The sequence below is a fragment of the Pseudomonas sp. FP2294 genome, assembly GCF_030687625.1.
Lineage (GTDB): Bacteria > Pseudomonadota > Gammaproteobacteria > Pseudomonadales > Pseudomonadaceae > Aquipseudomonas > Aquipseudomonas shahriarae.
In genome coordinates this window covers 747,373-805,043 of the sequence record NZ_CP117441.1, presented here as the reverse complement: position 1 = coordinate 805,043, position 57,671 = coordinate 747,373, and the positions used below count along the sequence as shown (strand labels likewise).

The following is a 57,671-nucleotide window of genomic DNA, read 5'->3' as shown; positions in this document are numbered from 1 at the left end:
ACATTGGCCGCCGTTGCCAAAAAGGTGATCAACGCGGTTTCCCGGGTGCGTGTATCGGCCATCGCATTGGCCAGGCTTGAACCGATGGCGCCGAGCAGCGCCAGGCCCGCCAAGGTGGTGATAAACGCGCGGGGCAGGACCATGAACAAGGTTGCCAACGTCACGCCAAACACCCCGACCAGGATGTACAGCGCCCCACACACCAACCCGGCGATGTAGCGTTTGGACGGGTCCTGATGGGTATCGCGCCCGGTGCAGATCGCCGCCGTAATCGCTGCGACATTGAACGCGTGGGCGCCGAACGGTGCCATCAACAAAGACCCCAGGCCGGTGACGGTGATGATCGGGTTGGCGCTGGTCTTGAACCCGTCGTTGCGCAGCACCAGCATGCCGGGGATGTATTGCCCGGTCAGGGTAATCACGAACAGCGGCAAGGCCACGCCAAAAAACGCCGCGATGGAAAAGTGCGGCATTTCAAACACCGGGGCGGCCAGTTGCAGCTCCAGGCTGTGCAGGTCAAGGCGCTGCTGGGCGAGCAGCAGCCCCAGGCCAATCAACAGAATCCCGACCATCGCATACCGTGAAGTGAAGCGGCGCAGCACCGCGTAGGACACCACCAGAACAATCACCAGCAGCGGGTCCGCACTGGCGCCACCAAAGGCCGCCACACCAAACTGCAGGAGAATCCCCGCCAGCAAACCCGCCGCAATGCCACCGGGGATCAGCCGCACCAAGCGCTCAAACGCACCACTCAGGCCCAGCACGATAAAACCGAGGGCACACATCACATAAGCACCGATCACTTCGGCATACGGTGTAAACGGCATGACCGTCGCCAGAAAGGCCACCCCCGGCGTCGACCACGCCGTGATGATCGGCTCGCGGTAGCGGTAGCTCAACCACGCGCCGGTCACGCCCACGCCGATACTCACCGACCAGACCCAGGAAGCGGTTTGCGCCGCGCTCAACTGCGCCAGGTGGGCAGCCTGGAACACCAGGACAAAGGTGCCCGCGTAATTGACGATGACCGAAATCAGCGCGCTGATGCTGGGGGACAGGTAGTCGGCGAGGCGTAGGCGTGGGGCGGGTCGGTTCATGGCGCGTTCCTTGTGTTGAGGCCGCACAGGCTAACAAGCACCGGCCCGCCCTTTCAGTCCACTTCGCCGCCTTGCGCCAGACCACTCTTGAGCACCTTGGCCAACTGCCGGCAGGCACTCTCGATTTCACTGGGCGTCAGCGCCGAGAACCCCAGCAGCCAGCCGCCCCGTGCCGGTGGCCGGGCATAAAGCCGCGTCAGGCCCGGCAACTGGATACCCACCCGCGCCGCCTGGCGAATCGTCTCCAGCTCCGACCATCCCTCATGCAGCACACAAGGCAACTGTAAGCCCCCGGGCGGCAAGCTGGCGGTGACCACATGGCTCAAGTGGCGCTCCACCGCCTCGGCCATGGCATCACGTCGCTCGCCGTAGATTTTGCGCATTGCGCGGATATGGCTGCCGAAATGCCCGTCGTTCATAAACCGCGCCAGGGTCAGTTGGGCGATTTGCGGGGTATGGCCGTCGAGGATGCTGCGGGCGTAGGTCATGGGTTTGACCAACTCCCGGGGCAGCACCATAAAACCCATGCGCAAGCCGGGGTACAGGGATTTGCTGAAGGTGCCGAGGTAGATCGTGCGCTGGGAGCTGTCCAGGCCCTGCACACAGGCGGTCGGCAAGCCTTCATAGTGAAACTGGCTGTCGTAGTCGTCCTCGATAATCCAGCCTTGGCGCTGCTCGGCCCAGGCGATCAGGTCCAGGCGCCGCTCCAGCGCCAGGGTGGCGCCTGTGGGGTATTGATGGGACGGCGTGACATACACGGCGTTGGCGCCGCTGCGGTCGGCGCGCAGGGCGTCGATACACAGGCCTTTGGCGTCCACCGCAACCGGTACCACCTTGAGCTGGGACATTTCAAACGCCTTGCGGGCGCCGAAGTAACCGGGGTCTTCCATCAGGATCGGCTGGCCTTCATCCACCAGCACCTGTGCGCACAAATACAGGGCCTGACGCGTACTCGACAGCACCAGCACCTGATCCGGCGTGACCCGCGCCCCGCGCTCCAGGTTCAGGTAGTCGGCGATGGCCTGGCGCAGGGGTTCGGCGCCTTGCGGGTCGCCATGCAATAGCAGGTTCGGGCGGTAATCCTTCAATGCCTGGCGGTGCAGGCGCTCCCAGATGCCCACGGGGAAGGTCCGCGTTTCCGGCAGCCCTGTGGCAAACGCCTTGACCACCTGTTGGTCGGTCACCCCGCCGCTGGCAAGGATCTGCGCGCCCCTGGCACTCAGCGCCGCGACCTGGTTCGCCACCACTGGCTGGCGCTTGCGCGCGCCCAGCAGGCTCGGCCCGATCTTCTCGGAAACGTAGCTACCCGAACCTTCACGCCGGCACAGGTAACCGTCCAGTTGCAGTTGGACGTAGGCCATTTCTACGGTATCCCGGGAAATGCCCAGTGACTTGCCCAACGTACGCGTGGCGGGCAACCGACTGCCGGGCGCAAGAATGCCCTCCAGGATCAGCTGACGCAGCACGCGCTGCACCCGCACACGCAAATCCAGGGAGGCCAGCTTGGGGTCCGTCAGGCGGATCTTCAGCGTGTCCAGTTCAAGGTTGTGGGTCATTGACTTGGCCAAGGGGTAAAAAAGCATGCATCTTTGTGCGATGCCGCCGATATGTCCACGAGCAATATCGGCGAGCTTTGCCGTCGGGTGTTACAGAGCCATCCGATACTCAATGCAGCCCGAGTCCTCGGCGATCCAGTTGTAGAGTTTCTGCGCACGCTTGTTGGTCTGCTGGGTATGCCAGTACAACCGGGCGCAGCCCTGGTGTTGCGCATAGCGCTGGACCCATTCGATCAACAGTTTGCCGGTACCGCCGCCGCGTACCGTGGGGGCCACGTACAGGTCTTCGAGGTAGCAGAAGTCGGCGACCGCCCAGGTCGAACGATGCAACAGCGCATGCACCAGCCCCACCAACTCATCGCCCTGCACCGCCACGGCACATGCCATGGCTTCATTGGTATCGAGCAAGCGGCTGAAGGCAGTGCGGGTGGTGGTCTCATCCAGGCTGACTTGATAAAAGTCCTGGTACGCCAGCCACAGTTGCAGCCATTGCTCATAGTCTTCAGGTTGCACTGCCCTGACCACGATTGCCTGTGGATCGTTACTCATCGCGTTCTCCTATCGGGAAGCCCGTTCCGGGATGGATCGGGACCCGGCAATGGTAGGTTTCCAAGGCGGCGGCGAACCGACCACTTCCAGACCACCTGGCAGGCCAATCCGCAACGGGCACTCCGTTCACAATTCGTTAAGGATTGCCTTCGTATACTCCAACGCTGCCCCCTAGCATCCGGTAACTCACCCCATGACACGCCCTGCCCCGCTGTTGCTGCTGCTTGCCGGTCTGCTGTTCTTCGTGGCCCTGGGCAATCACGAGTTGCAAGGCTCCACCGAAGCCCGAGTGGCCGGGATTGCCATGGCCATGCACCTGGACAATGACTGGGTGGTGCCGCGCCTGTTCGGTGAACCCTTCCTGGAAAAACCACCCCTGAGCCTATGGCTGGATGCCGGGGCGATCCGCCTGTTTGGCGCCAGCACCGGCGCGGTACGACTGGCCTCGGCGTTTGCCGGGTTGTTCAGTGTGATGCTGCTGTACGGCATGCTGCGCCGCTTCGGCCGGCCTACGTCCCTGGCGTTTGGCGCCGCGCTAGTGCTGGCGACCATGGCCAGTTACTGGAGCAACGTGCGCGGCGTGGGTGAGGATGCGTTGCTCAGCCTCGGCGTGACCCTGGCGCTGCTCGCCTTCTACCAGGCCACCCGCCCGGAGTCCCAGCCCGGCGCCAATATCGGCACATGGCTGCTGTTTACCTTGGGGATGGCCATCGCCACCTTGAGCAAAGGCGTGCTGGGCCTGGCGATGCCGGGCATTGTGATTTTTGCCTACCTGGCCTGCACCAGCCTGTTGGACAAGCGCGTGCGGCCCGGCCAATGGCTGCGCCCGGGCATGTTCACTCTACTGGCGCTGGTGCCGCTGTTTATCTGGCTGGGGTTTCTGTATCAACGGGGTGGGATGCAGGCGGTCGGTGAGGTGTTGTGGACCAACAGCGTCGGACGTTTCAGCGGCTCCTTCGTCGAAGCCGGGCATTACGAGCCGATCTACTACTACCTGGCCAAACTGCCCGAGGCCTTTTTGCCGTGGAATATCCTGGTGTACCTGGGCCTGTGGCACTTTCGCAAAAGCCTGGCGAGCAATCGGTACCTGCTGTTTTTCAGCCTGTGGCTGGTCGCGCAATTTACCCTGCTGACCTTCGCCTCGAGCAAACGCATCGTGTATCTGATGGCCCTGACCCCGGCGGCGGCGGTCCTCGCGGCCGAATATGGCGCGGTTCTGCTCAGCCGCGTGCCCGCCTATCGCCGTGGCTTGATCAGCGGCGTGTTTGCCGTGCTGATTGCCTGCTACCTGGGCGCTGCTCTCTGGTATGCGCCCAAGGCCGACCGGCGTGAGTCCTTTGTACCGCTGACCCGCCAAATCCAGGCATTTCAGGCCCAAGGCCACACGGTGGTGCTGTACCAGCCCAACGAGCGTGTGGCCGGCGCCACCGTGTTTTACACCCAGAACAACTTGCCGATCCTGCAGACCGAGGCACAACTGCGTGCCTATCTCGATGCCAGGCCGGGCAACCTGGCGTTGCTGGACCGTATCGAGCAACTGACCACCCCGGTCACCGCTCTCAAGCAGATCACCGTGGGCAGCCGGCCCTACTCCTTTGTCGAGCAGTAAGGCCTACCAAAGCGCCAAATCGTACGTCAGGTAGACCCGGTAGTTATCGCGGTCACTGGCATAGGTGGAACGGTAGGTGGCCTTGCGTAACTCCACGCCCAGGCCTTTGAGGGTGCTGTCCTGGATCACGTAGCGCAGGTGGGTGTCGGACTCCCACTCACGGGCTTCGCGGCCCTTGAAGTCGCCGTTCTGGCCCTTGTAGTAACGGGTCATAAAGCTCAGGCCCGGCAGCACAGCGGCAAAATCGTAGTCATAGCGCAGCATCCAGGTTTGCTCACCGGCCTGGATGAACTTGCCGACCCCGGCGTTGCTGAACGAGTACACCGTGGACACGCTGGCATAGGGCAGCGCGGTGTCGCCACTGACTTTCTGGTAACCCACACCCAACGCCTGCGGCCCCAGCCGATAGGTGAACAGACCACTGAACATGTCGCTGTCGACCTTGCCGTTACGCGCCTCGCCGGCCTCATTGCTGATGAAGTAGCGCAAGTCACTGGTCAGGCTCCCCGCGCCCAACGGCTGCTTATGCACCAGGCCGAGGAATTGCTGACGATAGAACTCGCGCATTTCCCCGTAGTACCAGGTGCCACTGAGCGTAGGCGTGAAGGCATAGGTGGCGCCGGCGAAATCGAAGTCGCTGCCCTTTTTGCCGCTGTAGCCCTGTGGATAAATATCCACGCTGTCGCTGGAGTTACGCAGTTTGAATTGATCCAGGTGCCCGCTGTGCAGGTACAGGTTGCGGATGCCCGTGTATTCGACCTGGGTGCCGCGAAATGTCTGGGGTAGCAGGCGCCCATCGTTATGCACCAGTACCGGGATCTTGGGCAGCAAGGTGCCGGTTTTCACCACGGCCGCGCCGATGCGCATTTTTGCGGTCACGCCGAGGCTGGAGAATTCATTGGCGGCGCGCCCATCATCGTGGACCGGCAACAAACCGGTGCCGGCGTGGGTGCGGCTGGAGTCGAGCTTGATCCCCGACAGCCCCTGGGCATCCAGGCCAAAGCCGACGGTGCCCTCGGTGTAGCCCGACTGCAGGTTGAGCAAAAAGCCTTGCGCCCATTCCTTGCGGTCCTCGCCACCGTCACGATAACCGTCGTTGAAATAGTAATTGCGCAGGGTCAGCTTGCCATGGGAATCCTCCCAGAACCCCTGGGCCATCAGCGACGGCGACAGACTCGCCAGCACCCCGACGGTGACCACGCCACCCCTGGTGAAAAGCTCACGCATAACTGTTTCCTCAATGCCGTATTGTCGATTTTTATGGGCAGTTGCTCCGTGTGCCAGGCTGGACGCCAGGTCACATTGGGGCGGACACTAACGGCTTGCCGAACGCCCCACAACGTTATGCGAGAAGCGCATGACGCTATGCGCAAAGCCGCCCTTCGACAGGAAATCCACGGTGAATCTCAAACAACTCGAAGCCTTCAAGGCGATCATGTCCACCGGCTCGACCATCGGCGCAGCCACCCGTATGGGCTTGTCGCAGTCTGCGGTCAGCCGCCTGTTGAGCCAGTTGGAAGACGCCCTGGGGTTTGCCCTGTTCCTGCGCAAAAAGGGCCGGTTGATGGCCACGCCAGAGGCCGAGGAACTGCTCACCGAAGTCGCCGGCCTAGTGGACGGCATGCAGCGGATCCAGCGTCTGGCGGACGAAATGCGCGTCGGCCGCTCACGCAAAAGCCTGCTTAAAGTCGGCGTGCCCACCAGCATGACCCAGGAATTGTTGCCGCGTATTGTTGCGGACTTTCTCAAGGACCATGACGACACCGTGGTCGAACTGCTGACCGGTTCCTACGACATGATCGAGCGCGCCGTGCTGGACCGCTCCGCCGACCTGGGTTTTGTGCGCCTGCCCACCGAGATCCCCGACTTTGATATCGAGCCGGTACTGCACACCGAAGGCGTGTGCGTGATGCCGGCCGACCATCCACTGAGCCGCCACCCGTTCATCGAGGTGCAGCATCTGCGCAATGTGCCGTTGGTGATGCTGGGCCGGCAACGGGCAGTGCGTACCGAGTTGAACCAGATGTTCCGCGCCGCCAACCTGACGCCCCAGGTACGGGTCGAAGTGCACTCGGTGGGCGCCGCCTGCAGCTTTGTCGCCGAAGGCCTGGGGGTGTCGATCGTCAATGGCCTGCTGGCCAGCCACTTCATGCACCTGCCGATTGTCAGCCGGCCGTTTCGCCCGGCATTGCCCTATGAATTTGGCCTGGCATTTCGTGCCGACGAACCGCGCCCGCAGTTGGTAACGGCATTTGCCGAGCACCTCAAGCAGCGCCTGAATCCCATTGCGAAAATCCCGTAACCCTCTGCGCGGTCGGAGACCAGAATCCCCTCTCGGCATCCCGAGCGCTGCGTAAAACGCATACCCCAACCCGCACCACGCATAACGTTGTGGGCCTGCGCGCGATGCCCTAGTGTCCGCCCAACCAAGCGTCACTACCCACAACAATAACAGCGCACGCACCCCGCTCAGACGGGGGCCGCGCCGGGGCCGCCAGCATGACCGAACCGCAGATCCTCCGTACCCCGCCGCCCACCGAGGCGGCCGCAGACAAACCCGTGCAACGCAAGCAAATCAACCCGGCGATCATTCTGCTGAGTATCGTCCTGCTCGCCGTCGCCTTCACCTACGCGGTGAATGCCGGCAAGTTCCAGCGCCAGAATGGCCTGGTGGTGCCGGGCTCGTATCAGGTGCTGGAAAAGCAGGATTCCTTCAGCCAACTGTTCTCCCTGGAACCCCGCAAGGCCGGTGACACAACGGCCCGCCCGGTATCGTTGGTGGAAGGTTTCATGGCCATTCCCCAAGGCATCGAAAAGCGGGCGGCGCTGATTTTCATGGTGCTGTTCATCGGCGGCATGTTCGGCGTGCTGAACAAGGCCGGGGTGATCGACGCCGGGCTGGAGCGCCTGCTAGGTATGACACGAGGCAATATCTACGTGCTGGTGCCGAGCCTGATGCTGGTGTTTTCCGCCGGCAGTACCTTTATGGGGCTGGCCAAGGAGTTCATCCTGATCGTGCCGTTGATGGTGGCCATGGCCAACCGCCTGGGGCTGTCGAACCTGATTGGCCTGGCCATCGTCACCATCTCGGTGAAGATCGGCTACCTGGCGTCCATCTCCAACCCGGTGGCCTTGTCCGTGGCCCAGCCGATGGTCGGCCTGCCGATCTTCAGCGGCTTGAGCATGCGCGTCGCGGCCTATTGCACCTTCCTGTTGGTGGGTATCGCGTTTGTGCTGTGGAGCATTCGCAAGCACGGCTTTGATGCCAGCGCGCAGATCACCTTCGAAAGCAAACCCCTGCCTATTCGCCACCTGCTGAACCTGCTGGTGCTGGGTGGCGGCATCGGCTTCCTGGTGTATGCCTCGAACCGCTGGGGCTGGAAATACCATGAGCTGTCGGCGTTCTACCTGCTGCTGACCGTGGCCTTCGCTGTGATCGCCGGCCTGGCCGCGAGCACTGCTGCCAGCGCGTTTGTCGATGGGATGAAGAAGGTGCTGATCGCCGGCGTCCTGATCGGCCTAGCGACCGCCGTGGAAATCATCCTCAGCACCGGCCAGGTGCTGGACACCATCGTCAACAGCCTGGCCAACCTGGTGGGCGACCACGGGCCGGTGGTCTCGGCCTACGGCATGTTCTTCGCACAACTGGGGCTGGACGTGCTGATCCCCTCCACCTCCGGCCAGGCCGCGGTGACCATGCCGATCTTCGGGCCACTGGGCCAGTTGTCCGGGGTCAGCCCGCAAACCACGGTGTTTGCCTTTTTGATGGGCAACGGCCTGACCAACATGATCACCCCGACCTCCAGCGGCCTGCTGGTGCTGCTGGCCACCGCCAACGTCGGCTGGGGCCAATGGGCGCGCTACATCCTGCCGCTGTTCCTGATCTATGCGGTACTGGCGATGGTGCTGCTGGCCATTGCCGTGCAAACCGGATACTGAGTCGATGAGTGTTTTACCTATGCAAACCCTGCACAACCAGATGATCGCCATGCGCGACGGCATCCACCTGGCCACCGATATCTACCTGCCGGCGGGCGGCGAAGGGCCGTATCCGGTGGTGATCGAACGTACGCCCTATGACAAGTGCAAACCGTCGCGCTCGGAAAAACAGCTCGACGGCCAGCACATCTCCCGCGAGCAAATGGCGGCGCGTTTTACCGCCCAGGGGTTTGTCGCGATCTTCCAGGATTGTCGCGGGCGCTACGCTTCCGAAGGGGTGTTCACCAAGTACACCGCCGAGGGCGAAGACGGTTTCGACACCCTGGCCTGGATCGTTCGCCAGCCATGGTGCAACGGCAAGATCGGCAGCATGGGCCTGTCATACGCGGCCCACACCCAACTGGCGATGGCCTGCCTGCATCCGCCGGGCCTGAGCAGCATGGTGCTCGACAGCGGCGGCTTCGCCAACGCCTACCAATGCGGGATTCGCCAGGGCGGTGCGTTTGAACTCAAGCAGGCCACCTGGGCGTTTCGCCAGGCCAAAGAAAGCCCGCTCGCCCTGGCCGCCCCACAGGTGCGCCAGGCGCTGGAAGACGAAGACATCCATGAATGGTTCCGCCGCATGCCCTGGCAGGCGGGCCAATCGCCGTTGCGTCATGTGCCCGAGTACGAAGCCTATTTGCTGGAGCAGTGGGCCCAGGGCACCTTCGGCCCCTACTGGCAGAAATCGGGGATTTATGCCGAAGGTCACTACGGGCGCTTGCCGGATATTCCGGTGCTGTTCATGTCCAGTTGGTACGACGCTTATGTCAGCTCGACCCTGGCCAACTACACCGCCTTCAACCGCGCCAGCAGCGCGCCGCAACGGTTGATCATGGGGCCGTGGTTGCACGGTGACCGCAATATCAGCCATAGCGGCGATGTGGAGTTCGGCGCCCAGGCCGTGTTTGACGGCCAGGTGGCGCAGGATTGGTTGAGTTGCCGCCTGCAATGGTTCGAGCAATCCCTCAAGCCCGGGACGCAGCCACCGGCAGCCCAGGTGCAGGTGTTCTTGATGGGCGGTGGCAGCGGTTTGCCGGATGAGCAGGGGCGCCTGCAACACGGCGGTCGCTGGCTGCAGGGCGAACAATGGCCGCTGCCTGGCACCCAGTCGCTGACCTTGTACCTGGATGCGCAACGGCAATTGACCGAGGTTGCGCCCAGCGCTGACGAAGCTGTGTTGGGTTACTACGCCGACCCAGCCAACCCAGTGCCGACCGTGGGCGGTGCGTTGACATCCGGCGCGCCGATTTTTGTCGGCGGCGCCTTCGACCAGCGCGAACGCCCGGACTTTTTTGGCACCCGGGGTGACAATCGCCCCCTGTGCGAGCGCGACGATGTGCTGAGCTTTCAGACTGCGCCCCTGAGCGAAGACCTGATCGTCGCCGGGACGGTGCAGATCGAGCTGTGGATCGACAGCGACGCGCCGGACACCGACTTCACCGCCAAGCTGGTGGATGTCTACCCGCCGAGCGCCGCTTACCCGGAAGGCTTTGCGATGAACATCACCGACGGCATCCGCCGCTGCCGCTATCGTGACGATTGGGAGCAGCCCAGACCGCTGACACCCGGTGAGCGGGTGAAGGTGAACATCGAGCCATTTGCCACCTGCAATCTGTTCAAACAGGGCCATCGCCTGCGCTTGGACATTTCCAGTAGCAATTTCCCGCGCTTCGACGTCAACCCCAACAGCGGCGAGAACGAGGGCCAGGCCAGCCATCCGCGCATTGCACACAATCGCCTGCACCTGAGCCGGGATGCGGCGTCGTGCCTGGTCCTGAGCATCCTGCCCAAAAGCTGATCCCCCTATCCCCCTGACCAGCGGCCGTGTTGTGCCGAGCGGGCTTGTTGTGGCGAGCGGGCTTGCCCGCGTTGGACTGCGCAGCAGTCCCCTCTCCTGGGTAGGGCGCTACGCCCCCCAACGCGGGCAAGCCCGCTCGCCACAAAGGGAAGTCCGCTTTTTAAAAGTGACCACTCATCCACGAATCCCACATTGATTAAAAAACCGTTTCAGCTCTCGCCCTGCCTGCCGATATCCCCAGACTATCCATCGGCTGGGCGACCTTCCAGCAACTGATGTACACGCAATCTGTTCCTGGAGGAATTCGATGAATACATGGTTTGGCAACATCAGCGTCAACTTGAAACTGGGCCTGGGCTTTGGCCTGGTGCTCGTGCTCACCTCGATCCTCGCACTCACCGGCTGGACCAGCCTGGGCAGCCTGATCGACCGCAGCAACTGGATGAGCGACATCACCCAGCTCAATGCATCGCTGACCAAACTGCGCATCGTGCGCCTGCAGTACATGCTCGCCAACGGCGACGAAGCCGTGGCGCAGAATGTGCAGACCACCCTCGACAGTTTTGCCGCGCAGCAGCAACAGTTGGTCAACAGCTTCAAGAGCCCGGAAAACCTCAAGCTGCTCAACGAACAGAAAGACACCATCACCGCCTACCGGCAGTCGCTGAACAAAATGCGCGAGGCCTACCGCAACGGTAACGCCGCACGCCAGACCATGGGCGAGCGCGCCGACGCCGCCGGCCTGGTGATTGCAGCCCTGGACCGCAGCGTGCGGCAGATGCCAGAAAGCAGTGAGCGCTTCGCCCAGTACGAAGCCGTCAACCACGCCAAGCAAGAGTTCCAGGTGGCGCGCTATGAAGTGCGCGGCTACACCGGCAACGTCAACCCAGACACCGAAGCCCGCGCAGAGGCGCAAATCGAATCGGCGATCAATGGCCTCAAAGGTTTGAAGAACGTGTTCGGTGAAGCCCAACGAACCGAGCTGACCGCCCTGGAAAACGCCCTGGGCGCCTACCGCACTGCGCTGCAGGCGTATAAAGCCGCCAACGCCAATATCGTTCTCGCCCGCCAGGAAATGACTGTGCAGGGCGCCGATATCGTGTCGCACAGCGAAGCGCTGTATAACATCCAACTGCAACGCCGCGACGCCGAAAGCGTCCAGGCTCGCAGCCTGCAACTGATCAGCACCGTGCTCGCCCTGTTGGTGGGGATTATCGCCGCGCTGGTCATCACCCGGCAGATCACCCGCCCGCTGCAGGAAACCCTGGCAGTGGTCGAGCGCATCGCTTCCGGCGACCTGAGCCACAACATCCAGGTGACCCGTCGCGATGAGCTGGGCGTGCTGCAACAAGGCATCCAGCGCATGGGCAGCACCTTGCGCGAGCTGATTTCCGGTATCCGCGACGGCGTCACGCAGATCGCCAGCGCTGCCGAAGAGCTGTCGGCCGTGACCGAGCAGACCAGCGCCGGGGTCAACAGCCAGAAGATCGAGACCGATCAAGTGGCCACCGCGATGCATGAGATGACCGCCACCGTGCAGGAAGTGGCGCGCAACGCCGAACAGGCTTCCCAGGCCGCATCCACCGCCGATGGCCAGGCCCGCGAAGGCGACAAGGTGGTGGCCGAAGCCATCGCCCAGATCGAACGCCTGGCCGACGAAGTGGCGCGTTCCACCGACGCCATGGCGCACCTGCAACAAGAGAGCAACAAGATCGGCAGTGTGATGGACGTGATCAAGGCCGTGGCCGAACAGACCAACCTGCTGGCGCTCAACGCCGCCATCGAAGCCGCACGTGCCGGTGAAGCCGGCCGTGGGTTTGCCGTGGTCGCCGACGAGGTCCGCGGCCTGGCCCAGCGCACGCAGAAGTCCACCGAAGAAATCGAAGGCCTGGTCGCCGGTTTGCAGAACGGCACCCAGCAAGTGGCCACGGTGATGAACAACAGCCGCAGCCTGACCGACAGCAGCGTCGAACTGACCCGCAAGGCCGGCGTCTCCCTGGAGAACATCACCCGCACGGTGTCGAACATCCAGTCGATGAACCAACAGATCGCCGCCGCCGCCGAACAGCAAAGCGCCGTGGCCGAAGAAATCAGCCGCAGCATCGTCAATGTGCGTGATGTGTCGGAGCAGACCGCAACGGCCAGCGACGAGACCGCCAAGTCCAGCGTCGAACTGGCACGACTGGGCAGCCAGTTGCAGCAGATGGTCAGCCATTTCCGGGTGTAAACAAAAAGCCGCCCCGGCCGAAACCGGGGCGGCTCCACTTCTCAGGCCTTGACGGTCATCGAAGCTGTCTCGCAGGAATCGCCAGACGTGCTAAACACGCAGGCCATTCACCACGAGGTGTGACAAACAGCGGCTGATGCCCTGCCATTTGTCGATCAGGCCTGGCCTTCCTCGACAAACACCAGCCGATTACCAAACGGGTCCTTGATGCTCATCTCCCGCGAGCCCCAGGGTGTTTCCTCGACGCCCGGCTTGGCAAAGCGATAATTCTTGGCCTGCAACTGCTGCTGGAACCCATCCACCCCTGGGGCCTGGATCCGCACCGCCGCACCCGGCGAGGCGTCGCCATGGTGCTCGGATAGATGCAGCACGCACTCGCCCAGCGACACTTGCAGGTACAACGGAAAATTCGCTTCGAACCGATGCTGCCAATCCACCTTGAACCCCAGGAAGTCGACGTAGAACTCCAGCGCCTTGGCCTCGTCGAAAATCCGCAGGATGGGGGTGACTTTTCCTAACTGCATAAGGCTCTCCAAATCCACAAAACGTCCTGTTGTCAGGCCACCACCCTACCCCAAGGCGAGCGTGCCGTGAACGCCAGTCGAGGCTGGATTCAACCGTGGGCCCTGCCGGCGGTGCCATAGCGCTGCGCCGAAAAGAAATCGCTGGCGACCGCCTCGGTGAGGGTCATGGAGGACTCGGGCGTGCCGCTATGCGCCCAGCCGGTCACCGCGCCACTGCTGTGCGTGCTGTTGGCGGACGAGAATTTATGCAGGTAGACCTTGTCAGGGTCGATCCATTGATGGGTCAGGTTCCAGACTTTTTCCTGGATCCAGCCTTTGATCGTATCCCGGGGAAAAGGAAAGGTGGCCAGCGTGTTGGCGGCTGGCACATTAGCTTCGCCCGTATGGTCACCGACGCGCACCGAGGCAGTGAAGATGGATGGGTTACCGAAATGACTGACGCTCTCATATTGATTGTGCATACAGGCTCTCCGTAAGAAGTCCCGTCCATCTTAGATAGCGCTCCCACAGCCACAACCTGCGTTTTGTAAGCCCTCATTGAGCACAATCTGACACACCTCATGGCCTGTCACACCTGGGCAAAACCCCGCCGCAAATCACCACTGCGCGCCAGGAAGCGCCCCGCCCGCTGGCCGTTCGCCTGCCCGTCGCAGTAGCTCAACACACCATTGACCCACACCCCATCAATGCCCTCGGCGGCACGTTGCGGGTCCTTGAAGTCCGCCACATCCCTTACCCGCAACGGGTCGAACAGCACCAGGTCGGCCCAATGCCCCTCGCGGATTTCCCCGCGCTCGGCCAGGCCAAAGCGCGCGGCCGACAAGCCGGTCATTTTGTGTACCGCTGTGTGCAGCGGGAAAAGTCCCAGGTCACGACTGAAATGTCCGAGTACCCGCGGGAATGCGCCCCACAAGCGCGGATGGGGGAACGGGTCTTCCGGCAAGCCGTCGGAGCCCACCATCGACAGCGGATGGGCAAGGATGCGTTGCACATCGGCCTCATCCATTCCGTAGTACACCGCCCCCGCCGGTTGCAGGCGACGGGCAGCGTCCAGCAGGGATACACCCCACTCGGCGGCGATGTCCTGCAAGTCACGCCCGCCCACTTCCGGGTGCGGCGTGGACCAGGTGATGGTGATGCGGAAGGCATCGGTGACTTGCTTGAGGTCCAGGGTCGAGGAACTGGCGGCATAGGGATAACAATCGCAGCCCACCGGATGGGTCTTCGCCGCCTGCTCCAGGGACGCCAGCAATTGCGGGCTGCGCCCCCAGTTGCCGGCGCCGGCACATTTGAGGTGGGAAATAATCACCGGTGCCTGGGCATGGCGGCCGATCAGAAACGCCTCGTCCATGGCCTCCAGCACCGGTTCGAATTCACTGCGCAGATGGGTGGTGTACACCGCGCCAAACGCCGTCAGTTCTTCACTCAATTGCAGCACTTCGTCGGTGTCGGCGTTGAACGCGCTGGCGTAGGCCAGGCCAGTGGACAAGCCGAGGGCGCCCGCTGCGAGGCTTTCCTGCAGTTGCTCGCGCATCGCCGCGATTTCGGTGGCGGTAGCGGTGCGGTGCAGGTCGTCCATATGGTTACTGCGCAAAGCGGTATGGCCAATCAATGCCGCGACATTGAGGGCCGGGTGAGCGTTTTCCACCGCCGCCCGGTAATCGAGGAAACGCGGATAGGCAAACGCCTCGGCATTGCCCAGCAGGTTCATCGGGTCTGGCGGATCGCCACGCAGGCTGACCGGCGAGGCGCTGATGCCGCAGTTGCCGACGATCACCGTCGTCACGCCCTGGCTGAGCTTGGGCAGCATCTGCGGCTGGCGGATCACCACCGTGTCATCGTGGGTGTGGACGTCGATAAAACCCGGTGCCAGTACACGGCCATCGGCTTGGATCTCATGCTCGCCCTGGGCCGCCGACAAGTCGCCGATCTTCTCGATACGCCCCGCGCGCAGCCCCACGTCAGCGAAATACCCCGGCGTGTTGCTGCCATCAATGATCAGCGCCTGGCGAATCAGCGTGTGGTACTTCATCTCAATCTCCAAGCGGCAGGCTGTCAGGGCCGCCGCGATAGTCGTCCAGGGCCAGCTTGATCCGGCGCAGGCGTTCCTGGTTGTCGTCTGGCATGGCCAGGGCCAGTTCAGTGGCGAGCAAATCAATGGCCAGCAGCATGCCGTAGCGCGCCGCCGTGGGCTTGTAGATAAAACTGGTTTCGGCCGGTTGCAGCGGCAGCAGTACGTCGGCCAACAGCGCCAGCGGCGAGTCGGCCAGGGTGATGGCGACAATCCGTGCGCCATAGTTGCGGGCCAGTTCCACCACACCCAGCAACTCGGGCGTGAGGCCGGTCAGGGAGCAGACAATCAGGGCGTGCTCGGCACTCAATGTGGCGGCCGTGACCCGCATCATCACCGGATCGCGGCAGGCAGCAATCGAATAGCCAAGGCGTACCAGACGCACCTGCAACTCTTCGCTGCACAGGCTCGAGGGGCCGCCCATGCCAAAGGCGTGGATCATCCGCGCCTTGCCCAGCAGGTTCACCGCATCAACAAAACCGGCCTGGTTGAAGCCGGACAGGTGCTGGCGCAGCGTCCCTTCGATATCGCCGAGGATCTGCCGATGAAACGCCGACTGCTCGGGCAACCCCGCCGGGTCGAGAAAACGACTGCCCACACCGCTGGCCTGGGCCAGTTGCAGGCGCAGGTCGCGCAAGTCACGGCAGCCGACGCTGCGGGCAAAGCGCGACAAGGTCGCGGTGCTGACCTCGGCCCGCTGGGACAGCTCTTCCAGGCTGGCGGATGCGGCAAAACCCACATCATCGAGCATCAGCCGGGCGATACGCCCTTCGCCAGCGCTGAAGGAATCCTGGCGGGCGCGGATCTGGTAGAGGATGTCCATGGGGTCTCCGGGTTACAGGATGAGGCTCATAAAACAAGAGACAGGCCGTAGGTCAGACCGAAGGCAACCAGCGAAATCAAAGTCTCCAGCACGGTCCAGGTCTTGAAGGTCTGGATCACCGTCATATTGAAGTATTCCTTGATCAGCCAGAAGCCGCCGTCGTTGACGTGGGAAAAGATCACCGAACCGGCACCGGTCGCCAGCACCAGCAATTCCGGGTGTGGATAACCCAGGCCCAGGGCCACCGGGGCGACAACGCCCGACGCGGTGGTCATGGCCACGGTGGCCGAGCCGGTGGCGATGCGCATCAGCGCGGCAAACAACCAGCCCATCACCAGTGGCGACAGGTTGAAGGCGTTGGCCATGCCGAGGATTTCATGGGTCACGCCGGCGTCCACCAGGATCCGGTTCAAGCCGCCGCCCGCGCCCACCAGCAGGGTGATACTGGCGGTCGGCGCCAGGCACTCGTTGGTGAACTTGAGGATCGACTCGCGGTTGAAGCCCTGGGCCAGGCCCAGGGTCCAGAAGCTGACCAGGGTCGCCAACAGCAAGGCGATCACCGAGTTCCCGATAAACAACAGGAACTGGTTGAAGCCGCTGCCGGGCGTGGAGATCAGGTTGGCCCAACCGCCGATCATCATCAGCACCACTGGCAACAGGATGGTGCCCATGGTCAGGCCGAAGCTAGGCAGGCGGGTGCGCGGTTCGCGCTCGATAAACTGGCGTTCCAGCGGGTTTTCGGCGGGCAGGTGGATGCGCGGCACGATGAACTTGGCGTACACCGGGCCGGCGATGATCGCGGTGGGGATGCCGATCAAAATCGCATACAACACGGTCTGCCCGACCGAGGCGTTATACGCCAGCACCGCCATCATTGCCGCCGGGTGTGGCGGCACCAGGGCATGCACCACCGACAGACCGGCGACCATCGGCAAACCGACCATCAGGATCGACACGCCCACGCGCCGGGCCACGGTAAAGGCAATCGGCACCAGCAATACAAAACCGACCTCGAAAAACAGCGGCAGCCCCACCAGAAAGGCAATGCACACCATGGCCCAGTGGGCATTGCGCTCGCCGAAACGGTTGATCAGGGTGCGCGCCACCTGCTCGGCGCCGCCGGACTCGGCCATCATCTTGCCGAGCATGGTGCCCAGGGCCACCACCAGCGCGATATGCCCCAGGGTCTTGCCAACCCCCGCCTCGTAGGAACCCATGATCGTATCCGCCGGCATCCCGGCCAGCAGCGCCAGGCCGATGGACACCAGGGTGATGACGATAAACGGGTTGAGCCGGTAACGTGCAATCAGCACGATCAATGCAATGATGGCGATGGCAGCGTATGCCAATAGCCAGACGCCCGGTGATGCGGCCATGCGGTACTCCTCGGAAAGGGTCACGTCGAATTGGTTGTGAAACTCATAAATCATTACCGAGGAGCATTTTCAAATTTTATGAAAGTAATTTTCGCCCACAGATAAGCGCTGTCGCTTTGGGACATGCCCGCAGACTCAGGATGAAAATCAGGGGATCGTTCTTACATGCAGGCCGGGCCCAATGCGGGAAACTCAACGGCCACTGTCCGGTCTCAGATTGCACACCGAATCATCTTCAGGAAGCCCGTCATGAACCGTAGAACCCTTACCCTCAGCGCGTTACTGCTGGCCTTGTCCGGCACCGCAACGGCCGCCGACAGCAGCCCGGCCCTGCAAAAGTGCCTGGACGCCGCCAACACCACGGCCGCGATGGTCGGCTGCAACGCCCAGGAAACCAAGGTGCAGGACAAGCGCCTGAACAGCGCCTACCAAACCGCACTGCAGGCCCAGCAAGGCCCGCGCAAGCAGCAACTGCAAGATGTACAGCGCCTGTGGATCAAATACCGGGATGCCAATTGCGCCTTCGCCGGCTCCGCGACCGGCGGCAGTATTGACCAGGTCAACGGCTCGGGTTGTGTGCTGGACATGACCCAGACCCGCGCCGATGAACTGGAAAACCTCGTCGGCCCATAACTCCCTCGCCTACACCAGCAGGATCAGTCGTGCTGCACTCGCGCGCGCTTGAGCAGCTTCTTGCAGCGCTCCGACAAATGCAGCACCCGCAGGTGCTTGCCGGCCTTGCTGTAGCGTTCGCGCAGGGTCATCAGCGCGGCAATCGCTGAATAGTCGACAAAACTCAGGTGACGGCAATCCAGCGTTACCTGGGCCGGATCGTTGGCCGGGTCGAACTGGTTCAGAAAGGGTGTGGTCGAGGCAAAGAACAGGGTGCCGTGCAGCCGGTAGAGCTTGCTGCCATCGGCCTCCAGATGTTCATCGGCGTACAACTCCCGCGCCTGCTGCCAGGCAAAGTTGAGCGCGGCAATCACAATCCCGCACAGCACCGCCGTGGCCAGGTCGGTGAACACCGTGATCACCGTCACCGCGATGATCACCAGCACATCATTGAGCGGCACTTTGTTGATCACCCGCAGCGACGCCCAGGCAAAGGTCTGCTGGGACACCACAAACATCACCCCCACCAGCGCCGCCAGGGGAATGCGCTCGATCAGCGGCGATAGGAACAAAATAAACAGCAGGATCATCACCCCGGCAAACACCCCGGAGAAACGCCCGCGCCCGCCCGAGCTGAGGTTGATCACCGTCTGCCCGATCATCGCGCAGCCGCCCATGCCGCCAAACACCCCGCTGACCATATTCGCCGCGCCCAGGGCCACGCTTTCGCGGTCGGGGTAACCACGGGTCTCGGTGATTTCGTCGGTGAGGTTGAGGGTCAACAGGGTTTCCAGCAGCCCGACCATGGCCATCAGGAAAGCGTAAGGCGCGATGATGCCCAGGGTTTCCAGGGTCCAGGGGATCTGCGGCAGGGCAAAAGTCGGCAGGCCGCCGGCGATATGGGCCATATCGCCCAGCGTGCGGGTGGGCAAGCCCAGCAGGTACACCGCCAGCCCCACACCGAGAATCGCCACCAGCGCCGGCGGCACCGCGCGGGTCAGGCGGGGCAGCAGGTAGACGATGGCCATGGTCGCCACCACCAACCCCGTCATCACATACAACGGCGTGCCGCTGAGCCAGGTCTCACCGCTCTTGAAATGTTCCAGTTGCGCCAGGGCGATGATGATCGCCAGGCCGTTGACGAAACCGAGCATCACCGGGTGCGGCACCATGCGCACCAGCTTGCCCAGGCGCAGCAGGCCGAAGGCAATCATGATCAGACCGCCGAGCAACACCGTCGCCAGCAGGTACTCCACGCCGTGTTGCACCACCAGCGCGACGATCACCACCGCCATCGACCCCGCCGCCCCCGAGACCATCCCCGGCCGGCCGCCGAACAACGCGGTCAGGGTGCAGATGATAAAAGCGCCATACAGGCCCATCAGCGGGTTGAGGTGGGCCACCAGGGCAAAGGCGATGCATTCGGGCAACAAGGCAAAAGACGTGGTGAGTCCGGCCAGGGCGTCGGCGCGCAGACGAGAGAGTTTCATAGGTTTACCGGGGGCGTTGCAGGAAATGAGGGGGCGATGGTACGGAAAACCACCACCCGGGACCAGTAGGAGCCGGTCAACAGGCGTAGCGCGCGAGCTTTGCCTGGATAAAGTCCAAAAAGCACTGGATACGCAGGGCCAACTGCGAGTTGCGGTAATACACCGCGTTGATCGGTTGGCGATAGCCACTGTTGAACGGCGCCAGGATCGACTGCAGGCGGCCGGCGTTGATGTCTTCGATGGTCATGAAGTGCGACAGGCAGGCAATCCCCTGCCCCTCCAACGCCAGTTGGCGCAGGGTTTCCCCGCTGGACGCGGCAATGCCCGGCTCGATCTGCCAGCGGTCGCCCTGCACATGGCGCAACGGCCAGTGGTTGAGGGTTTCGGTCTGGGTAAAGCCGAGCAAGGTGTGATTGGCCAGGTCCGCCACTGTGGTTGGCGTGCCGTGCTGCTCAAGGTACGCCGGGCTGGCGAGGATATGCAGCGGGCTGCAGCCCAGGGAGCGAGCATGCAGGGTCGAGTCCGCCAGGGCACCGATGCGGATAGCAATGTCGGTGCTCTGTTCCAGCAAGTCGATGATCAGGTCGTTGCTGTTGAGCTCCAGCTGGATATCCGGGTACAGACGGCGGAACTCGGCGACGTACGGCACGATGGCATGCAGCATGAACGGCGAGGCGGCGTTGATCCGCAAGCGCCCGGACGGGGTTTTCTGCCGTGACGACAGGCGCTCTTCCAGCTCGTCCATCTGCTCCAGGATCAGCTTGGCCTGCTCGAAGAAGTACTTGCCCTCTTCGGTCAGGTCCATGCGCCGCGTGGTGCGGTTGATCAGGGTGGTGTCGAGCTTGGCTTCGAGCCGCGACAAAGTGCGGCTGACCGCCGAAGGCGTCTGCCCGACTTGTTCGGCGGCAGCGGAAATCGAACCGCATTCAATCACGCAGACGAAGATCTGGAGCTCATCGGATCGGGCTTTCAACGTGAATCCTCGTGAATACGGCTGCGTGGATACTAGCCGTATTACAGCGTCAGGTTAAACACCTGGGCCAGATGCTGCTCATAGCGCAGCACATCAGCCTCGATGGAGGGGCGCTTCATCACGTCCACACACAGGAACGTCGGCAGGCCACTCATACCGAGGAACTGGTTGGCCTTGTGGAACGGGAAGTACACCGCATCCACGCCCTTGGCTTCGAAGAAGTCGCTCGGGTCATCGAATGCTGCCTGTGGTGCATTCCAGGTCAGCGACAACATGTACTGCTTGCCCTGGATCAGGCCGCCGCTGCCGTACTTCTGCGACGCGTCGGAACGGGTGCGGCCATCGCTGGCGTACAGGCTGCCGTGGCCTTCGGTGAAGACTTCGTCGATGTACTTCTTGACGATCCATGGGGCGCCCATCCACCAGCCGGGCATCTGGTAGATGATCACGTCGGCCCAGAGGAACTTGGCGACTTCTTCGGCCACGTCGTAGCCGGCGTCGATATGGGTGACTTTCACGTCAAGCCCACCCCGGTCCAGCACGGCCAGCGCCGCATCATGCAGGGTGTTGTTGTAGCGGCCATCGGAGTGGGCGAATTTCTTGCCGCCGTTGAGCAACAGAACTTTTTTCATGGGGTTGTACCTGAAGGTTGAAAATGGATGAGCGCAGGCTACGGGCAACCCCTCGGGTGAGTAAGCCACGGACCGGCAAAACACTTTTGACCTTCAGGCACGAGTAACCATCTGATTATTGCGTCAAGCACCCATCAGCAGGTGCCCGCCCAGGGCCGCCATGCCCATAAAAAACACGCGTTTGAACAGCACAGCACTGATGCACTGGCGCAGCTTTTGCCCCAGCCACATGCCCAGCAGCGCCGGCACCAACGCCAGCAGCGAGGCATTCAGTTCGCCGGCCCCGAGGCTGCCGCGCCAGAACAGCCCGGCGGCCAGGGCCAGGGTGGACACGCTGAAGGACAGGCCCAGCGCCTGCACCAGTTGGTCCCGATGCAAGCCCAGTGCCTGCAAGTAGGGCACGGCCGGGATCACGAAGACGCCGGTGGCCGAAGTGACGATCCCCGTCAGCAGACCACACAGCGGGCCCAGCCAACGCTCGCCGCCGGCGGGCACCCGCAACGTCGGCAGCAACAGCCCGCACAGCGCATACACCAGCAACGCCCCGCCCAAGGCCCGCACCACCCAGGGACCGCCGTCCATGCCCAGCCACAGCGAACCGAGCCCGGTCCCCAGAAAAATCAGCAGCAGCATGGGCCACAGGCGTTTGCTCAGTGCGCCCAAGTGCCCACCGAAGCTCAGTTGCCAGAGGTTGGTGATGGTCGAAGGAATGATCAGCAGGGCCGCAGCCTGCGCCGGCAACATAGCCAGACCGAGCAGGCCCATGGCGACGGTGGGCAGGCCCAGGCCAATCACGCCCTTGACGGTGCCGGCCAGCAGGAAGGTGCCGATCACCAGTAGGGTCAGGGCTGGGCCGAGGTGTTGGTAGAACGCGAGGAAGGTTGTCATGGGGGGGAGTTTGCGGGTTTGGCGTGGGGTTGGAAATTCGCCATATACTGAGGCAGCCTCTTGTTTTGCGTGAGGCTGAGACCGCTATCGCAGGCAAGCCAGCTCCCACATTCTGAATGTGATCACCCCTCCAAATGTGGGAGCTGGCTTGCCTGCGATAAGGCCCGTCCAGGCACCCGAGAACCCCGGCCATGCACTTTGACCTGATCGACCTGCGCCTCTACCTGCACATCCTCGACACCGGCAACATCACCGCCGGCGCCGCCCGCAGCCACCTATCCCTGGCCGCCGCCAGTGCGCGCATTCGCGCAATGGAGGCTTCACTGGGCGTCGAGTTCCTGCAGCGCGGCCGCCGAGGCGTGACCCCGACGGCCGCCGGCAACGCCCTGGCCCGCCACGCACGCCTGCTGTTGCAACAGGCCGAACGTCTGCAACAGGAGCTGGCGGAGTACGCCAACGGCGTCAAAGGCCAGGTGCGCCTGCTGTGCAACACCACCGCCCTCAGCGAATACCTGCCGGAGTTGCTGGCGGATTTTCTCTGCACCCACCCCAACCTCGATATCGACCTGCAGGAACTGCCCAGCCTGCGCATCACCCATGCCTTGCGCCAGGGCGCGGCGGACCTGGGGATTATTTCCGATGCAGTGGACAGCCACGGCTTGCAGACCCGGCCGTTTCGCGACGACCCGTTGGTGCTGATCCTGCCGACAGGCCACCCACTGACGGCCGGCGCAGTGAGTTTTATCGACAGCCTGCCCTACGACTATGTAGGCCTGGCCGCCGACAGCGCGTTGGCGGTGTACCTGGAGGAACAGGCGCTGCACGCGGGTTTTCGCTTGCAGACCCGGGTGCGGGCCGATGGCTTTGATGGGGTGATGCGCATGGTCGCCCGTGGCGCGGGCCTGGGAATCGTGCCGCTGGCCGCGTTACAACGCTGGCCCCACGCGCAGCCATTCCAGGCCCAGCCGCTGCCGGAAGACTGGGCCTGTCGCAGACTGCTGTTGTGCGCGCGTTCGTTCGAGCAATTGCCGGCTTACGCCAAGGCCTTGCTCGATGCCTTGTCCGTGCCTTTACGGAAAAACACGTAATACACCACCGAGAGAATCAGCAGGAACGGCACGCCAAACACCAGGGTCATCTTGAACGCCTCGGTGAAGTACGTGGTGATCATCACCGCGCCCATCAGCACCAGCCCCAGCAGCGTGCTGTAGGGAAACAGCCGCAGTTGGAAGGACAACTTCGGCCCGCCGTGGCGCTTGCGGTAGCGGCGGAAGAACAGGTGCGTGAGGAAGATCATGAACCAGGTGAAGATCGCGCCAAACATCGAGATGGCCATCATCAAGGTGAAGGAGCTTTCCGGGTACACCACGTTGAGCAGGGTCGCCAGGGCGATGCCCGAACTGGACAGCAACAGGGCATTGAGCGGGATCCCGCTCTTGCTCAGGGCGCCCATGGATTTTGGCGCAAAGCCGGCGCGGGACAGGCTGAACATCATGCGCGTGGTGATGTAGAGCTGGCTGTTCATGGCCGACAGCGCGGCAATCAGGATCACGAAGTTCATCACCCCGGTGGCGCCGGGAATGCCGATGGTCTGCATCACCGTGACAAACGGGCTCTGGCTCTGCCCGGATTGGTTCCACGGCACGATGGCCAGCATCAGCGCCAGGGTCAGCAGGTAGAACACCACCAGCCGCACAATCGTCGCGCGGAAGGCTTTTTTCACCGCCTGCTCCGGGTCGGCCGCTTCACCCGCCGCCACCGCGATCATCTCCACGCTCAGGTAGCTGAAGATCGACACAATCACCGCGATCCACATGCCACTCAGGCCATTGGGGAAAAACCCGCCGTGGGCCGTGTAGTTCTGCACCCCGTAATCCGGGTTGCCAGAGCCGAACACCACATACACCGCGAGGATGATAAAGCCGACAATCGCGCTGATCTTGATCGTCGAAAACCAGTATTCGAAGTTGCCGAAGGTCTTGACGCTGATGGCGTTAAGCACGATCAGCACGCTGGAGAACGAGACGATCCACACCCATTCCGGCACGTTGGCGAACCAGTACTTCATGTACATCGCCACCGCGGTGACCTCGGCGCCCACAGCCAGCACAATCGCCGCCCAATAGGCATAGCGCACCAGGAACCCGGCCAGGGGGCTGATATAGAACTCGGCATAGGCGCCAAAAGAGCCGGAGGTGGAATGGGCCACCGTCATTTCCGCCAGGCAGCCCATCAACAGCAGGGTGATCAACGCGCCGATGGCGTAGCTGACCAGCACGCTGGGCCCGGCATAGCCGATGGCATAGGCGCTGCCCATAAACAGCCCGGTGCCAATGGCGCCACCGATGGCGATCATGCTCATCTGCCCGGAAGTGAGCTGGCGCCGCAGGCCCAGTTCGCGGTTGGTGATTGCTGCAAAGCCGTTGTCTGGCGTGGTCACGTGCGTGCCCCTTTTATTATTGTGATTGTTACTGCTGGCCAAGCACCTGTGGGAGCTGGCTCGCCTGCGATGCAGACACCTCGGTAGGTCAGTGCGACCGAGGCGATTTCATCGCAGGCAAGCCAGCTCCTACAGGGTGTTGTGGTGTTTTCAGGTGACGCTGTGGCGCACTTTGAATTGCGGCTGGTCCCAGGATTTCTCATCGAGGATTTCGCCAAGGATTTCTACCGCATCCCACACCTCGGTGAAGCTGGTGTATAGCGGGGTGAAGCCAAAGCGCATGATCTTCGGCTCACGGTAATCACCGATCACGCCACGGGCGATCAGGGCCTGGACGATGGCGTAACCTTCAGGGTGTTCAAAGCTCACATGACTGCCGCGCTTGGCATGCTCGAGCGGGGTGATCAACGTCAGGTCATGGGCAGCGCAGCGGCGTTGTACCAGCTCGATAAACAGGTCGGTGAGCGCCAGGGATTTGCGGCGCAGGCTGGCCATGTCGGTCTGGGCGAAGATATCCAGCCCGCACTCGACCATCGCCAGCGAGGTGATCGGCTGGGTGCCGCACAGGTAGCGGGTGATGCCCTTGCCGGCCACGTAGTTGGACTCCATGGCGAACTGGCGGCTATGGCCGAACCAGCCCGACAACGGCTGCGTCACCAACTCCACCAGCGCCGGGTTGACCCAGACAAACGCCTGGGAACCTGGGCCGCCGTTGAGGTATTTGTAGGTGCAGCCAATGGCGTAGTCGGCGCCGGCCTGGTGCAGGTCAATCGGCACCGCGCCCGCCGAGTGCGCCAGGTCCCAGATCGCCAGCGCGCCGCACTCATGGCTCAGGGCGGTCAGCGCTTGCATGTCGTGCATGTAGCCGGTCTTGTAGTTGACGTGGGTGATCATCACCACGGCAGTGTCCTGGTCGATGGCCGCCGGCAGTTCGTCGGGGCTGTTCACCAGGCGCAGGCTGTAGCCCTGTTGCAGCAGCGCCGCCAGGCCTTCGGCGATGTACAGGTCGGTGGGGAAGTTGCTTGCCTCGCTGACAATCACCTTGCGCTGCGGCTGGCGTTGGCGCTGCACGCTCAAGGCGGCGCTGAGCACCTTGAACAGGTTGATCGAGGTGGTATCGGTAATCACCACTTCAGCCTCACCCGCGCCGATCAGCGGCGCCAGGCGGTTACCCAGGCGCTGGGACAGGTCGGCCCAGCCGGCGCTGTTCCAGCTGCGGATCAAACCATTGCCCCACTCCTCGGCAATCACCGCTTGTGCCCGTTCCAGTGCCGCCACCGGACGTGCGCCGAGGGAGTTGCCATCGAGGTAAATCACCCCTTCCGGCAGGGCGAATTGATCGCGCAGGGGCGCCAGCGGGTCTTGGGCATCGAGGGTCTGGCAATGAGTTCGGCTGGTCATGGAAAGTCCTGTTTTTATAGATGACGATGGACCAAATAATGAACGAAGATTTGCAGAATTTTCGTGCAAAGTGCGCTACAACTGGCTTAATAAGCTGTAGGAAATTCGAATTTAACCTCTAAATACGCGGATTAATTCTAAGCATGATTCTCGACGCCACCGACCTGCGCCTCCTGCATTTCCTGCAACAGGATGGCCGTATCAGCAACCAGGAACTGGCGGAGAAAGTCGCCCTGTCGCCATCCGCCTGCCTGCGCCGCTTGCGCCTGCTGGAGAGTGAGGGGGTGATCAGCGGGTATCGCGCGGTGCTCAATGCCGAGCAATTGGGGATCGAACTGGAAGCCATCGTCCACCTGTCGTTGCGCCAAGACATGGAGGACTGGCACGAGACCTTTATCAAGAAGGTCCAGGGCTGGCCGGAAGTGGCCAGTGCCTATGTGATCACCGGCGCCAGCAACTACGTGCTGCGGGTGCAGGCGCGCAACCTCAAGCACTTTTCCGACTTTATCGTGAACCACCTCAACCGCACGGCGGGGGTGATGGATATCCGTTCGGAGATCGTGTTGCAGAAGATCAAGGACCGGGATGAGGTGCTGGACCTGGTCGTACGCAAATAGGCAAAGCACTGCTGATCAACTGTGGGCGCTGGCTTTTGTGGGAGCCGGGCTTGCCCGCGATACAGACCCCTCGGTTTATCTGCACTACCGAGGCGAGGCTATCGCAGGCAAGCCAGCTCCCACAAAAGCCAGCGCCCACATTTTTGACCGTATTCAGTCTTCGAGGGCGCGCACGCGTTGCATGCGTTTTTGCTCGACCGGTGCCACCGCCGGCTGCAACTCGAAGTCAAAGTCGATCTGCGCAAACTTGCCCTCCACGCCAAACTCCCGCGCCAGTTGCGGGTCTTCGCTGAAGCGAATTTCGGCAATCAGCTCATCCCGAGTGGCGTAGGCAAAGTCATCATGCAGGTACGGATCATCCGACAGGTTGATCTGCGTGGTCAGGTGCCGATGCCCCGGTGCCGAGATAAAGAAGTGGATATGCGCTGGCCGCTGGCCGTGACGCCCCAGTTGATCGAGCAACTGCTGGGTCGGGCCGGTCGGTGGGCAGCCGTAGCCTGACGGCACGATGCTACGGAAACGATAATTGCCCTGGGCATCGGTCTCGATCCGGCGACGCAGGTTGAACTCCGATTGCGATGGGTCGAACCAGGAGTAAGTGCCGCCGGTATTGGCCTGCCACACATCCACAATCGCCCCGGCCAACGGCTTGCCGTTGATGTCGCGCACTTGCCCGCGCATAAACAGCGGCACGGCCGCATCCAGGCCATCGTCCAGGCGTGCTTCGTATTTGGACAGCGGCGCACCCGCCACGTACAGCGGCCCTTCGATGGTGCGCGGGGTGCCGCCGGACTTGCCGGCTTCCTCGTCGGCGGCGTCCATCAACAGGTCCAGGTAATGCTCCAGGCCCAGGCCCGCGGCCAGCAGCCCGGCTTCCTGGTTTTTGCCCAGTTCGTTGAGGTAGTTGACCGCCTTCCAGAACTCTTCCGGGGTCACTTCCAGGTCTTCGATGATATTCACCGTATCGCGCAGGATCCGGTAGATCAGCGCCTTGGCCCGTGGGTTGCCGGCGTCATTGAGGTTGCCGCTGGCTTCTTCGAGGAAGCGCTGGGCGTGGGCAGTCTGGGACAGTCGAATGGACATGGTGCAATCCTCATCTTGTAATTATTAGGGGGCTAGACAGGCTCAGCGGTCATCCTCATGGATCGACGACGGATGCCGGCACAGGGCATTCACTTCAATGGCCATGTAGGGATAGAGCGGCAGTTGCATCAGCAGGTCATGCAGTTCCTGCACGCTGTCGACATCAAACACGCTGTAGTTGGCGTACAGTCCGGCGATGCGCCACAGGTGGCGCCACTTGCCTTGCGCTTGCAGGCGTTGGGCCAGGGCTTTTTCGTCGGCCTTGAGGGCCGCTGCGCGCTCGGGGTTCATATCGACAGGCAGGTTTACGGTCATCTTTACGTGGAACAACATCGCAGGCGTCCTCTTAATGTTTGTCGCGACGGAAGAACGCCAGGCGCTCCTCATCAATGGCCAGGCCCAGGCCCGGGGCGGTCGAGACATGCAGGTGGAAATCGCGATACAGCAGCGGCTCGGTAAGAATGTCTTCGGTGAGCAGCAGCGGCCCGAACAGCTCGGTGTCCCACGCCAGTTTATTGAGGGTGAGAAACGCGTGGGCCGAGGCCAGGGTGCCGATACCGCCTTCAAGCATGGTGCCGCCATACAGGCCAATACCCGCCGCCTCGGCAATCGCCGCCGTGCGCAGTACGGCACGCGGGCCGCCGTTTTTCGCGATCTTCAAGGCGAACACCGAGGCCGCACCTTCGCGGGCCAGGTTGAAGGCATCTTCGACACACTCGATGGACTCGTCGGCCATGATCGGCGCCGGGCTCGAGAGGTTGAGCCGGGCCATGCCGCCACGGTTATTGCGCGAGATCGGCTGTTCGATCAGGTCGATAGCGTTATCGCCCAACACCTTGCAAGCGCGTAGGGCCACGGCTTCGTCCCAGGCCTGGTTGACGTCGACGCGCACGCTGGCGCGCTCGCCCAGGGCTTTTTTGATCGCAATCACATGGGCCAGGTCCTGGCTGACTTCACCGGCGCCGATCTTCAACTTGAAGATGCGGTGGCGGCGCAGGTCGAGCATCTTCTCGGCTTCGTCGATGTCCTTTTGCGTATTGCCGCTGGCCAACGTCCAGGCCACCGGCAGGGCATCGCGCACGCGGCCGCCGAGCAGCTCGCTGACCGGCAGGTTCAGGCGCTTGCCGAGGGCATCGAGCAAGGCGCTTTCGATGCCGGACTTGGCAAACGTGTTGCCACGGATGCTGCGTTCCAGGCGCAACATGGCGGCGTTGATGTTGCTGGCATCCTGGCCAATCAACAGTGGCGCAAAGTGTTGGTCGATATTGATCTTGATGCTATCGGGGCTTTCGTTGCCGTAGCTCAGGCCACCGATGGTGGTGGACTCGCCGATCCCTTCGATACCGTCGGCGCACCGCACGCGGATGATCACCAGGGTCTGGTTTTGCATGGTGTGCATCGCCAGCTTGTGCGGGCGGATGGTGGGGAGATCGACGATGATGGTCTCGATCGACTCGATGGCGCAAATCGGCATGGCAATACCCGTTGGGTTCTTTATAGGTCTTGCCCGATTCTGTCGCCCATTGTTGCTGGCTTCCAATATAGAATTGGTCTCAAACAATACCCTCAAGGTATGAGAGGAATCCGTATGGAACTGCGCCACCTGCGTTACTTCCAGGTGCTGGGGGAAACCCTGAACTTCACCCGCGCCGCCGAACGCCTGCACATCGCCCAGCCGCCGTTGAGCCGGCAGATCCAGCAATTGGAAGATGAGTTGGGTGTGGTGCTGCTGGAGCGTGGCCGGCCGTTGCGGCTGACCGAGGCCGGGCGGTACTTCTATGAACACGCCAATGTGCTGCTGGAGCAGTTGGCCAAGACCTGCGACAACACCCGGCGCATCGGCTTGGGGCAGAAGACCTGGCTGGGCATCGGCTTTGCCCCCTCGACCCTGTATGGCGTGCTGCCGGAACTGATCCGCCGCCTGCGCAGCCATGACGCGCTGGAGCTGGAGCTGGGGCTGTCGGAGATGACCACCCTGCAACAGGTCGAAGCGCTCAAGGCCGGGCGCATTGATGTGGGCTTCGGGCGGATTCGCATTGATGACCCGGCCATTGTCCAGCGGGTGTTGGTCGAGGATCGGCTGGTGGCGGTGTTGCCGGCCGGGCACCCGCTGCTGGGCGCACCGGTGACCCTTGCGCAGTTGGCCGCCGAACCGCTGGTGCTGTACCCCGGCAACCCGCGCCCCAGCTATGCCGACCACGTGATCGCACTGTTCGACACCCATGGCCTGGCGATCAAGGTCGCGCAATGGACCAATGAGTTGCAGACCGCCATCGGCCTGGTCGGGGCCGGCATGGGGGTGACGCTGGTGCCGGCGTCGGTGCAGATACTGCATCGGGCGGATATCGGCTATACGCCGATTGTCGAGGTTACGGCGACCTCGCCGATTATTCTCAGCCGGCGGATCAATGATCAGTCGCCGGGGCTGGGTCATTGCCTGCAACTGGTAGAAGAACTGATCTGAAATCTCCCAGTCACCTCCAATACCCTGTGGGAGCTGCATTGTGTTCAGGCACCCCGCATGCGCCGCGCATCGTTGCGCTGCAGCGTCTGGCTGGGGGATTCGTCGAACAGCTTGCGGTACTCCGCCGAAAACCTTCCCAGGTGGGTAAAGCCCCAGCCCAGGGCGATTTCGGAGATGGTGCGGGTGGCGCCATGCTCGAGAATTTCCTGGCGCACCGCGCTCAAGCGGTACTTCTTCAAGTAGGCCATGGGCGACAGCGCGAAGTATTTGCGAAACGCATCGAACAGCTTGAACCGCGACACCCCGGTGGCCGCCTCGAGGTCTTCCAGGTGCAGCGCTTCGCGGGCGTTGGCGTGGATGTACTGGCGGGCGCGGATCAGGTAGTGGGGCAGCTTGACCCCCAGCACGTCGCGCAGTTCTTCGGAATAGTTGTTCGGCTGGGCCAGGATCAGGCCCTTGATCAGCGAGCTTTCCAGGTCGCGGGTAAACGCGGCCTGGTCATACAGTTCGCTGCTGTGCTCCAGCTCCGCGATGAAGTGCCTTGCCATACGCCACCACGCTGCCGGCGCGCCCTGCACCGCATCCATCACCGACTCAAAGCGCAGCGGCGCATCAATCGGCCGCTGCAACAAGCCCTCCAGGGTTTCGCTCATCGCCGCACGGGTGATCACCACTTGCAGCTTGCGGCAGTCGCCGGAGATCGCCAGCACCTGGTGTTCATTGGGCGAAATGATCACGCCCTGGTCGCGATTGGAACTCAGGCGCTGGCCACCCTTGCTCAGCTCCTGCTCGCCCACCAGCGGCAGGCTCAGACTGTAGCTGCTGAAGTGCTCGGCGTCTTCGATATCGATGGTCACGTCGGTGCCGTATTCGATCACCCCCAGGGTGGTGGCGCGGGACTTGAACACATTGGCACTGTGGTGGAAGCGCAGGCGCTCCGGGGTGGCGGTTTCCAGCCGGTGGGGCCCGCAGATGCCGGACATCCAGCTGCGGGCGCCTTCAAGGTCGAAACGTTCAATACGGATATCGCGTGTATGGCTACTCATCAGGGTGCACTCACGGCGGTTGTGGCCAGCGCGCTCTGACGGCGCGTCCGGTGGATCAAGGCAAGTTCTGCGCCACGTCGCGCACTTGGCCACTGGGTGGATAGTGAGCGTCGACTATGTGGATAAGAAGCCGGCTTTTTCGACAATTGCCTAGCCTGACAGTAGCGCATTCCCCGGCGTCGTTGCACGGATGTGGGTATTTGCGCCCCAACTATGCGGCCCATCTTCCCCCATTAAGCGGATAGCTGGCCGCCCCCCTGCCCGCCTCTAATGAACCACCGATTAGCTACCCAATAAAAGGTGCCTCCCATGAGTGGTGCAAGAAGCGTCGAGCAATGGAAAACGTTTATCGAAAGCTGCCTGGATTTCCGTCCGGCCGAGGGTGTGTTCCGCATCGCCCGGGACATGTTCACCGAACCTGAGCTGTTCGACCTGGAGATGGAACTGATCTTCGAAAAGAACTGGATCTACGCCTGCCACGAAAGCGAACTGGCCAATAACCACGACTTCGTAACCATGCGCGCCGGGCGCCAGCCGATGATCATCACCCGTGACGGTGAAGGCCAGCTCAACGCCCTGATCAACGCCTGCCAGCATCGCGGCACCACCCTGACCCGGGTCGGCAAGGGCAACCAGTCGACCTTTACCTGCCCGTTCCACGCCTGGTGCTACAAGAGCGACGGCCGCCTGGTGAAGGTCAAGGCGCCGGGGGAATACCCGGAAGGTTTCGACAAGGCCACCCGCGGCCTGAAGAAGGCGCGCATCGAAAGCTACAAGGGCTTTGTGTTTATCAGCCTCGACGTGCACGGCAGCAACAGCCTGCAAGACTTCCTCGGCGACTCCAAAGTGTTCTTCGACATGATGGTCGCGCAGTCCGCCACCGGCGAGCTGGAAGTGCTGCCCGGCAAGTCGGCCTACACCTACGACGGCAACTGGAAGCTGCAGAACGAAAACGGCCTAGACGGCTACCATGTCAGCACCGTGCACTATAACTACGTGGCCACGGTGCAGCATCGCCAGCAGGTCAATACGGAAAACGGCAGCGCCTCCGGCAGCACCCTGGACTACAGCAAACTCGGCGCCGGCGATGCCAATACCGATGACGGCTGGTTTGCCTTCAACAACGGCCACAGCGTGTTGTTCAGCGACATGCCCAACCCCAGCGTGCGCTCCGGCTACGCCACCATCATGCCGCGCCTGGTGGCAGAACACGGCCAGCAAAAGGCCGAGTGGATGATGCACCGCCTGCGCAACCTCAACGTGTACCCCAGCCTGTTCTTTCTCGACCAGATCAGCTCGCAACTGCGCATCATCCGCCCGGTGGCGTGGAACAAGACCGAGATCATCAGCCAGTGCCTGGGGGTCAAGCACGAGTCCGACGCCGACCGCGAAAACCGTATCCGCCAGTTTGAAGACTTTTTCAACGTGTCCGGCATGGGCACCCCGGATGACCTGGTGGAATTTCGCGAAGCCCAGCGCGGCTTCCAGGGCCGCCTGGAACGCTGGAGCGATATCTCCCGGGGCAGCCATCGCTGGGAAACCGGGCCGACGCCCAACAGCGAGGCCATCGGCATCCAACCGGCCATGACCGGTACCGAATTCACCCACGAAGGGTTGTACGTCAACCAGCACCGCAACTGGCAGACATTCCTGCTGGACGGGCTTGAGGCGCAATCGTTGAAACTGCACGAGGTGAAATGATGAACGCGCAATTGCAGTATCAGATCGAGCAGTTTTTCTACCGCAAGTCCGAGCTGTGCGACGCCCAGGACTGGGACGCCTACGTGCAGTTGTTCGACCCGCAGAGTGAGTTCCACCTGCCGCAATGGGACTCCGAGCACGTCTACACCCGCGACCCCAAGCGCGAGATGTCGCTGATCTACTACGCCAACCGCTCGGGCCTGGAAGACCGGGTGTTCCGCCTGCGCACCGGCAAGGCCGCGTCCGCCACGCCGATGCCGCGCACCTTGCACCTGATCAATAACGTACGGATTGCCGAGCAAGCTGATGGCTGCCTGGAGGTGCGGTTGAACTGGCACACGCTGTTTTATCGGCTGGCGATGTCGGAGCAGTTCTATGGCCACGCCACCTACAGCCTCAAGCCCCAAGGCGACAGTTGGCTGATCACGCGCAAGCATGCGCTGCTGCTCAACGACACCATCAACTCGGTGCTGGACTTCTATCACCTCTGACCGTGCCCCTGTGGCGAGGGGCAACCTCGCCAGTCATCAATGTATCTACGCGGAGTGCGGTGGATGAATCACAAAGTGGCCTTCAGTTTTGCCGACGGCAAAACCTTGTTCTTTCCGGTGGCCAGCAACGAAATCCTGCTGGACGCGGCGTTGCGCAACGGCATCAAGATCCCCCTGGATTGCCGCGAAGGCGTGTGCGGCACCTGCCAGGGACGCTGCGAGTCCGGCGACTACAGCCAGGACTATGTGGATGACGAGGCCCTGTCCAGCCTCGACCTGCAACAACGCAAGATGCTCAGTTGCCAGACCCGGGTCCAATCCGACGCGGCGTTTTACTTCGATTTCGACTCAAGCCTGTGCAACGCACCGGGCCCGGAACAACTCAGCGCCACGGTGTGCGAGGTGCAGCAGGTGTCGGCCAGCACCGCGATCCTGTCGGTGCAACTGGAGCGCGCCCTGGACTTTCTGCCGGGGCAATATGCGCGACTGTCGATTCCCGGTACCGAGCATCAGCGCTCCTACTCCTTCGCCAACCGCCCGGGCAACCGCTTGCAGTTCCTGATCCGCTTGCTGCCGGATGGGGTAATGAGCAATTACGTGCGCGAGCGCTGCCAGGTCGGCGATGAAATCAAGCTGCAGGCACCGCTGGGCGCGTTTTATCTGCGGCACGTCACCCAGCCCCTGGTGCTGGTGGCCGGCGGCACCGGGTTGTCGGCACTGTTGGGGATGCTCGATGAATTGGCCGAGCGCGGCTGCGAGCAACCGGTGCATCTGTACTACGGGGTGCGCGGGGCCGAGGATTTGTGCGAGGCCGAGCGCATCAAGGCGTATGCACAAACGATCCGTGGTTTTCGCTACACCGAAGTGCTCAGCGACCCATCGCCGCAGTGGTCTGGCAAGCGCGGTTATCTGACCGAACATTTCGACGTGGCCGAATTGCGGGATAGATCGGCCGATATGTACGTGTGCGGCCCCCCTCCAATGGTCGAATCCATTAAGAACTGGCTGCAAGATCAGGCACTTGATGGCGTTCAGCTGTATTACGAAAAGTTTACCGAGAGTAATATCTGACCCCTCAGCAGTGAGGGGCGGATCTGGCGTGCAGGATCAACCCTGAAAAAAACAAGTAGAAGGGAATGTTAATGGCGGATGACATGGTTAACCCGGTTGGCCTCAAGCGTGGCCTGAAAAACCGGCATATTCAGCTGATTGCCCTGGGCGGGGCGATTGGTACGGGGTTGTTCCTCGGTTCGGCCGGGGTGCTGAAATCGGCGGGGCCGTCGATGATCCTGGGCTATGCGATAGCCGGGTTTATCGCGTTCCTGATCATGCGCCAGTTGGGCGAGATGATCGTCGAGGAACCGGTCGCCGGTTCCTTCAGCCACTTCGCCCACAAGTACTGGGGCGGCTATGCCGGCTTCCTCGCCGGCTGGAACTACTGGGTGCTGTATGTACTGGTGGGCATGGCCGAGCTGACAGCGGTGGGCAAGTACATCCAGTTCTGGTGGCCTGAAGTGCCGACCTGGGTCAGCGCAGTGGTGTTCTTCGTTGCGGTGAACCTGATCAACACCCTGAACGTGAAGTTCTTCGGTGAGACCGAGTTCTGGTTCGCGATCATCAAGGTGGTGGCGATCATCGGCATGATCGTGCTCGGCTGCTACCTGCTGTTCAGCGGTACCGGTGGCCCGCAAGCCTCGATCAGCAACCTGTGGGACCACGGCGGTTTCTTCCCCAACGGCGGCATGGGCCTGCTGATGGCGATGGCGTTCATCATGTTCTCGTTCGGCGGCCTGGAGCTGGTAGGTATTACGGCTGCCGAAGCCAGCGAGCCGCGCAAGGTGATCCCCAAGGCGATCAACCAGGTGGTGTACCGGATCCTGATTTTCTACGTCGGCGCCCTGACCGTGCTGCTGTCGCTGTACCCATGGGATCAACTGCTGCAAACCCTCGGCGCGTCCGGCGATGCCTACAGTGCCAGCCCGTTCGTGCAGATCTTCTCGTTGATCGGTAACGACACCGCCGCGCACATCCTCAACTTCGTGGTGCTGACCGCGGCACTGTCCGTGTACAACAGCGGCGTGTACTGCAACAGCCGCATGCTGTTCGGCCTGGCCGAGCAAGGCGACGCGCCCAAGGCGCTGATGAAGCTCAACAAGCAAGGCGTACCGTTGCGCGCCCTGGGCATTTCGGCCCTGGTGACGTTGCTGTGCGTGGTGATCAACTACGTGGCACCCAAGGATGCACTGGTGCTGTTGTTTGCCCTTGTGGTTGCTTCGCTGATGATCAACTGGGCGCTGATCAGCCTGACGCACATCAAGTTCCGCAAGGCCATGGGCGAGCAAGGCGTGGTGCCGTCGTTCAAGACCTTCTGGTTCCCGTTCAGCAACTACCTGTGCCTGGCGTTCATGCTGGTGATCGTTGGCGTGATGCTGGCAATCCCGGACATGCGCCCATCGGTGTATGCGATGCCGGTGTGGGTGGGGATTCTCTTCCTGGCGTACTGGTTGCGCTCCAGGAAGAACAAGGCCTTGGCTGTCGCGCAATAACCTGTGTAGAAGCCGGCTTGTGTAGGAGCTGGCTTATGTGGGAGCTGGCTTGCCTGCGATGGCATCGACTCGGTCTAACTGAATGACCGAGCCGCCTGCATCGCGGGCAAGCCCGGCTCCCCCATGAACAGGGTCACAATAGGTATGCATTGCCAACAAAAAGCCCCGGTACTCAATGAGTGCCGGGGCTTTTTGTTGGGTTTCAATCAGAGCGTCGAACGCACCCGCCACAACTCGGGGAACAGCACGGTGTCGAGCATCTTGCGCAGGTAACCCACGCCCTCAGTGCCACCGGTGCCAGGCTGGAAGCCAATGATCCGCTCCACCGTGGTCACATGGCGGAAGCGCCATTGGCGGAACGAGTCTTCCAGGTCGATAAACTTCTCGGCCAACTGATACAGGTCCCAGTAACGGGTCGGGTCGCGGTACACCTCGCGCCACGCCGCCTCCACGGATTCGTCATGAACCGTAGGCGCCGTAGGGTCGCGTTGCGCACGCTGCGGGTCAATCGCCAGGCCCGCCTTGATCATCAGGTTGATCGCTTCGTCATACAGCGACGGCGTGGCGATCGCCACTTGCAGCTCCTTGAGCAACTCCGGGCGATGGGCGTGGGGCCGCAACAGCGCCGCGCTTTTATTGCCGAGGATGAACTCGATTTCCCGGTACTGGAACGACTGGAAGCCCGACGACTGCCCCAGGTACGGGCGGATCGCCTTGTATTCCGACGGTGTCATGGTCGCCAGGACCGCCCAGGCGTGCACCAGTTGATCGAAAATCCGCGAGACCCGCGCCAGCATCTTGAACGCCGGCGCCAGCTCACCCAGGCGCACATGTTCGCGGGCAGCCTTGAGTTCGTGGAGCATCAGCTTCATCCACAGCTCGGAGGTCTGGTGCTGGATGATAAACAGCATTTCGTTGTGGTCCGGCGACAGCGGGTGCTGGGCCGTGAGCACTTTGCCCAGGTCCAGGTAGTCGCCATAGCTCATGGACTCGGAAAAATTCAGCTCGGCGTTATGCCATTCTTCCGGCGGCTGGTAATCAGGGGAGAAAGGACACTGGCTCATCGCGTGGGCTCCTTGAGCGGGCGCAGGATTGCTCGTACCGGGCTGGCATCGAGGTTGGCAAAACGCAGCGGCAGCGCGATCAACTCGTAATCGCCCTGCGGGACGTCATCGAGCACGATGCCTTCGAGAATCGCCATGCCATGACGGGCGACGGCGTTGTGGGCATCCATGGTCTTGGACTGCTGCGGGTCCAGGGACGGCGTGTCGATGCCGATCAGGCGCACGCCGAGGCTGGCCAGCAGCTCGATTGTTTCCTTGGCGACGGCGGTGAAGTTCGCGTCCCAGGTGGTCAACGGCGCCTGTTGATAAGTGCGCAGCAGCACGCGCTCCGGCAGGTTATCCAGGCGACCTTGCAACTGCTCGGGCTGCACCAGCGCGCCGCTGTCCAGGCAATACAGTACCCGGCACGGCCCCAGGTACACATCCAGCGAGACTTCGCCGATGGGCGCACCGTCGGCGCTGTAGTGCAACGGCGCATCGACATGGGCGCCGGTGTGGGGCGACAGCGTAATGCGGCCGACGTTGACCGGGCATTCGGGGCCGAACTGCCAGACGCGCTCTTCCTGGAAGGGCGTATCGCCCGGCCAGGTCGGGGTGGCGGTGCTCAAGGGTGGGCTGATATCCCACCACGTTTTTATTGGGTTCATACGAGGCTCTCGGTCGTTTCTAAGGTGAATGATACGAGGGCCAGCGGTAAATATTCTTGCGAATTCCAGCGCGAAGGCTGATTTCTTTCGTAGTTACTGCGAAGAAACGCCTGATTATTGAATGGATCCATCAGCCACCCCAGATCAAATGTGGGAGCGGGCTTGCCCGCAATAGCAGTGGACCAGTGAAAAATGTGTCACCTGACACACCGCCATCGCGGGCAAGCCCGCTCCCACAGGGACGGTGTAGGTTTTAAGATCGTATTCCAATGCGCTTCTGGGCATCCCAGTGTCGAGTTCAGACCACTGGCATCCGGCCTGGGGCTATAGGGTGGGGCTTCATTTCCCTGCCTTGGAGCCATCATGTCCCAGCCGATCACCGTACTGCGCGATACCCATCCCCTGCCGGTCCTGGATGCCTGCAAGTGGGAGAAACTCGAAGGTGACCCGCACACCGTCAACCTCAACGCCTACACCAGCGAAGACGGCAGCAAGATCATGGGCACCTGGATCTGCACTCCGGGCAAGTGGTACGTGGAGTACGTGAAGTGGGAATACTGCCATTTCCAGGAAGGCTACTGCGTGATCACCCCGGACGGCCTGGAGCCGATTCACTTGCGGGCCGGTGATATTTTTGTGGTTGAGCCGGGTATGAAAGGTACTTGGGAGGTAGTCGAGACCGTGCGCAAGTACTTCGTTTTTGCCTGAAACGTACCGCCATCCTTAAAAAGGGGCCACCAGGTTAATGCTGGTCAGGTCCCTTTTTTATGCCTCGTAGCATGAGTAAAAAACTCATGCACACAGCAAAACAACCTCCTACCCGATCAATCATAAGCCACCCACCACTACTTTAGTGTTAGACACTATTCACTTTTGACTCCAGGTTCCTTTTCGTCTAACTTTCTTGAAACGCAGTTAATATAGACACCTCATACAGTTATAACGAAATGATAACAAATGACCAAAAAAAAGGTGGTTAACCTCACAGAATGGAAACTTTCCACCTGCTTCCATAGAAAATACGATTTGATTGATTTAGACTTTCAACCAATCAAATTACAACCTCATTGGTTTGTCTCAAGCGTTCTTCACTCCATTTAGCAATTACTTCATGCGACAGTCGAGGCCGCATTTTTCTAGAAGGATCAAGAAAATGTCAGAAAAAACCACACGCCTGACCATACTCATCGACTCCCCCACCAAACAGAGACTGGAGGCGCTGTCCGAAGAGATTGACCTTACTATTTCCCAGGTCATTCGCAAGCTGATCAGAGACCATCTCCAGCAATATGAAAGTCCAATAGTTCCAAAGGCAATAGAACAGGCACGTGAAGACTCATCCACCTACACTTGACATATAATTTGGATTAACAGTCTCATCCCCGAGCCGCTGGGTTTCATTTACCCTTTCTTTTATTGGCGGGTCAATCAGCTATAAAACACGCAACCGTCCTTGAATATTTTAATTAACGGACATCCTATGCCTGTGAAACAGCAATTGCTCGATTGTTATGCTCTCCTGAGTAAAGACACCGATGAGTTAGCTGTCTCATCGGGCACAGTACAACCCTGCGTGCTATTTTTCTCGATCAGTGACAGCACAAAACGTGCATATGTTTTCCATGTCATCGCTGACAACTTCGAAGCGGCATGGCAAACAGGGGCGAATGAACTACAACGAACTCATGATCAGCTGTTGATGCAGTCGGGTAATAACCCTGAATGTACGTGGATACGTATTGAACGTGCAGTTAACGTGAAGCCAATCACTTGGGCAAAGCTCAACGAACGCTTCAAGCACCACAAGCGTAATTACTTTCGCAGTGGCATCGCGCTCGACAGTAATCTGCAAATAGCGCTCACCGAACAGGAACTGAACGCTAACGCAATCCTCTACGGCGGCAGCGAAATTGCCCATGCAACCTTCAATACAGGCAATTTTTCTGTCTATGCCAAACGCCGTTTTGCAGGGTCAACGGCATCGAACGCAATTGCCACGTTGCAACCCGATACCTTGGTCTATCTGTTCGACACGGCGGGCGTGTTCTGCGCCGAAGATGGCGTGCCCCATAGACTCAACAGCAACGCCGCAGAGGTCGGCTGGCGCACCCTGGCGGCCCTGGAGCCTGACGACGTCAGGCGGCCCATCTGCACCGCTGCCACGTATCTGGGGGAGCAGGTGCAGGACAGCGGCCAATTCGTCTACGGCTACTTTCCGTGTTTCGACCGACCGATCAAGAACTACAACACCCTGCGCCATGCCAGCAGCACCTACGCGATGATCGAAGCCTGGGCCTTGAACGGCGACGAGACGTTGAAGTCCGCGATTCAACGGGCATTGGACTATCTGACCCAAACGCTGATCAGGCCCAGCCTGCTGCCCGATGGTAGCGTGGCCGCCTTCCTGGTGGACACAGGCAACGAGATCAAACTGGGCGGCAACGCGGTATGCCTGCTGGCCCTGGTCAAGTACAGCGAAGTGACCGGCACCCGCCAGTATTTACCACTGCTGGAAGCCCTCGCCAACGGTATGGCCTGGATGCAGGACCCCACCACCGGTGCTTTCGTACACGTATTGAACGCCCATGACTTGAGCCTCAAAGAGCCGTTTCGCATCATCTATTACGACGGTGAGGCCGCGTTCGGACTGATGCGCCTCTATGGGCTGACCCACAATGAACGCTGGATCAATGTCGTAGAAAAGGCCTTCGATTACTTCATCGGCAAAGAGCACTGGCGCGAGCATGATCACTGGCTCAGCTACTGTGTGAACGAGTTGACACGCTATCGCCCCGACGAGAAATACTTGCGCTTCGGCCTGAACAACGTCGCGGGCTACCTGGGTTTCGTCCAACAGCGCATTACCACCTTTCCCACCCTGCTCGAGCTGATGATGGCCGCACAGCAAATGCTGGAACGGATCGCACAACAGCCATCGCTACATCACCTGCTCCAGGACATTGACCTGCACGCTTTCTATCGGGCCTTGCACCATCGCGCCCGTTACCTGCTCAACGGTTATTTCTGGCCGGAGATAGCGATGTATTTCGCCAACCCGGCACGCATCGCCGGCGCATTCTTCATTCGGCATCACGCTTTCCGGGTGCGTATAGACGACGTCGAACACTACCTTTCCGGGCTGATTGCCTATCACCGGTATCTGCTGGATGGTGCGCCGCAAGTGAGCCAGCCTCCACCGACTGAAGCCACATCCGACTGGACCTGGGACGCCGTGACCGTGGCCCGTGTAACGCAAGGGACATGGGTACCACAGCCACCCTCGGACTGGAGGGCCACTGGCTTGACGCCCTCCATGCAGTTCTTCAAGCCGGGACGCATGCTCAATCGCCACCCCACCAAAGTCGGTCCGAACGAGGCGCAATCGGCCCTGCGCTGGGCACAGGCCAAGCCTGAGCGGCGGCCCTCGGCCTTCTTGTGCGTGGACCCGACCCCCTATCTGGACTGCGGCTTGCCGGCGCTGCAAGTCGCCGACACCAGCGAAGCGATGTTGCAGTTGGGCAGGCACGCCCGACAGCACTTCAGCGGGCAGGTGTTCGGCGTGACCGGCAGTTTTGGCAAAACCACGGTGGTGGCCATGCTCGCCCACGCGCTGAAACACTGGGGTGAGGTCGGACAAACCGAAGCCAACGCCAACCTGCCGCATGGCATTGCCTGGAACCTGGCAAGCATGCCCCCTGCAACTAGGTTCTGGGTTCTGGAAATGGCCGTGGGACGGATGCCTATCAACTCGGAACTGGTTCGCCCACACATCGCTATCGTCACCGGCCTGGCCCCCGCACACCTGGAATACCACGGCACGCTGGAGAACCTGGCCCGCAAGAAAAGCGCAATCTTCCGCTCCATGGCACCGGGCGGCCACGCGGTGCTCAACCGGGGCATGCCGTATTACGAGCTGTTCGCCCAGGCAGCAGAAACCGCGCGTCTGCAGGTGATCAGTTACGGCGAACACGTCGATGCGGATCTGCGCCTCCTGGATTGGCGCAGCGAATCGCAGCTGGTTTACGTCCGCGCGCAACGAGGCTCACAGGCACTCAACTTCACCCTGCAAGCCCGCGGCCGGCACATGGTACTCAACGCACTAGCGGTGCTGGCGTCGTTGTTCGCAGCGGGCCTGGAAGCTTGCCAGGCGCTCGAAATCCTGACTGGATTCGAACCCGTTGAAGGACGTGGCAATGTCATGCAGATCCCATGCGCGGGTGGTCATTTCCAGTTGATCAACGACGCCTACAACGCCAACCCAGGCTCCATGGCCGCAGCACTGCAATCCATGGCGGACCTCCCTTTACCCTCACGACACCGGGTGCTGGTATTGGGGGATATGCTGGAGCTCGGTCCTGACACCCTGCGTTATCACCTGGAGCTGGCCACACCATTGCGTATGGCAGCGCCACGCCATGTGCTGTTGTGCGGCCCATTGATGCGCGCGCTGTACCTCGAGCTGCGCGGTGAACTGTCGGTCCAGTGGTTCGAGAATGCCAAGGCGCTGAACCTGGCCTTGATGCAGAACCCGGCGCAGTGGTTTCAACCAGCAGATTGGGTGCTGGTGAAAAGCTCGGGCGGGACCGGTTTGTCGCAAGTCTGCGAGTGGTTGAGGACGATGGAGCAGACGGTTCTTGCCGAGTAACCCGCCAAGCGAAAAGCTTACTTTGCGCAGCCGGCCGCCGTTTTAAGCGCGATATCGTTGCGCAATTGATGAAACGCCGGCGCCACGGCGTCAGCCTTGATCAATTGCGCCCGATGCCCCGCTTTAATCAGCGCCTGGAAAAAGCCTTCCTGCAACACGAACGGCGCCACCTGATCATCGACGTTGCCTATCACGAACAGCTGCCGCTTGGGCGCTGCGACAATGCCTTCAATGTGCTGGCCGGGATCATAGGGGTGGAGTAATCCATTGGTGTCGCGTCCCGGCCTGGAAGGCAGGCCTTTGCTCTGGCGAATCATCTGCGCACGCTGCACCAGGGCGAACGCGCCGGAGCTCATCACCGCGCATTTCACATCGTCGCGCCCCAGGGTCAATAACGCAGCAGCCACGGTCGCGCCACCGCTATGGCCCAACAAAACATACTGCCCAATGCCGTGGAGCTCACGCAGTTCATCCAGAGCGCCATTCAGCGCCATGAATTCCCGGGCCTGGCGCCGCTGCCCATGATTGCCGCTGGAGCCGTAGGTACCAGGCCGAGCCACAATCACCAGCGGTACGCCAGCCCTTTTGCTCAGTGCTTTTGCCGCAATTACCTTGGCGGCCAGGGTGTTGCCGCGGATCGCCTCGGGCGCCTGATGCATCTCGATATTTCGATCACCATGGAACATGACGATCACCACTGGCGCATGATCGAGGATAGCCCCTGCAAAGTAGCGGATGCATTCCTCACCCTGGGCAAACTCGACCCACAATGCCGAGTCCGGGTCGCTACATGTCGCCTTGTCGGCGGACGTGTTCCAAGGCAAAGGCGCTGAGCTGTCGTCGAGCGCCAAGGCACAAGGCGCGCCGACAACACTCAACCCTAGCAGCAACAGCCTGAGGGCTTTGCCCATCAGCACGTCCTCTGTCAGCGCTCGCGCAAAGCTTCACGCGCACGGTTCATGGGCTTGATCAAGTAGTCGAGGACAGTTTTCTGCCCGGTCTTGATATCCACTGAAGCAATCATCCCCGGCACAATGGAGAACGACTTGCCAGCCTTGTTCTTCAAGGTGTCGGCGTCGGTGCGGATAAACACCCGGTAGTAGAAAACCTCGGGTTTGACTTCGTCCTGGATGGTGTCGGGCGAGATGGTCACCACCTTACCGTCCATGCCGCCATAAATCGCGTAGTCGTAGGCCGTGATCTTGACCTTGGCCACTTGGTCGGGATGGATAAAAGCGATGTCCCGCGGCGAAATACGCGCCTCGATCAGCAGTTGTTCATCCAGAGGAACGATCTGCATCAAGCGCCCATTGGGTGGGATGATCCCGCCGATGGTGGTGACTTCGATGTCTTTGACGATACCGCGGACCGGAGAGCGCAAGGTCAAGCGAGTCACTGAATCCGAGCGCCCGCGCATGATCGATGACAGCGTCTCGACATCGGCATTCGCCTTGGCCAGTTCCTCACCGGCGCGCACCATGTAATCGGAGCGGGCCTGGGTCAGCTTCATCTCCAGCTCTGCCTTCTGGCGTTTGAGGCGCAGTACTTCAACACTGCTGGCGGCACCGACTTTGGCCAGGTTCTGGGTAATCTCCAACTCGCTGCGCACCAGCCCCAAGGATGAACGTAAACCCGCCTGGGTGTCCTCCAGCCCCTTGCGCCGGGTACTGAACAAATCGGTTTCGGCTCGGATCAACTCGGGGTGGCGCTGTAGTTCAACAGGAAACACCAAAGGTTTGCTGTTCACCTCTGCCTGCAAACGCGCGACGCTGGCCAGGGATGCCCGGAACTTGGAAGCGCTTTCATCGAAGTTGGATTCGGTCTTGGTCGGGTCGAGTTTCGCCAACGTCTGGCCACTGTTGACGATATCGCCCTCGGTCACGTTCAGTTCAGTGACGATGCCGCCTTCCAGGGACTGGATAATTTGCTCGCGGGAGGTTGGGATTACCTTGCCGCTGCCAGTCGAAACCTCATCGATCTCAAAAAAATAACCCCACGCACCAAACGCAACCAACAGGACAAACACCCAGAAAACCACCCGCGTCGAGCGCACTACTGTGTTGTCATCAACACCGTCGTTATAGGGTTGGGCGCCCTTGTTCTCGAGGCCCAACAGCGGAATTCTTTTGCGCTCATGGGTGTTCACTGATTCTTCCCCTTGGTTTTGGAAAGCCGGGCAATCGCGTTGTCCTTGGTGTCATCGACAAGGATCTGTCCGTTGTCGACGACGATGATCCGGTTCACCAGACTCAACACACTCATGCGGTGGGTCGCGATGACCAGCGTGCGGTGGGCCGCCCACTTGTCCAGGTTGTGGATCAATTGGCGCTCGGTCGCTTCATCCAGAGACGCCGTGGGTTCGTCCAACAGGACGATGTGCGGCTGACGGATGATCAAGCGCGACAGCAGCAACGATTGACGCTGCCCGCCTGACAGTCCGAGGCCGCCTTCCAGAATCATGTGGTCCATGCCGTCGGCGAACTTACCGATAAAGTCCGCTGCGCCCGTCAACGCCAGCGCCTGGAGGATTTCCTGATCAGAGGCATGGGGCGCACCCATGATCAGGTTGTCTCGCAGAGTGCCGTGGAACAGGCGCGAGTTTTGCGTCATCAGCCCGACATCCCGGCGCACGTCCGCCGGGTCGATATGACCGAGCGCGACCCCATCGAGACTGATGCTGCCGCTCTTCAGATCGAGCATGCCGGCCAAGGCCTGCAGCAAGGTGGATTTGCCTGCACCATTGCGACCGAGAATGGCGATGCGCTCACCCGGTTGTATCTGCAAGTCCGCCACCAGCAATGCCGGCGCCGGCGCATCGTCGGAATACTGGAATGCCGCCTGCTTGAGAACGTAATGGCCGCTCACCACTGGCAAGTGCACGCGCTTGCTGCCTTCGGCATGGTCCACCGGCAATTCCATGAGCCGGTTCAGGCTTTGCAGGGCCACCTTGGCCTGCTGCCAGCGGGTCAACACCTGGGTGACCTGCGACATCGGCGCCATCATGCGCGAGGCCAGGATCGAGGCCGCCACCAAACTACCGGTGGTCATGTCACTGGCCATAACCATCGGTGCACCGAACACCACCACCACGGCAAACACTGAACCTTGCACGTTGTTGGTCCAGGCCATCAGCTTGTTGGTCAACATCCGCAGCCGCAGGCTGGCGTCGCCACAGGTGGCGTTGTAGTGATTCCACTGGTGCTCGAAGCGCTGCTCGGCTTGCAGCGCCTTGATATCGTCCAGGCCCTGAATGGTCTCCACCAACATGGCGCTGCGCAACGAGCTTTCGCGCATGGATTGGTTGGCCAGCACTGCGAGTTTCTTCTGCGACAACACACCAGGCACCACCAGAAACAACACTGCCACCATCGGCACCGCTACCAGAGGCCCGGCGATCAGCCAGTAAATCACCAGGAACAACAGAAAAAACGGCAAGTCTGCCAAGGCCGTTGCCGTACTGGAGGTGATCAATTCACGCAGTTGCTCCAGTTCCTTGAGCTGGGAAATGAACGAGCCGGTGGACTTGGGCCGGGCGCTGTTACGCAGGCGAATGGCATGCCCGAACACCAGGTCGGACACTCGCATGTCTGCCCGCTTGCCAAGCATGTCAGTGATCCGCACGCGGGTGATGCGCATGATGAAGTCGAACACCAGCGCCAGCATGACACCACCAAACAACACATACAGGGTGGGCATCGACTCGGCCGGGATGACCCGATCGTACACCTGCATGGAAAACAGCACCCCGGCCAGTCCGAGCACACTGGTCACCAGCGAAGCCAGCATGACATAGCCATAAGGCCGCATGTCCCGCAGCACGATGCCTTTGAACCAGTCCTTCTCATAAGGTTTGATGTAGTCATCGACGCGAGTATCGCGTACGGCACTCATGGGTCGCAAAATCACGCTCTTGCGCGCCGAGTCGAGCAACTCCAGGCAACTGAGCCGGCTTTGCAGACCGCCATCGCCACTGTAGGCGATGCCCACGTGCTCGCCATCGCCCAGGGTTTCCAGGACGCCGACCTGGCCGTCACTGAACTGCAAGATCATCGGCAGTTGCCGCTGCATCAAGGTCGAGGCGTTGAAGTCGGCGATCGCACAGTTTAATCCGGCCTGGCGGGCCATCTGCCGCACCACGTCTTCCACCGAAGCGCCTTCGGTCCACTGCGCGGCAAGCCGGACACTTTGCGCCGAGCACTCCAGTCGGTAATGCCGGGCGATGCTCAGTACCGCCTCCAGCCACACCTCATAATCGAACGCCGGCGCCGGATCGGGTGCCGCGTCCACTGCACTCATGTCGCCCTCAAGCATCACGGCATCATTCATGGCCGAATCTCCACACCTTGCAAGGTGCTGTTATCTAGATGGAACGCCGCGCGCAACCCGCCGGTGTTGTAGAGACAGTCGATTTTCAGGCGCCGCAGGTCAGCCGCGGTGTTTTCCCGGTCCATGCGGGCCTGGTGGATTTCCTGCTCGGCATTGAGCAAGTCCAGCAGCGGCCGGGTGCCCAGTTCGAGGTACTGCTGACGATAAAGGTCGCGGGTCTCGGAAATGCTGCGCTCACGAAAATCCAGGGTGGAGAGCCGCTGGGCCAGACTCGAAATCTGATCCCGCGCTTCCAGCAGCCCCTGGCGTACAGCGAGCCGGGCGGCGTCGTTGGCCGCTTCGGCAGAACGCAGGGCTTGTTGTGCGGCGGACTTGCGCGCAGTAATGGCGCCGCCCTGGTACAACGGCATCTTCACGTTGAGGAACACACCGTAGCGGGTCCGGTCCCGACCGCCGGGGATGCCGGTGTCGTCGTTGTTGTCCAGATACTGAGTCACCGATGGGTCCAACGATACAGTCGGCAACGCTTGCGCCCGGGCCTGGGCGATCAGTGCCAAGGCATCGGTCCGTTGCGCCTGGGCAATCAACAGCGCCGGGGTGACCGCTTCATCAGGCGCCAGACCTTGACAGGATTGCTCCAGGCTCGCCGGAAAGTCCTGCGTAACGCTCACCGGCGACTGCGCCCCCAGCAAGCTGCTCAAGGCGCTGCGCCAGCGATTGAACTGCGCCTGCAGTTGTAACTGTGTCGCCTGCGACGCCTCGACTCGCGAACGTGCCTGGATCAGGTCTGAGCGGGTGCTGGCGCCCATGTCGCTGCGTTGCTTGGCCAGTTGCGCAATCGCCGAAATGCCCTTGATCTGGTCACCCGCCAGCGCCACCAGCAGTTGCGAACGCTGCAACTCGATCATGGCGTACGAGGTATCACGGGCCACTTGGTCGATTGACAGCAAAACCGCCGCCTGACTGCCACTGACCCTGGCCAGAGCACTGTCCACGGAACTGGACACCTTGCCGAAGTCGTAGAGCATCTGCGATGCCGACAAGGAAAAGGTCTGGCTTTGGCCGTTGCCACTCAGTCCGCTGTCGTAGCCGGAATTGAAACCGCCGCTCACTTGCGGGTAGTAACCGGAACGGGCAATGGTCACGTTCTCATTCTGCTGGTACAGCTGACCGATCGCCTCGGCAATGGCCGGGTGCCATTCCACGGCTAATTGAATAGCCCGTGTCAGGTCGAGGTTTTTCGGTATGGTCCGTTGCGGTGCCACCGGTGCGCTGACGCCCGTTGGACCACCCGGTAAATTCGTGCCCAAGTCACTGGGGCTGATGATGTTGACGCTTTCTTCGTCGTCGATAAACGACTTGGCCATGACCTGCCCTGTCGCCGGTGCAGTCAATGCCGCTGCCAGGAAAACCGCAGACAGCTGTTTAGCCAGGCTCTTGTACCTCACGTCACGTCCCCTGCTTGTTATCAACTTGTTGGGTACAACCATGGACCGTGACTGACACCTGTCACGGTCCATCGCTGCATTACCGTTGGTGAGGGAAACCGGGCCTTGCGGCCCGGCCGTCGGGTGCGTGGTTACACCACGCTGATGCCGCTTTGTATCCAGAGCTGATGGGTCTCATCTTCCTGGCTCGTGTAGATCACGTACTCCAGACCGTTCTCTACCTGAGTCGCACCAGCAGACCAGTCGCCTGTCAGATGAACGCTGTCCTGATCATCGCCCTGGATCATCAAGCGATCCGACTCGGGGCCTGTGATGGATACCAAGTCCTCCAGGCTCAACGTCAGTTCAACCGCGCTGACGTCGTTCAGGTCAATGCTCTGCACACCGCTGGCAGTGCCGATCAGGTCGCTCAGGTTGATGGCAGCATCACCCCCCTCCCACAACCACCCCTCTGCCCCCGCGCCACCATCGACGTGGGTGAAGTCAGTGCCGTCGACTACCACAGGGTCGTCGCTGCCACTGTCTGCGCTGCCTTCAGTGCCCGCACTGTCATCGCCTGACGCGGCCTCATCCACCATGATGCTGGCGGCGGCGAAACCGGCGCCCTCAGTGGCAGGTGAACCAGGGTTGGCGTCGTCCCAGACCAGATCGCGATCTGGCGAGTCGATGCGGATGTACAGATTGGCCGTGTCCTCCTGGCCGGCGGGTGTGGTGAGCTTGTAGGTGAATGTATCCACCTGGCCGATGTCCGCAAGCGCCAGACCCGGGGTTGGCGTGTAGCTATAGGAACCATCCGCTTGCAACGTCAGCGTGCCGTAGAGCCCCTGGACTTGCGCTCCAGCTTGACCAGGTATGACGTAGAGCCCGTTGACCAGCACACTCAGGACGGTCAGCGTCGAGCCGAGGCTGTCTGCTGGCGATAGATCACTGAGTTCAAGGACATTACCCGTTGCGGCGACTGCAGCCCCCGTGACGAACTCGGTCAGGTGGGTAGTGGACAACGTCAGGTCAACCGTCACAGTTCCGGCCGATACAAGCGCACCAGTCGTCGACGTCACTCGGTACTCACCCGCATCCAGCCCCGTGAAGGTATGAGCGGCCGTAGTCGTGGTCTGCTGCGTTGTCCAGACACCGTCGATCAGTTTCTGCAGGTTGATGGTCGTCGTAGGCAGCACACCGATACCTACGAAGCTGCGGCTGATTTCCAGCTCTGCCGTCGTATCGACAGCGACCACAAAGCTCTCGCTGGTATCTGTAGTGCTCCCGATTACTGGCGGCGAGTAGCTCAGCTCCGTCAGGCTTTGCGTTTCGACCAGGTTGTCGATATCGACCTGTGCAGCACCGATATCATCCGTGGCAACAACATCCACGACACCCGGTGCCGCTGGATCGGTAGGACTCCAGACAATCGTCGTATCGTTGCTGTCTATGCGGATGTACAGGTTGGCCGAAGCCACACCGCCAGCCGCCGTCACCAGTTGATAGGCGAAGCTATCGACCTGACCAATGCTCGCCACATCGCCATTTGGCGTGTAGCTGTAATCACCATTGGCAAAGATCGTCAGCTCACCGTACTGCCCTTGCAGGACCGTACCGACCGTCGCGTCTGCATCGACAAACACGCCGCCGACTTCAACCTGTACTGTCGCATCACCCAGAGCCCCCGTGGAGTCCGGTTGCCCATTGAAACCTGGGTCGGTGATGACGTTACCTTCAACATCAGCGCCGGGTTCGACAATGAAGTCGGTCAGGCTTGCGTTATCGACACTCAGGCTAGCCGTTGCAGAAGCCCCAACCGCTACCAGGTTCGGGTCAAGGCTGAGCGTGAAGCGATATTCACCTGCGGCCAGACCGTCGATTTGCGCGGTCGTACCCGAACCGAACAGCCCCAGCAGATCGAGCAGGCCCGTACCACCGCTAGCCTGGTCGATACCGACCCAGCCGCCAGCACCATCGCTGACTTCAAGCACTCCAGTAAAGCCACCACCCAAGACAGACAACAGGTCCCCTTGACTGAAGGACAGGTTCAGCGTCCCGGAACTACCAGCATCCACAGAGAACTCTTGAGTCAGCGAAGGCTCCCCGACCTGGATACCACCGACTCCCAGCAACGTGAATACTCGCATATCGTCCAGTGCTGTCTGCGTAGTCACCGGCGTAACGATGAGTTCAGCAGTACCGACGTCGTCGGTTGCTTCCAGGTCGGCGTCAGCATCCGCGTCAGCGTCGGCATCGGCGTCAGCGTCGGCGTCCGCATCGGCATCGGCGTCCGCATCGGCATCCGCGTCGGCGTCGGCGTCCGCATCAGCATCAGCATCAGCGTCAGCGTCGGCGTCGGCGTCGGCGTCAGCATCGGCATCGGCATCGGCATCGGCGTCAGCGTCCGCGTCAGCGTCCGCGTCGGCGTCAGCGTCAGCGTCAGCATCGGCATCAGCATCGGCATCGGCATCGGCGTCCGAATCCGCATCCGCGTCGGCATCGGCATCCGCGTCGGCATCAGCATCAGCGTCAGCGTCAGCGTCAGCATCAGCGTCGGCGTCGGCGTCGGCGTCGGCGTCAGCATCGGCATCCGCGTCGGCATCGGCATCCGCGTCGGCATCGGCATCCGCGTCGGCATCAGCGTCAGCATCGGCATCGGCATCGGCGTCGGCGTCGGCGTCGGCGTCGGCGTCAGCATCGGCATCGGCATCAGCGTCAGCGTCAGCATCGGCATCGGCATCAGCGTCGGCATCGGCATCCGCGTCGGCATCAGCATCAGCATCAGCATCAGCATCAGCATCAGCATCAGCATCAGCATCAGCGTCAGCGTCAGCGTCAGCATCAGCATCGGCGTCGGCGTCGGCGTCGGCGTCGGCGTCAGCATCGGCATCGGCATCGGCATCGGCATCCGCGTCGGCATCGGCATCCGCGTCGGCATCAGCGTCAGCGTCAGCATCGGCATCGGCATCCGCGTCGGCATCGGCATCCGCGTCGGCATCAGCATCAGCATCAGCATCAGCATCAGCATCAGCGTCAGCGTCAGCATCAGCGTCAGCGTCGGCGTCAGCATCGGCATCGGCATCGGCATCGGCATCAGCATCAGCATCAGCATCAGCGTCAGCGTCAGCGTCAGCATCGGCGTCGGCATCGGCATCGGCATCGGCGTCGGCATCAGCGTCCGCATCAGTTTCATCAATGTCGTGTGCAACTACCGAGCTTGGGCCGGACTCGTTCCCCGCCGCATCCTTCAGTGTCACTCCCAGCGTTTCGCCGTTGACCTGAGGGATGTCCAGCGTGACCTGGAAGTTACCGTCAGTACCGACTGTGCCCGTCCCGATCACGTTGCCAGCGGCATCCTTGACCGTGGCGGTTGAACCCGGCTCGCCCTTGCCACTGACGGTGGTGCCATCCGTGCTGACGGCCAAGTCTGTTGGCGCATCGGGCGCTGTGGTGTCGCCCGCGCTGACAGTGCCAGTCGGCGACTCATTGCCTGCAGTGTCTTTGAGGCTGACCTGCAGGGTCTCGCCATTGGTTTGTGGCGTGTCCAGCGTGACCTGGAAGTTACCGTCAGTACCGACCGTGCCCGTCCCGATCACGTTGCCAGCGGCATCCTTGACCGTAACGGTTGAACCCGGCTCGCCCTTGCCACTGACGGTGGTGCCATCCGCGCTGACGGCCAAGTCTGTTGGCGCAGCGGGCGCTGTGGTGTCGCCGGCTACGACAGTGGCGGGCGGTGACTGATTGCCCTGAGCGTCCTTGAGGGTGACCTCCAGGGTCTCTCCATTGGTTTGTGGTGTATCCAGCGTGACCTGGAAATTACCGTCAGCGCCCACAGGACCGGAGCCGATCACATTGCCAGCAGCATCCTTGACGGTCACCGTAGTGCCCGGTTGCCCTTTGCCGATGACGCTCTTGCCATCGGCACTGACGGATAAACCAGTTGCTGCACCCGGTGCCGCCGTAACTCCCCCACCGGTACCGCCGCCACCGCCACCACCGCCACTGCTGCTGATTGCGGCCACTGCACCACCCACGGCAAGGAGGCTAAGCCCCCAGAGTACCCAGTCCGGTACCGCGCTATCTGCCACTATGCCTGCCGCGGCCAGGTCGTCGAGCGTAGAGATCTCGCTGAATGTAAAGCCCGAATACGGCGATGAATAGTTGCCCAACAGCAACGTTCCGTCAGCGTTAGTCATTACCAGCTGGTTAGCCGCACCGTCAGCGCCAACTACAAAAAAATTCTGAATGGTGATGGTTTCTCCAGACTTTAGCGTCACCACCAAGTTCTGACCGGACTGCTGAAAGGACTGAACGCTTTCAGGCCCAACGGGTAGTTTGACAATGCTTGTGCCCTTCAGGCTGACATTGCCAAGCGTATGCTCCGTTGCCGCTCCCGTTGCTTTATCGACAATTGTTATATTTTTCATCTCACACCTGTTCTCTCTTCGATAAATGGACACACAGATTTCAGCGCGAGCGAATACTCCACGACGGTAATAACCGCCGAGCGCTCAACTTTATTTTTGCGTTATTGAAAACCAACCAGGTGCCAGTAGTTTCAGCCCACACCGGTCTCTTCACGGAGTTGCAGGCGCATTCCCCTTTGATTGCAAAGCGCGGGAGTCTCAAGGCGTGATGTGAACAGGGTTCTTGAAGGGCGTTGCGCTAGCACTTTTGTCGTGCATTGCGCCATTGTCATGAGGTCATGCAGAGAGATGCCGGACTGTCGTGGAGCCATTGGCAAAGGGCGACCGCTGGCCCAGAGGTGCAGTAACGAGCAGAGACGGCGGGCCAGTTTTTGTGCTCTCTCGAGCTCCCTGGCCTCGGCAACCTGTTCGGTTGCAAGCCCGAAACTATTTGATGTACGCATCCATTCATCAACCATCTCAGATACACCCGCACAACTTAGAAAAATTACAGCTATTCGGTTGTGACTTTCGAGGCACAACAACAGTGCCAACACTTGCCTGATCGATACTAGCGGGGAGGAAACTCAACATCAAAGGAGAAAACAAGCACGATGCAAACACTTACTAAACATAAGTGTTTGTTCTGTTAACCCATCGCATACCTACGTTAAATAACCCATACACCCGTTATCAAAGGATGATAATCACATGTGACTACAGGGCTAACCCCATGAATATTCGATGAACAGAATCACAAACTTTACTAAAATAAAAAGAAATTGTAATACTTTATTTCGCAACTTTAATAACCCACTAAAAACCCTTCCAACTAAATAGTAGATTAGTGATATAAACCCCATATACCGCTGTAAATACGAAATAAATGGCAAGCGACAAGGCTTGCCACATTTAGTTCTTTCAGGATGGGAAGTTGGCCAGTATTTGATGAGCTGACCAGGCTGGCTCAGCCACAGACGACCGCTACGCACAAGAAGTGCTTCGGCTAACGCTGACCAACGGAGGGAGTTGAATATCTCGTTGAGAAACAACGGAGATGGAAGGGATCGGAACTGTGTACAGCGCCAAAAAACCGAGAACCCGCCCGACGCAAGTTCTCGGAAAAAACCTATTGGGGTTTGCGGTAGCTGTTAATGATTGCCGAGAAGTCCTTGCTGCCTTCCCCACGCTGGCTCATCGCCTGATACAACTGCTGGGCCACCGCACCGAGAATTACCGGCTGGTGCGCCTGACGCGCTGCCTCAGTGGCCAGCCCAAGATCCTTGAGCATCAGTTCCGCACCAAAACCACCGGTATAACCACGAGACGACGGTGCCGTCTCGATAATGCCCGGCCATGGGTTGTACGTGTCGGAACTCCAGCAACGCCCGGTTGAACTGTTGATGATCCCGGCCAGCACTTTTGTGTCGATACCCAATGCATCGCCCAGGGCCATGGCCTCGCTGACGCCGACCATGGTGATGCCCAGCAGCAGGTTGTTGCAGATCTTGGCGATTTGCCCGGTGCCGACTTCACCGCAATGCACGATGTTGCGGCCCATCTGCGCCAGCACCGGTTGCAGGGTAGCGAACAGTTCCGGGGTGGCGCCGACCATAAAGGTCAGCGTCCCGGCCTGCGCCCCGCCCGTGCCGCCGGAGACCGGCGCATCGGCCATCGCCACGCCGTGCTTGGCTGCCGCAGCCGCCACATCGCGGGCGGTCTGAGGGTCAATGGTGCTGCAATCCACGGCCGGCACGCCTTTGCCGATACCGGCGAGCACACCGTCTTCATTCAGCCAGACGCTGCGCACATGGGCGGCAGCGGGCAGCATGGTCAACACCAGTTCGGCGCCTTCGGCTGCTGCGCGCGGTGAGGCACTGATGGTGCCGCCCAATTCGGCCAGTTCCTTGAGCACGGTCTGGTTCAGGTCAAACAGGTTCAGCGCGTGGCCAGCCTTGATCAGGTTGCGGGCCATGGGTGCGCCCATGTTGCCCAGGCCGATAAATGCAATTTTCATGGTCGTCTCCTTGATCAACGCAGGTTGATGGTGGTGTTGACACCATCATTGACGCTGTCGTCGTCGAACCAGCGGCTGGTGACGGTTTTGGTCTGGGTGTAGAACTGCACCACTTGCTTGCCGTACGGGCCCAGGTCGCCGAGTTTCGAACCACGGGAACCGGTGAAGCTGAAGATCGGCACTGGCACTGGGATCGGGATGTTGATGCCGACCTGGCCGACGTCGATTTCGCTCTGGAACTTGCGCGCCGCCGCACCGCTCTGGGTGAACAGGCCGGTGCCGTTGCCGAACGGGTTGGCGTTGACCAGGGCGATGGCTTCGTCGAGGGTATCGACTTCCAGCACCACCAGCACCGGGCCGAAGATTTCCTGGGTGTAGATCTGCATATCGGTGGTCACGCCCGAGAACAGGGTCGGGCCGACGAAGTTGCCTTGCTCGAAGCCCGGCACCTGGATGTCGCGGCCGTCCAGTTCCAGCTTGGCGCCTTCTTTCACACCGCTTTCGATCAGGTCGAGGATACGCGCCTTGGCGCGCTTGGAAATCACTGGGCCCACGTCGGTCCCGGCTTCGCTGCCGGCGTTGACTTTAAGCTTCAGCGCCAGGGCCTTGAGGTCCGGCAGCCACTGCTTGGCCGCGCCCACCAGCACCACCACCGAGGTGGCCATGCAGCGCTGGCCGGCCGCGCCGAAACCAGCGCCAACCAGTGCGTTAAGCGTCTGTTCACGGTTGGCATCGGGCAGCACCACCGCATGGTTCTTCGCGCCCATCATCGACTGCACGCGCTTGCCGTGCTTGCCCGCCAGGTCGTAGACGTGGGTGCCGACGGCGGTCGAGCCGACAAAGGACACGGCCTTGATATCTTTGTGGGTGCACAGAGCATCCACCACATCCTTGCCACCGTGGACCACGTTCAACACACCGGCCGGCACCCCGGCTTCCAGCGCCAGTTCCACCAGCATCAGGGTCGACAGCGGATCCTGTTCCGAAGGCTTGAGCACGAAGGTGTTGCCGCAGGCGATGGCCATCGGGAACATCCACAGCGGGATCATCGCCGGGAAGTTGAACGGGGTGATGCCGGCGCAGACGCCGATGGGTTGGCGCAGGGTGTAGGTGTCGACGCCACCGGCGACGTTCTCGGCGAACTCGCCCATTTGCAGGGTGCCGATGGAGCACGCGTGCTCGACCACTTCCAGGCCACGGAAAATATCACCCTCGGCATCGGCAATGGTCTTGCCCTGCTCGGCACTGAGGACTACGGCAATGCGTTTGGAGTGTTCACGAATCAGCGCCTGCAGCTTGAGCATGATGCGCATGCGCGCGCCGATCGGCGTCAGCTTCCAGGTCTGGAAGGCGCGATGGGCAGCGTCGATGGCCGCGTTGACTTCATCGGCCGTGGCAAAGGGCACACGGGCCAGGACTTGTTGGGTCGCCGGGTTGACGATGTCTTGCCATTCGGTGGTCTTGGACTCGACCCATTCACCGTTGATCAACAGTTTGGCCTGTTTGACGGTGGTATCGGCAGACGTAAGCGATGCGTTCATTGTGGTCTCCAGATCTTGTAGTTATGCAGAGAGCCAAGGCGTGAAGCGCCTTGAGGATGAGGCGTTCGGACGATTTTTGGAGTATAGATGTGCAAACTTCCAATAAGAACCCACATAAAAGCCGGTCCAACATGCAAAAAAACATCACGTCTTTAGGCTCGCTGAACTGGGATGACCTGAAGTTTTTCCTCGAAGTGGCGCGTACCCGCAAGGCCAGCGTCGCTGCCAAGCGCCTGGCGGTGGACTACACCACCGTGTCGCGGCGCATCAGCTCGCTGGAAGGCTCGCTGGGCACCCTGCTGTTCGAGAAATCCCGGACCAGCGGGTTTGTGCTGACCAATGAAGGCCAGCGTTTACTGGGTTACGCCGAGTCCATCGAAAGCACCCTGCACATGGCCTGCGAACAAGTATCGGGCTCCGGCGTGGCGCTGTCGGGGCATGTGCGCATGGGCTGTACCGAAGGGTTCGGTAGTTTTTTCGTCACCCCGCAACTGAGCCACTTCGTCGATACCTACCCGGCGATCTCGGTCGACATCCTGCCCCTGCCCCACTTCATCAGCCTGTCCAAGCGCGAAGCCGACATCGTCATCGCCCTGGAACGCCCGGAACACGGGCCCTACGTGTGCTGCAAACTGTGCGACTACAAGTTGCAGCTGTACGCGACCCAGGAATACCTCGACCAGCACCCGCCCATCCGCCGCCCGGCCGATTTGGCCGACCATCCGTTTATCAGCTACGTGGATGACCTGGCGTTCAGCTCAGAGCTGCTGTACCTGGCCAATGTCGTCCCGGGCGCCAGCGCCAGCCTGCGCAGCACCAGCGTGATTGCGCAGTACGTGGCGGCGCAGCAGGGGCGCTCGCTGGCGATCTTGCCGTGCTTCCTGGCCGCGCAGGACTCGCGGTTGCTGCCGGTGTTGGGAGAGGAGATCAATATTACGCGGCAGTTCTGGATGTATTGCCGCGAAGACCTGCGCAAGCTCAAGCGGATTACCCTGTTGTGGGATTACATCCGGGAGGTGACGGAGCAGAACCAGGGGTTGTTGATGGGGGAGACGCGGGAGATGGTGTTTGCCGACTGAATGGCTGCTGCGGGCGCAGAACGTTGGGTCGGCACTGATAAGTGTGGGAGCGGGCTTGCCCGCTCCCAAAGTTGAGCGTGTTTGAAATTCAGACCGGCCTGTCGGCTCAGTCGGCGATCACTACAATCGACACCCGGCGATTCTCGGTACGGCCCGCAGAAGTGCTGTTGGAGGCCACCGGCTCGCTGCTGCCCAGGCCGCGCAGTTGCACGTTTTCTTCCTTCATACCCACGTCCACCAAGACCTTGCCCACGCTTTTCGCCCGGCGCAGGGACAGTTGCTGGTTGTAGGCTTCCTTGCCCGAGGCATCGGTGTGGCCGTCTACGCGCACGCGTTCGATGCCCACGCCGGTGAGGGCCTTGCCGATGCGTTCGACGATCTCGGTGCTGGGCGTGTTGAGTTTTTCGACGTCGCTGCCAAACAGCACTTTGCCCGACAGGCCAAACGCCCAACCTTCGTCGGTCAGTTCGAAGCCTTGTTGTTTGAGCACCGCCACTTGCACCGGGGTCAGGCCTTTGGGGGGG

At 61.2% G+C, this 57,671-nt stretch carries 46 protein-coding genes and 2 pseudogenes (2 of these 48 only partly in view); 18 read left to right on the top strand and 30 right to left on the bottom strand.

Going from position 1 to position 57,671, the window contains the following annotated elements:
- The 3 genes from PSH73_RS03410 to PSH73_RS03400 all read right to left on the bottom strand — a co-directional run.
- Positions 1-1,097, bottom strand: partial view of a benzoate/H(+) symporter BenE family transporter gene (locus PSH73_RS03410; protein ID WP_057960606.1) — the 5' portion only. 106 nt of this gene lie to the left of the window's left edge; 1,097 of the gene's 1,203 nt are visible here — the first part of the coding sequence; the start codon lies at positions 1,095-1,097; its stop codon lies off the left edge, out of view.
- Between the two features lie 53 nt (positions 1,098-1,150).
- Complete coding sequence (locus tag PSH73_RS03405; RefSeq protein ID WP_057960607.1) at positions 1,151-2,653, bottom strand: PLP-dependent aminotransferase family protein; 1,503 nt, start codon at positions 2,651-2,653, stop codon at positions 1,151-1,153.
- 90 nt (positions 2,654-2,743) lie between these two features.
- On the bottom strand, positions 2,744-3,202 hold the full coding sequence (locus PSH73_RS03400; RefSeq protein ID WP_305461932.1) for a GNAT family N-acetyltransferase: 459 nt from the start codon (positions 3,200-3,202) through the stop codon (positions 2,744-2,746).
- A gap of 193 nt (positions 3,203-3,395) precedes the next feature.
- On the opposite strand from PSH73_RS03400, the gene PSH73_RS03395 reads away from it, so the two are divergent.
- Entirely contained in the window at positions 3,396-4,811 is a 1,416-nt protein-coding gene (locus PSH73_RS03395; protein WP_186625317.1) for a glycosyltransferase family 39 protein, read from the top strand.
- Between the two features lie 3 nt (positions 4,812-4,814).
- Here PSH73_RS03395 and PSH73_RS03390 read toward each other — a convergent pair whose 3' ends face one another.
- On the bottom strand, positions 4,815-6,038 hold the full coding sequence (locus PSH73_RS03390) for an OprD family porin (RefSeq protein ID WP_057440205.1): 1,224 nt from the start codon (positions 6,036-6,038) through the stop codon (positions 4,815-4,817).
- Positions 6,039-6,210: 172 nt separating this feature from the next.
- Here PSH73_RS03390 and PSH73_RS03385 point away from each other — a divergent pair, with 172 nt between their 5' ends.
- From PSH73_RS03385 to PSH73_RS26925, 5 genes and pseudogenes are all read left to right on the top strand, one after another.
- A complete protein-coding gene (locus PSH73_RS03385) occupies positions 6,211-7,113 on the top strand; it encodes a LysR family transcriptional regulator (RefSeq protein WP_115127344.1) in 903 nt (300 codons plus the stop codon).
- A gap of 197 nt (positions 7,114-7,310) precedes the next feature.
- Complete coding sequence (locus PSH73_RS03380; protein ID WP_305461928.1) at positions 7,311-8,750, top strand: YfcC family protein; 1,440 nt, start codon at positions 7,311-7,313, stop codon at positions 8,748-8,750.
- A 19-nt stretch (positions 8,751-8,769) separates the two neighbouring features.
- On the top strand, positions 8,770-10,590 hold the full coding sequence (locus PSH73_RS03375; protein ID WP_252117722.1) for a CocE/NonD family hydrolase: 1,821 nt from the start codon (positions 8,770-8,772) through the stop codon (positions 10,588-10,590).
- Between the two features lie 307 nt (positions 10,591-10,897).
- Positions 10,898-11,914: pseudogene (locus PSH73_RS26930) on the top strand (methyl-accepting chemotaxis protein); the annotation flags it as partial.
- A gap of 39 nt (positions 11,915-11,953) precedes the next feature.
- A complete protein-coding gene (locus PSH73_RS26925) occupies positions 11,954-12,817 on the top strand; it encodes a methyl-accepting chemotaxis protein (RefSeq protein WP_370694600.1) in 864 nt (287 codons plus the stop codon).
- A gap of 155 nt (positions 12,818-12,972) precedes the next feature.
- Here PSH73_RS26925 and PSH73_RS03365 read toward each other — a convergent pair whose 3' ends face one another.
- From PSH73_RS03365 to PSH73_RS03345, 5 genes are all read right to left on the bottom strand, one after another.
- On the bottom strand, positions 12,973-13,341 hold the full coding sequence (locus PSH73_RS03365; protein ID WP_057960612.1) for a glyoxalase superfamily protein: 369 nt from the start codon (positions 13,339-13,341) through the stop codon (positions 12,973-12,975).
- Positions 13,342-13,430: 89 nt separating this feature from the next.
- A complete protein-coding gene (locus PSH73_RS03360) occupies positions 13,431-13,802 on the bottom strand; it encodes a dermonecrotic toxin domain-containing protein (RefSeq protein WP_115127340.1) in 372 nt (123 codons plus the stop codon).
- Between the two features lie 107 nt (positions 13,803-13,909).
- On the bottom strand, positions 13,910-15,373 hold the full coding sequence (locus PSH73_RS03355) for an amidohydrolase family protein (RefSeq protein ID WP_305461925.1): 1,464 nt from the start codon (positions 15,371-15,373) through the stop codon (positions 13,910-13,912).
- 1 nt (position 15,374) lies between these two features.
- A complete protein-coding gene (locus tag PSH73_RS03350) occupies positions 15,375-16,235 on the bottom strand; it encodes a MurR/RpiR family transcriptional regulator (protein ID WP_252117716.1) in 861 nt (286 codons plus the stop codon).
- A gap of 26 nt (positions 16,236-16,261) precedes the next feature.
- On the bottom strand, positions 16,262-17,665 hold the full coding sequence (locus PSH73_RS03345; RefSeq protein WP_057440211.1) for a gluconate:H+ symporter: 1,404 nt from the start codon (positions 17,663-17,665) through the stop codon (positions 16,262-16,264).
- A gap of 195 nt (positions 17,666-17,860) precedes the next feature.
- Between PSH73_RS03345 and PSH73_RS03340 the strand changes: the two genes are divergently transcribed.
- Positions 17,861-18,244 (top strand): lysozyme inhibitor LprI family protein, encoded by a 384-nt coding sequence (locus PSH73_RS03340; RefSeq protein WP_057960616.1) that lies wholly within the window; start codon positions 17,861-17,863, stop codon positions 18,242-18,244.
- Positions 18,245-18,267: 23 nt separating this feature from the next.
- On the opposite strand, the gene PSH73_RS03335 is transcribed toward PSH73_RS03340, so the two are convergent.
- The 4 genes from PSH73_RS03335 to PSH73_RS03320 form a co-directional block, all read right to left on the bottom strand.
- Positions 18,268-19,713, bottom strand: a complete 1,446-nt coding sequence (locus PSH73_RS03335; RefSeq protein ID WP_057960617.1) for a SulP family inorganic anion transporter — start codon at positions 19,711-19,713, stop codon at positions 18,268-18,270.
- A 76-nt stretch (positions 19,714-19,789) separates the two neighbouring features.
- A complete protein-coding gene (locus PSH73_RS03330) occupies positions 19,790-20,686 on the bottom strand; it encodes a LysR family transcriptional regulator (RefSeq protein ID WP_057960618.1) in 897 nt (298 codons plus the stop codon).
- A gap of 41 nt (positions 20,687-20,727) precedes the next feature.
- Positions 20,728-21,318, bottom strand: a complete 591-nt coding sequence (locus PSH73_RS03325) for an NAD(P)H-dependent oxidoreductase (protein ID WP_115127335.1) — start codon at positions 21,316-21,318, stop codon at positions 20,728-20,730.
- Positions 21,319-21,441: 123 nt separating this feature from the next.
- Complete coding sequence (locus PSH73_RS03320; protein ID WP_305461922.1) at positions 21,442-22,206, bottom strand: sulfite exporter TauE/SafE family protein; 765 nt, start codon at positions 22,204-22,206, stop codon at positions 21,442-21,444.
- A gap of 191 nt (positions 22,207-22,397) precedes the next feature.
- On the opposite strand from PSH73_RS03320, the gene PSH73_RS03315 reads away from it, so the two are divergent.
- Entirely contained in the window at positions 22,398-23,294 is an 897-nt protein-coding gene (locus PSH73_RS03315) for a LysR substrate-binding domain-containing protein (RefSeq protein ID WP_305461920.1), read from the top strand.
- Here PSH73_RS03315 and PSH73_RS03310 read toward each other — a convergent pair.
- Together PSH73_RS03310 and kynU are read right to left on the bottom strand one after the other, a co-directional pair.
- A complete protein-coding gene (locus tag PSH73_RS03310; RefSeq protein WP_057439312.1) occupies positions 23,240-24,646 on the bottom strand; it encodes an amino acid permease in 1,407 nt (468 codons plus the stop codon). The two genes, PSH73_RS03315 and PSH73_RS03310, sit on opposite strands and share 55 nt — an antisense overlap.
- Positions 24,647-24,796: 150 nt before the next feature.
- Positions 24,797-26,047 (bottom strand): kynureninase, encoded by a 1,251-nt coding sequence (gene kynU / locus PSH73_RS03305; RefSeq protein ID WP_305461918.1) that lies wholly within the window; start codon positions 26,045-26,047, stop codon positions 24,797-24,799.
- 143 nt (positions 26,048-26,190) lie between these two features.
- Between kynU and PSH73_RS03300 the strand changes: the two genes are divergently transcribed.
- Positions 26,191-26,664: an Lrp/AsnC family transcriptional regulator gene (locus PSH73_RS03300; protein WP_029299899.1), complete on the top strand. Its 474-nt coding sequence runs from the start codon at positions 26,191-26,193 to the stop codon at positions 26,662-26,664.
- 153 nt (positions 26,665-26,817) lie between these two features.
- Here PSH73_RS03300 and catA read toward each other — a convergent pair whose 3' ends face one another.
- Genes catA through PSH73_RS03285 form a run of 3 tightly spaced genes read right to left on the bottom strand, consistent with a single transcriptional unit; the run spans position 26,818 to position 29,221 of the window.
- Positions 26,818-27,747, bottom strand: coding sequence for a catechol 1,2-dioxygenase (gene catA / locus PSH73_RS03295; RefSeq protein WP_057439314.1), 930 nt, complete (start codon positions 27,745-27,747; stop codon positions 26,818-26,820).
- Positions 27,748-27,789: 42 nt separating this feature from the next.
- On the bottom strand, positions 27,790-28,080 hold the full coding sequence (gene catC, locus PSH73_RS03290) for a muconolactone Delta-isomerase (protein WP_029299901.1): 291 nt from the start codon (positions 28,078-28,080) through the stop codon (positions 27,790-27,792).
- Positions 28,081-28,093: 13 nt separating this feature from the next.
- Entirely contained in the window at positions 28,094-29,221 is a 1,128-nt protein-coding gene (locus tag PSH73_RS03285) for a muconate cycloisomerase family protein (RefSeq protein WP_057439315.1), read from the bottom strand.
- A gap of 114 nt (positions 29,222-29,335) precedes the next feature.
- Here PSH73_RS03285 and PSH73_RS03280 point away from each other — a divergent pair, with 114 nt between their 5' ends.
- Entirely contained in the window at positions 29,336-30,211 is an 876-nt protein-coding gene (locus PSH73_RS03280) for a LysR family transcriptional regulator (protein WP_057960624.1), read from the top strand.
- Positions 30,212-30,255: 44 nt separating this feature from the next.
- On the opposite strand, the gene PSH73_RS03275 is transcribed toward PSH73_RS03280, so the two are convergent.
- Complete coding sequence (locus PSH73_RS03275; RefSeq protein ID WP_057439316.1) at positions 30,256-31,257, bottom strand: helix-turn-helix domain-containing protein; 1,002 nt, start codon at positions 31,255-31,257, stop codon at positions 30,256-30,258.
- A 309-nt stretch (positions 31,258-31,566) separates the two neighbouring features.
- On the opposite strand from PSH73_RS03275, the gene antA reads away from it, so the two are divergent.
- The 4 genes from antA (at position 31,567) to PSH73_RS03255 (ending at position 35,995) form a co-directional block, all read left to right on the top strand.
- Positions 31,567-32,958: an anthranilate 1,2-dioxygenase large subunit gene (gene antA, locus PSH73_RS03270; RefSeq protein WP_057960625.1), complete on the top strand. Its 1,392-nt coding sequence runs from the start codon at positions 31,567-31,569 to the stop codon at positions 32,956-32,958.
- Entirely contained in the window at positions 32,958-33,449 is a 492-nt protein-coding gene (antB, locus tag PSH73_RS03265) for an anthranilate 1,2-dioxygenase small subunit (protein ID WP_128593733.1), read from the top strand. The genes antA and antB overlap by 1 nt, the downstream gene beginning before the upstream one ends.
- A 63-nt stretch (positions 33,450-33,512) precedes the next feature.
- The gene (gene antC / locus PSH73_RS03260) at positions 33,513-34,520 is read left to right on the top strand and encodes an anthranilate 1,2-dioxygenase electron transfer component AntC (RefSeq protein WP_057960626.1); all 1,008 of its coding nucleotides are present in this window, start codon (positions 33,513-33,515) and stop codon (positions 34,518-34,520) included.
- 71 nt (positions 34,521-34,591) lie between these two features.
- Positions 34,592-35,995, top strand: coding sequence for an amino acid permease (locus PSH73_RS03255; RefSeq protein WP_057439319.1), 1,404 nt, complete (start codon positions 34,592-34,594; stop codon positions 35,993-35,995).
- Positions 35,996-36,201: 206 nt separating this feature from the next.
- Here PSH73_RS03255 and kynA read toward each other — a convergent pair whose 3' ends face one another.
- Positions 36,202-37,059, bottom strand: coding sequence for a tryptophan 2,3-dioxygenase (gene kynA / locus PSH73_RS03250; RefSeq protein WP_057960627.1), 858 nt, complete (start codon positions 37,057-37,059; stop codon positions 36,202-36,204).
- Positions 37,056-37,706 (bottom strand): arylformamidase, encoded by a 651-nt coding sequence (gene kynB, locus PSH73_RS03245; protein ID WP_057439320.1) that lies wholly within the window; start codon positions 37,704-37,706, stop codon positions 37,056-37,058. Before kynB ends, kynA begins: the two co-directional genes overlap by 4 nt.
- Positions 37,707-38,069: 363 nt before the next feature.
- On the opposite strand from kynB, the gene PSH73_RS03240 reads away from it, so the two are divergent.
- From PSH73_RS03240 to PSH73_RS03230, 3 genes are all read left to right on the top strand, one after another.
- The gene (locus PSH73_RS03240) at positions 38,070-38,414 is read left to right on the top strand and encodes a cupin domain-containing protein (RefSeq protein ID WP_057439321.1); all 345 of its coding nucleotides are present in this window, start codon (positions 38,070-38,072) and stop codon (positions 38,412-38,414) included.
- 445 nt (positions 38,415-38,859) lie between these two features.
- Complete coding sequence (locus PSH73_RS03235) at positions 38,860-39,060, top strand: hypothetical protein (RefSeq protein WP_120731503.1); 201 nt, start codon at positions 38,860-38,862, stop codon at positions 39,058-39,060.
- 126 nt (positions 39,061-39,186) lie between these two features.
- Positions 39,187-42,351: a UDP-N-acetylmuramoyl-tripeptide--D-alanyl-D-alanine ligase gene (locus PSH73_RS03230; protein ID WP_200660561.1), complete on the top strand. Its 3,165-nt coding sequence runs from the start codon at positions 39,187-39,189 to the stop codon at positions 42,349-42,351.
- A gap of 17 nt (positions 42,352-42,368) precedes the next feature.
- Here the strand turns inward: PSH73_RS03230 and PSH73_RS03225 are convergent, their stop codons facing one another.
- The 8 genes and pseudogenes from PSH73_RS03225 to PSH73_RS03195 form a co-directional block, all read right to left on the bottom strand.
- Positions 42,369-43,262 carry a S9 family peptidase gene (locus tag PSH73_RS03225; RefSeq protein ID WP_305461914.1) on the bottom strand — a complete coding sequence of 298 codons (894 nt, stop codon included), beginning with the start codon at positions 43,260-43,262 and terminating at the stop codon, positions 42,369-42,371.
- A gap of 14 nt (positions 43,263-43,276) precedes the next feature.
- A complete protein-coding gene (locus tag PSH73_RS03220) occupies positions 43,277-44,464 on the bottom strand; it encodes an HlyD family efflux transporter periplasmic adaptor subunit (protein ID WP_178118078.1) in 1,188 nt (395 codons plus the stop codon).
- Between the two features lie 29 nt (positions 44,465-44,493).
- Positions 44,494-46,677 carry a type I secretion system permease/ATPase gene (locus PSH73_RS03215; protein WP_120731498.1) on the bottom strand — a complete coding sequence of 728 codons (2,184 nt, stop codon included), beginning with the start codon at positions 46,675-46,677 and terminating at the stop codon, positions 44,494-44,496.
- Positions 46,674-48,125 (bottom strand): TolC family outer membrane protein, encoded by a 1,452-nt coding sequence (locus PSH73_RS03210; protein ID WP_169989843.1) that lies wholly within the window; start codon positions 48,123-48,125, stop codon positions 46,674-46,676. Before PSH73_RS03210 ends, PSH73_RS03215 begins: the two co-directional genes overlap by 4 nt.
- A gap of 131 nt (positions 48,126-48,256) precedes the next feature.
- A complete protein-coding gene (locus PSH73_RS03205; protein WP_305461912.1) occupies positions 48,257-52,300 on the bottom strand; it encodes a BapA/Bap/LapF family large adhesin in 4,044 nt (1,347 codons plus the stop codon).
- A 93-nt stretch (positions 52,301-52,393) separates the two neighbouring features.
- Positions 52,394-52,531 (bottom strand): annotated as a pseudogene (locus PSH73_RS26920) (hypothetical protein); the annotation flags it as partial.
- Positions 52,532-53,639: 1,108 nt separating this feature from the next.
- The gene (mmsB, locus tag PSH73_RS03200; RefSeq protein ID WP_120731496.1) at positions 53,640-54,527 is read right to left on the bottom strand and encodes a 3-hydroxyisobutyrate dehydrogenase; all 888 of its coding nucleotides are present in this window, start codon (positions 54,525-54,527) and stop codon (positions 53,640-53,642) included.
- Between the two features lie 14 nt (positions 54,528-54,541).
- Positions 54,542-56,068 carry a CoA-acylating methylmalonate-semialdehyde dehydrogenase gene (locus PSH73_RS03195; RefSeq protein WP_057439323.1) on the bottom strand — a complete coding sequence of 509 codons (1,527 nt, stop codon included), beginning with the start codon at positions 56,066-56,068 and terminating at the stop codon, positions 54,542-54,544.
- 131 nt (positions 56,069-56,199) lie between these two features.
- Between PSH73_RS03195 and PSH73_RS03190 the strand changes: the two genes are divergently transcribed.
- A complete protein-coding gene (locus PSH73_RS03190; protein WP_057439324.1) occupies positions 56,200-57,147 on the top strand; it encodes a LysR family transcriptional regulator in 948 nt (315 codons plus the stop codon).
- A gap of 106 nt (positions 57,148-57,253) precedes the next feature.
- Here PSH73_RS03190 and PSH73_RS03185 read toward each other — a convergent pair whose 3' ends face one another.
- On the bottom strand, positions 57,254-57,671 hold the 3' portion of the coding sequence (locus tag PSH73_RS03185) for an OmpA family protein (protein WP_057960630.1). It continues 98 nt past the right edge of the window; only the last 418 of its 516 coding nucleotides appear in the window; the start codon falls outside the window, past its right edge; the stop codon is at positions 57,254-57,256.

What these genes read in the sequence shown, in the direction of transcription:
- PSH73_RS03405 (WP_057960607.1), bottom strand. Translation starts at nt 2,653, where the DNA reads ATGACCCACAACCTTGAACTGGACACGCTGAAGATCCGCCTGACGGAC.
- PSH73_RS03400 (WP_305461932.1), bottom strand. Translation starts at nt 3,202, where the DNA reads ATGAGTAACGATCCACAGGCAATCGTGGTCAGGGCAGTGCAACCTGAA.
- PSH73_RS03395 (WP_186625317.1), top strand. Translation starts at nt 3,396, where the DNA reads ATGACACGCCCTGCCCCGCTGTTGCTGCTGCTTGCCGGTCTGCTGTTC.
- PSH73_RS03390 (WP_057440205.1), bottom strand. Translation starts at nt 6,038, where the DNA reads ATGCGTGAGCTTTTCACCAGGGGTGGCGTGGTCACCGTCGGGGTGCTG.
- PSH73_RS03380 (WP_305461928.1), top strand. Translation starts at nt 7,311, where the DNA reads ATGACCGAACCGCAGATCCTCCGTACCCCGCCGCCCACCGAGGCGGCC.
- PSH73_RS03375 (WP_252117722.1), top strand. Translation starts at nt 8,770, where the DNA reads ATGCAAACCCTGCACAACCAGATGATCGCCATGCGCGACGGCATCCAC.
- PSH73_RS26925 (WP_370694600.1), top strand. Translation starts at nt 11,954, where the DNA reads ATGGGCAGCACCTTGCGCGAGCTGATTTCCGGTATCCGCGACGGCGTC.
- PSH73_RS03365 (WP_057960612.1), bottom strand. Translation starts at nt 13,341, where the DNA reads ATGCAGTTAGGAAAAGTCACCCCCATCCTGCGGATTTTCGACGAGGCC.
- PSH73_RS03360 (WP_115127340.1), bottom strand. Translation starts at nt 13,802, where the DNA reads ATGCACAATCAATATGAGAGCGTCAGTCATTTCGGTAACCCATCCATC.
- PSH73_RS03355 (WP_305461925.1), bottom strand. Translation starts at nt 15,373, where the DNA reads ATGAAGTACCACACGCTGATTCGCCAGGCGCTGATCATTGATGGCAGC.
- PSH73_RS03350 (WP_252117716.1), bottom strand. Translation starts at nt 16,235, where the DNA reads ATGGACATCCTCTACCAGATCCGCGCCCGCCAGGATTCCTTCAGCGCT.
- PSH73_RS03345 (WP_057440211.1), bottom strand. Translation starts at nt 17,665, where the DNA reads ATGATTTATGAGTTTCACAACCAATTCGACGTGACCCTTTCCGAGGAG.
- PSH73_RS03340 (WP_057960616.1), top strand. Translation starts at nt 17,861, where the DNA reads ATGAACCGTAGAACCCTTACCCTCAGCGCGTTACTGCTGGCCTTGTCC.
- PSH73_RS03335 (WP_057960617.1), bottom strand. Translation starts at nt 19,713, where the DNA reads ATGAAACTCTCTCGTCTGCGCGCCGACGCCCTGGCCGGACTCACCACG.
- PSH73_RS03325 (WP_115127335.1), bottom strand. Translation starts at nt 21,318, where the DNA reads ATGAAAAAAGTTCTGTTGCTCAACGGCGGCAAGAAATTCGCCCACTCC.
- PSH73_RS03320 (WP_305461922.1), bottom strand. Translation starts at nt 22,206, where the DNA reads ATGACAACCTTCCTCGCGTTCTACCAACACCTCGGCCCAGCCCTGACC.
- PSH73_RS03315 (WP_305461920.1), top strand. Translation starts at nt 22,398, where the DNA reads ATGCACTTTGACCTGATCGACCTGCGCCTCTACCTGCACATCCTCGAC.
- kynU (WP_305461918.1), bottom strand. Translation starts at nt 26,047, where the DNA reads ATGACCAGCCGAACTCATTGCCAGACCCTCGATGCCCAAGACCCGCTG.
- PSH73_RS03300 (WP_029299899.1), top strand. Translation starts at nt 26,191, where the DNA reads ATGATTCTCGACGCCACCGACCTGCGCCTCCTGCATTTCCTGCAACAG.
- catA (WP_057439314.1), bottom strand. Translation starts at nt 27,747, where the DNA reads ATGTCCATTCGACTGTCCCAGACTGCCCACGCCCAGCGCTTCCTCGAA.
- catC (WP_029299901.1), bottom strand. Translation starts at nt 28,080, where the DNA reads ATGTTGTTCCACGTAAAGATGACCGTAAACCTGCCTGTCGATATGAAC.
- PSH73_RS03285 (WP_057439315.1), bottom strand. Translation starts at nt 29,221, where the DNA reads ATGCCGATTTGCGCCATCGAGTCGATCGAGACCATCATCGTCGATCTC.
- PSH73_RS03280 (WP_057960624.1), top strand. Translation starts at nt 29,336, where the DNA reads ATGGAACTGCGCCACCTGCGTTACTTCCAGGTGCTGGGGGAAACCCTG.
- PSH73_RS03275 (WP_057439316.1), bottom strand. Translation starts at nt 31,257, where the DNA reads ATGAGTAGCCATACACGCGATATCCGTATTGAACGTTTCGACCTTGAA.
- antA (WP_057960625.1), top strand. Translation starts at nt 31,567, where the DNA reads ATGAGTGGTGCAAGAAGCGTCGAGCAATGGAAAACGTTTATCGAAAGC.
- antB (WP_128593733.1), top strand. Translation starts at nt 32,958, where the DNA reads ATGAACGCGCAATTGCAGTATCAGATCGAGCAGTTTTTCTACCGCAAG.
- antC (WP_057960626.1), top strand. Translation starts at nt 33,513, where the DNA reads ATGAATCACAAAGTGGCCTTCAGTTTTGCCGACGGCAAAACCTTGTTC.
- PSH73_RS03255 (WP_057439319.1), top strand. Translation starts at nt 34,592, where the DNA reads ATGGCGGATGACATGGTTAACCCGGTTGGCCTCAAGCGTGGCCTGAAA.
- kynA (WP_057960627.1), bottom strand. Translation starts at nt 37,059, where the DNA reads ATGAGCCAGTGTCCTTTCTCCCCTGATTACCAGCCGCCGGAAGAATGG.
- kynB (WP_057439320.1), bottom strand. Translation starts at nt 37,706, where the DNA reads ATGAACCCAATAAAAACGTGGTGGGATATCAGCCCACCCTTGAGCACC.
- PSH73_RS03240 (WP_057439321.1), top strand. Translation starts at nt 38,070, where the DNA reads ATGTCCCAGCCGATCACCGTACTGCGCGATACCCATCCCCTGCCGGTC.
- PSH73_RS03235 (WP_120731503.1), top strand. Translation starts at nt 38,860, where the DNA reads ATGTCAGAAAAAACCACACGCCTGACCATACTCATCGACTCCCCCACC.
- PSH73_RS03230 (WP_200660561.1), top strand. Translation starts at nt 39,187, where the DNA reads ATGCCTGTGAAACAGCAATTGCTCGATTGTTATGCTCTCCTGAGTAAA.
- PSH73_RS03225 (WP_305461914.1), bottom strand. Translation starts at nt 43,262, where the DNA reads ATGGGCAAAGCCCTCAGGCTGTTGCTGCTAGGGTTGAGTGTTGTCGGC.
- PSH73_RS03215 (WP_120731498.1), bottom strand. Translation starts at nt 46,677, where the DNA reads ATGAATGATGCCGTGATGCTTGAGGGCGACATGAGTGCAGTGGACGCG.
- PSH73_RS03205 (WP_305461912.1), bottom strand. Translation starts at nt 52,300, where the DNA reads ATGACTAACGCTGACGGAACGTTGCTGTTGGGCAACTATTCATCGCCG.
- mmsB (WP_120731496.1), bottom strand. Translation starts at nt 54,527, where the DNA reads ATGAAAATTGCATTTATCGGCCTGGGCAACATGGGCGCACCCATGGCC.
- PSH73_RS03195 (WP_057439323.1), bottom strand. Translation starts at nt 56,068, where the DNA reads ATGAACGCATCGCTTACGTCTGCCGATACCACCGTCAAACAGGCCAAA.
- PSH73_RS03190 (WP_057439324.1), top strand. Translation starts at nt 56,200, where the DNA reads ATGCAAAAAAACATCACGTCTTTAGGCTCGCTGAACTGGGATGACCTG.